Consider the following 57,088-nt stretch of genomic DNA (forward strand, 5'->3'; position numbering starts at 1 on the left):
ATGACCGGCCGGCTCGCCCGCGGCGTCGCCAACCGGGTGATGCGCGAGGTCGGGCCGATCTCGCCGGATGCGCCGGCGTTTCCGCATGCCGCGACCGCGCTCGGTCCGCTCAAGGCCGCGGCAGAGAAGCAGGGCAGGGTGGATTTCACCAATCTCTGGGCCGGCCAGGCGCTGCCGCTGGGGCGCGAGGTGCCGGCAGCCGAGCTGACGCGGAGCCTGGCCGAACAGGCTCTGGCGCGGCTGCGGAGCATGGCGGGCTGACACCTCGGGCGGGATGTTGCCCCAGGAAAGTCCAACGGCTGCCGGTTGCGGCGCGAAAGCGGGCTCTGCTATAGGGCGGGTTCACCTTGTCCCGTGAGGCCCTATATAATGTCGGTCGATGCCGCCACCGTCCGCCGGATCGCGCAATTGGCGCGGATCGCTGTCACTGACGCCGAGGTCCCGCATCTGCAGGGCGAGCTCAATGCGATGCTGGATTTCGTCGAGCAGCTGTCTGAGGTCAATGTCGAGGGCGTCGAGCCGATGACCTCGGTGACGCCGATGGCGATGAAGAAGCGTCAGGACGTGGTCAATGACGGCGAGATCGCCGACGACATCGTCAAGAACGCGCCGGCGACCGAGAACCACTTCTTCCTCGTGCCGAAGGTCGTGGAATAGCCAAGGGGTTGGATCGGTCGCTGCTCCGGCGCGATCGACCCGAGCCGTAACCGACAAGCGAGCCAACGCCATGTGCCTGCTCTGCGACGATGAAGCGGCCTACAAGGCCTATATGGACTATCTCGACGCGATGGAGCGGCAGGGCAAGGCCGCCGATCCGGACAAGGCCGTGAACGAGATCCTCGACCAGCTCGAAGCGGCCGCCAATATCAAGAAAGCCGAGCCCAAGAAGAACAAGTTCTTCGCGGACGACCCGGCCGACGACAAGACGCTTTCTCCGTTCTTCTGCAGCCCGATCAACAAATGACCGATTTGACTTCGCTGACGCTCGCCGAGGCCCGCAAGGGTCTCGCGAGCAAGACCTTCACGTCGCTCGAGCTGACCGACGCCCATCTCAAGGCGATCGAGGAGGCGCGGGCGCTCAATGCCTTCGTGATGGAGACCCCGGACCAGGCGCGCGCGATGGCGCGCGACGCCGACGCCAGGATCAATAAGGGCGAAGGCGGGCCGCTGGCCGGCATTCCGCTGGGGATCAAGGATCTGTTCGCCACCAAGGACGTCCGCACCACGGCGTGCTCGAAGATCCTCGGCAATTTCGTGCCGCCTTACGAGTCAACCGTGACCTCGCAGCTCTGGCGCGACGGCGCGGTCATGCTCGGCAAGCTCAACAATGACGAGTTCGCCATGGGCTCGTCGAACGAGACCTCGTGCTTCGGCCCGGTCGGCAACCCGTGGCGCCGCGAGGGCTCCAACACCACCTTGGTGCCGGGCGGCTCGTCCGGCGGCTCGGCTTCGGCGGTGGCCGCGCTGCTCTGCATGGGCGCGACCGCAACCGACACCGGCGGCTCGATCCGCCAGCCGGCGGCGTTCACCGCCACCGTCGGCATCAAGCCGACCTATGGCCGCTGCTCGCGCTGGGGCATCGTCGCCTTTGCCTCGTCGCTCGACCAGGCCGGGCCGATCGCGCGCACGACCCGGGATGCGGCGATCCTGCTGAGCTCGATGGCCGGCCACGATCCGAAGGATACGACCTCGGTCGACATCCCCGTGCCGGACTACGAAGCGGCGATCGGCAGGTCGGTGAAGGGCATGAAGATCGGCATTCCCAAGGAGTACCGGCTGGACGGCATGCCGGCCGAGATCGAGAAGCTCTGGAGCGAGGGCGCGGCGTGGCTGAAGGCGGCCGGCGCCGAGCTGGTCGAGGTGTCGCTGCCGCACACCAAATACGCGCTGCCGGCCTATTACATCGTGGCGCCGGCCGAGGCGTCCTCGAACCTCGCCCGCTACGACGGCGTCCGCTATGGCCTGCGCGTGCCGGGGAAGTCCATCGGCGAGATGTACGAGAACACCAGGGCCGAGGGGTTTGGCGCCGAGGTCCGCCGCCGCGTCATGATCGGAACCTATGTGCTGTCGGCCGGCTATTACGACGCTTATTATCTGCGCGCGCAGAAGGTCCGCACCCTCATCAAGAAGGATTTCGAGGACTGCTTCGCCAAGGGCGTCAACGCCATCCTGACCCCGGCGACACCGTCGGCCGCCTTCGGCATCGGCGAGAAGGGCGGCGCCGACCCGATCGAGATGTATCTCAACGACATCTTCACGGTGACCGTGAACATGGCGGGACTGCCAGGCATCGCCGTGCCCGCCGGCAAGGACAGTCAGGGGCTGCCGCTCGGGCTGCAACTGATCGGCCGTCCGTTCGACGAGGAGACGCTGTTCTCGCTCGGCGAGGTCATCGAGCAGGCGGCGGGACGCTTCACGCCGGTCCGGTGGTGGTAAGCGTCGCCGATTTCAAGACGAGCCTCGCGGGCGACGCGCCCGCGGCCGGACTGTCGCCCGTGCTGACCGGCCTGTGGTGGCTGGCGAAGGGCGACTGGGACCGCTCGCACAAGATTATTCAGGACGAGACCGGCCGCGACGCGGCCTGGGTGCACGCGCATCTGCATCGCGTCGAAGGCGATCTCGGCAATGCCGCCTACTGGTATCGGCAGGCCGGGCAGCCCGTCGCCAAGGATGCATTGGATATCGAATTTGAGCGGATCGTCTCCGCGCTGATGGGGAGTTGAGGGCCATGACGGCAACCAGCGGCAAGCTGATGAAGGGCGCCACCGGCGACTGGGAGGTCGTGATCGGCATGGAGATCCATGCCCAGGTCACCTCGAAGTCGAAGCTGTTCTCGGGCGCCTCGACCGCGTTCGGCGGCGTTCCCAACAGCCACGTCTCGCTGGTCGACGTGGCGATGCCGGGCATGCTGCCGGTCATCAACGAGGAGTGCGTGCGGCAGGCCGTGCGCACCGGGCTCGGGCTCAATGCCAAGATCAACCTGCGCTCGGTGTTCGACCGCAAGAACTATTTCTACCCCGACCTGCCGCAGGGCTATCAGATCAGCCAGTACAAGGATCCGATCGTGGGCGAGGGCGAGGTCGCGGTCGAGCTCGACGGCGGCAAGACCGCCACGATCGGCATCGAGCGCCTGCATCTCGAGCAGGATCCCGGGAAGATGCTGCACGACCAGTCGCCGTCGCTGTCCTATATCGACTTCAACCGCTGTGGCGTGGCGCTGATGGAGATCGTCTCCAAGCCGGACATCCGCGATGCCGAGCAGGCCAAGGCCTATGTGACCAAGCTGCGCTCGATCCTGCGCTATCTCGGCACCTGCGACGGCGACATGGAGAAGGGAAGCCTGCGCGCCGACGTCAACGTCTCCGTGCGCAAGCCGGGCGGCCCGCTCGGCACCCGCTGCGAGATCAAGAACATCAACTCGATCAATTTCATCGGCCAGGCGGTCGAGGCCGAGGCGCGGCGCCAGATCGAGATCATCGAGGACGGCGGCGCGATCGAGCAGGAAACCCGGAGGTTCGATCCCGACAAGGGCGAGACGCGCTCGATGCGGTCCAAGGAGGAGGCGCACGACTACCGTTACTTCCCGGATCCGGACCTGTTGCCGCTCGAGTTCAGCCAGGCCTTCGTCGACGAGCTGAAGGCGGCGCTGCCGGAGCTGCCGGATCAGAAGAAGGCGCGCTTCATCGCCGATGTCGGCCTGTCGCCCTATGACGCCTCGGTGCTGGTGGCCGAGCGCGAGAGCGCGGCGTTCTATGAGAGCGTGCTGGAGGCGCTGTCCGACCGGGCGCGCGACGGCAAGCTCGCCGCCAACTGGGTGATCAACGAGCTGTTCGGCCGGCTCAATAAGGAGGGCCGCGACATCGCGTCCTCGCCCGTCTCGGCTTCTCAGCTCGCCGCGATCGTCGCGCTGATCGGCGAAGGCACCATCTCCGGCAAGATCGCCAAGGACCTGTTCGAGATCGTCTGGAGCGAGGGCGGCGATCCGCGCGAGCTGGTCGAGAGCCGCGGCATGAAGCAGGTGACCGACCTCGGCGCGATCGAGAAGGTGGTCGACGAGATCATCGCCGCCAATCCGGACAAGGTGGCGCAGGCGAGAGCGAAGCCGCAGCTGGCCGGCTGGTTCGTCGGTCAGGTGATGAAGTCGTCGGGCGGCAAGGCCAATCCGCAGGCGGTCAACGACATCCTGAAGAGCAAGCTCGGCATCTGAAACGGCGATCGTTCGTCTTCGTTCCAGCGGCGCGCACACGGTGCGCGCCGTTTTGTTTGACCCGACGACTTCGCGAATCGCTGCGCGCGATTCGCAAAAAAGCCACCATTGCCGAGCGTTCGAACGCACACGAGGGCGTGTGCAATGAAAATTTTTTCGTTGCCAAAATTTACGACTCAGAGTCCGCGCGCCGCCTTCATCGTGCGAGTCCGCGCCTTGCGATGTGCACGCCGCCGCTTTCGCGCTGTCATGTAGCAGTTCAGAAAATGCTTGCAGCGTAGGCTTTTCCTGCAATGTCTATCAGTAGCGCGCTTGGCGTCGCGCGCAGCCGCGTGCGCGTTTGCGATGTCGAACCTCGCACTGCTTCGCGCGTTGCGTCAGCCGCGTGCGCGCGCCCCTGTCAACACTTCCTTAAGCCGGAAGCTGTTTTTTTTCACTCGTTGGTGTATCGATGAGGAGTGCAGCTCGATTCCCGAGTGCACGCATCGACTAAGCCATCTCACATCGGAGGGCAACATGGCCAAGAAAGCGAAGAAGGCGAAGAAGGCAGTGAAGAAGGTCGCGAAGACCGCGGCGAAGAAGACTGCCAAGAAGACCAAGAAGGTCGCCAAGAAGAAGTAACTCTCGCAGTCCTTGCGAGATGAGTCCGGCAGCTGATGCCGGCACGTCGTTGGAACGCAGGTCGGCATAGCTCCTCGCGAGCCGGGCAGATCTCCTGAAGCTCCAACAGACGATAGAGGGTGTCGGCGAGACATCAGGTCAACGGTCGGATCGAACTCGAGAGCGGCTTCGCTCGCGGTGCGGTCCGGCAGAAGAAACAGGATTTCTTCGTTCGGTGCAGATCGCGTTTCCGGTCTGCAATCTCACGAGCGGCTATCAGCCAGAGTGGGATCTGATCCTGACGTGTTCGCCGACGCCCTCGATCCCTGAGCACCGCGCCTCCGGCGACTGCGTGCCTCCCAGTCTCCCATAGACGAACGACCTTATTAGCAGCTCGGTGCACGCGTACTCGTGCTGCAGTGCGCTACGCAATCTCCCGCACCCTGTGTCAAGACGTGTCCGGTCCCAGTGCGGCTGTTGACCGCCTGCGTGGTGCGCTCCGCCCCGGCGCGGTGAAGCGCTTTCGCGGATGGTTAGGGGTTTGCCAAACAGAACGGTAAACCGCTCTTTGCCGAGTTGAAGAATCCATTTCGAATCAATGCATTGAAGCCGTCCCGGGAAAATGCGGGGGTCCGCGTTCAGGGCTCGTTCAGCACGATGTTTAAACTGCCTTTCAAACTTGATCGGTCATCCTTCGCGCATAAGCCGCGAGACGGCATGGGGATAACCAGGCGTTGAAAAGTTGGACGGGGGCGCGCTCGGGTGACCGGCCGCCTCCTCGGGCGAAGGAGAGCGACGATGTTTCAGGGACAACTCAATTTTGATGATGTGACCACCGCGGAGCAGGGCGCCAGCGGCGATGTCCTGTTCGAGCTCGGCATGCTCTATGCGAGCGGTCGCGACGGTGCGGTCGATCTGATCGCCGCGCACAAATGGTTCAATCTCGCCGCCCTCAGGGGGCGCGTCGACGCCGTGGCAATGCGCCGCGAGGTCGCCGAGCAGATGTCGGATGCCGAGATCGCGACCGCGCAGCGCGAGGCGCGCGCCTGGATGACTGCGCACTGAGCGAGCTAGGCCGCGACTTGGCGGATCTCGCTTTCGGTGCGAACCATGCCGCACGAGCCAGTTCGCCGGCCGCGAACCGGGACGCTGGGGTGACCCGCGCCCGATCGTTCATTCTCATCGGAAGCGGGCCTCGTCGCGCGCCTATGAATCTCCTATCTGTCGTCCGATGTGACGCAGGCAGGCGGGATTGACGGCATGGGCCAGGCACGGCGACAGGCGCGGCGGCAAGAGCTGATCGACTGCCATGACTGCGGCAGCGGCGTCTCCTTCAGCGCAGTGGCGTGCCCGCATTGCGGATCGACCGAGCCGGCCGGGCCTGCGGTGCAGAGCCGGCGTGAGTTGAAGCGTCTGCGGGTCGAGGCCCACAACGACCGCCGCCTCGTCGTGGTGACCGTGCTCTGTGCGGGCCTCGGCGGCATCTACGGTGCCGTGATGGGAGCAGGAGGCGCGGCGTCATGGTGGGCCGCGCTTGGCTATGGCTTCGTCGGCACCGTCATCGGCGTGCCCGCCGCCTTCGTGATCAATATCAGCCGTGGCCTGTTCGATTGAGCCCGCGCGTGATCGCGCGGCAACCGTGATCACGGCGGCCACGGTCCGTTGCGATCCGGCAGGTGCGTGGACGGCTCGGCTTTGATGCGGATGATCAGGGGTAGGGGGCTGCTGGCCGCGCCGACGGGCGGCTGGCGGAGACGGAGGGATTCGAACCCTCGATAGGGCTTTACAACCCTATAACGGTTTAGCAAACCGCCGCCTTCAGCCACTCGGCCACGTCTCCAGCGAGGGTCGGTATGCCCGACGCCGCGCTGAGCCGCAAGCGGCAGATTGCGTGCGGTTTCGAAATCCTCACTGGGCTGCGTCTTCGCCGGATCGGCCCCGGACGGTGATCTCCACCGTTGGCGATCGATCCGAGCTGAGCCTGCCGTTTGATCGGACGCGGCACGGCATGGAAGTCGCCGGGCGGCGCAGGCCCTCTCGATCGTCCCTGATATAGAGCGTCACCAATATAGAGGGTCGCCTGGAACGACGGGCCGGTGGCAGGGGGCGCAGAGGGCATTGTCCTCCGGTCCGATTCTCGTTCAGCGCCTTGGCTGGATTCGTGGCCCCGTGCCTGACTTGGGGCGGGTTCCTGGCGGGCGAGTGCTCGCGGCCCTGAACACCCAAAATTGCGTTGTGACAAAACGATAACATAAACAGCAAGTTAGGTGTTCCCGCAGAACCACGGTCGCGTGCCTTTTGTGCAACACCAGTCCGAAAAGGCGCCGCCTGGGCGCCGCAATGATGGTTCCTTTGTTGCGTGTGCAAAGGCCTTCGGTAATTCTGCTCACACGACGAAGGGGGGCATCCCGACGTCGTCCCGTTTAGGTCGTTCGCTCAAGTCCCTCGCGTTCATGCGGGTGTGTCCCATAGCGCGAAGCGGCTGAGCGACGGGTCGAAGAGGGATAACGGTACCAACCCCAAGGGTGTCTCTCACCCAGCGGAGGCGGAACCTTCCCTGACTGAGCAACTTGGAGGTTTAACACTATGAACACGATCAAGAGCCTTGTCCTGGGCTCGGCGGCCGCTCTCGTCGCCATGTCCGGGGCTCAGGCAGCTGACCTTCCGATCAAGGCCAAGGCGGTCGAGTATGTGAAGGTCTGCTCGCTTTACGGCGCTGGCTTCTACTACATCCCCGGCACCGACACCTGCATCAAGCTCGGCGGCTACGTCCGCGCCGAGACCTCGTTCGCCAGCAACGGCCAGTACAACAACGCTGTGAACGGTTCGGCTGGCGCCAACAACCGCCTCAGCAACTACTACTACAGCCGCGCTCGTCAGGACCTCAACATCGACACGCGCACCGCGACCGAGTACGGCGTGGTTCGTACCTATGCCGATCTGACGTTCACCTGGACCACCGGCAACACGGCCAGCTCCGCTCCGTCGGCCTACACGGGTGACGGCGTCGCCGGCGGCTCGCTCGGCGTGTACTACGCCTTCATCCAGTTCGCTGGCTTCACCATGGGTAAGGCCGTGTCGCAGTTCGACACGCCCTGGACCAACTATCCGGGCAACAACTTCGACGGCCTGTGGGGCGGCGGCGGCACGGTCACTGGTGTCAACCAGTTCAGCTACACCGCTGACTTCGGCTCGGGCATCACGGCGTCGATCTCGGCTCAGGACCAGACCGCGTACTACCAGACCAACATCTGGAACACGGCGGGCATCACTGGTGCTGGCATCGTCGGCGGTTCGTACGGCACGGCGAGCTACGGCGGCAACGTCGCTCCGGACATCGTCGGTATGGTCCGCGTCGACCAGGCTTGGGGTCTGTTCCAGGCGTCGTTCGCGGCGCATGACAACCACACCGCCTACTACGGCGCCACTGAAGTTACCGGTCACCCGGCTGACAAGTGGGGCTGGGCGGCTCAGCTGGCCTTGTCGATCAAGAACATCCCGACTGGCCCCGGCGACACCATCAACATCCAGGGTGTCTACACCAACGGTGCGAGCCGCTACAATGCTCAGAGCCTGGTGCCGACCACCTACGCGATGTATGGCGGCAGCAGCACGGCTGGCGTCTACGGCACGCTCGGCTTCGCTGGTCTGGCCGACTCGGTGTACACCACCGGCGGCGAGCAGCAGCTGACCACGACCTACGGCTTCCGTGGTGCTTACACCCACAACTGGAGCCCGTCCTGGAACTCGGCGATCTACGGTTCGTGGGCTGCCGTGAGCTACAACAACACTGCCAAGGGTCTGATCTGCGGCAGCGCGGCGATGGCTGGTCTGGCGGGCGCGGGCTTCACCTGCAACCCCGACTTCAACATCTCGTCGCTGGGCTTGATCACCCGCTGGACCCCGGTCAAGAACCTGACCTTCTCGGCCGACGTGGCCTGGACCAACCTGGACCAGAAGTACTCGGGCAACATCGCGTACCCGGGTTCGGCCACCGTCGCGAAGCCGGCTGGCGTGACCTACCAGCTCAAGGACCAGAACTCGGTGTCCTTGCTGCTCCGCGCTCAGCGCAACTTCTGATCCTGATCGTCTGATCGGGTTCAAGAGCCCCCGGCAGGAAACTGCCGGGGGTTTTTGCTGTTTGTGGCAGCGCATTCCGGCCCGGCACCCGAGTCTGGCTCGTTCGAAGAGCGATGTAAGATCGGCAGCTGAGACAATGAGGAGAATTCCGAGTGCTCTGTTGATCGAAAATCACTTTCTTTTCAGCAGCTTGACAGTCTGTCGGTATTTTCTCAAAATTGGTGTTGAAAACAGATGAGTTGATAAGCTAATTTTGTCGTGCGCTGATAGCGATCCCTCCTCCAGAGGACGATGCTGCCGATCCGAGTTCGACGATCACATGATGTTAGACTCCTCGAAGCCTCTGGCGATGCCCCGCCGGAGGTTTCTTCATTTCAGGATCTCCTCGTCGCCCGGTTCCTAAGGTTGGCTTTCGGTTGCAACGTACCTGTGCGACTGCTGCGCGTCAGCGCAAAGCATCCATCGTAGACCAAAGGTCGGAGCAAAATTCCTTGCGCATCGGCTTGACCGGGAAATCCCGGGTGGTCACGATGACCGCCAGATGACGGGGCCACACCGTCACGCCAGCGAGGAATCAGTCCAAGATGAGTTCGGAAGGCTCTGTGGGAGTGCTGCGTCCGTGGTCCGAGCAAGACGATCTGGCGGGCGCCATCACGCGGTTGCTGGGGGCGCGGCCGGAGGGCCGGGCCGAGCTTGCGGAATGTCTGGCGGTTGCGCAGCGGATCGACGCCAGCGACGACGAGTCCTGGTATCGCGAGTGGATGCAATGCGCGGATGCGATGAAGGCTGCCGCCGCCGATGCTGTGAGCAGCGGCCGTCCCGAGCTGGCGTTGCGCAAATGGTCGCGCGCGGTCGATTGTTATGAGGCTGCGGCCTGTCCGTTCAGCAGCTCACGCTCCCGCCAGGCCGTCGTGCTGTCCCGCATGCGCGAATGTGCGCGCGAATTCCTGCGCTGCGCCGATCCGCAAGGAGAGGTCGTCACGATTCCCTGGCGAGCGGACTATTCGCTCGAAGCCTATTTCCTGCCGGCGCGCTGCGGGGCAGGCAGGGCGCCCACCGTCATCTGCATCGGTGAGCCCGGCCGTCGCAAGGAAACGTCCCTGTTCAAGCTTGCAGCCCATGCGGAGCAGCGCGGCTTGGCGTTGCTGGTGGTCGATCTGCTGGGCAGCGGACCGGACTGCCGCTTCGAGGAGATCGTCGGCCGTCGCGATCTCGAATCAGCCATCGCGAGCGTGACGGACTACGTGACGTCCCGTGATGACGTGGACGAAGGCCGGATCGCGATCCTGGCCGACGACTGGAGCTCGTCCTTCGTCGCGCGCGGCATCGCACTCGATCCGCGCTATGCTGCGGCGGTCTGCGACGCCGGCTTGTGGGACATTCACGAGCGCGTCTTCCTGTCGCGCCGACCCGGTGCGGGCGAGCGGGGCAGGCTGTCGATCGCGACCGATGGGCTGGCGGCGCGGCAGATCATGTGTCCGCTGCTGGTGACGGTGCCGGAGCGTGGCTGGCTTCGAGCTGACATCGCAACCCGGCTGATCGCGCAGATCAAGCGCGAGCACCCGGACATCACCCTGAAGATCGTCTCCAGCGCGGGCGCCGATTGGCTTGAAGCCGATGCCTTCGTCTTCGACTGGATCGCCAAGCGTCTGGCGGGGTCTCCGCGGCCTCCAGGCTGACGCGACCGTATGTCTGCGCTCGCTGCCTGTAAGAGGCGGTCGGGCCGTGACCGCCTCGGGGGGGGGCCTCAGAGCCCCATCGTGAGTCGCGCGCTGGCCTTTTCGAAACGGTCCTTGAGGCCAGCCAGCTTGTCCGTGAAGGTCGCGAGCTCACGAGCGTCGAATTCCTCGAAGATGAAGCCGAAGATCTGCGCTTGCTGAGCTTCCAGCTCGGCGAACTGCTCCGATGTCTTGGCGGTGAGCGACATCCGGACCACGCGCGCATCGTTGGGGGCGGGCTTGCGTTCCATGAAGCCCTTCTTCTCGAGCAGCTTCGACTGCGTCGTGACGAAGGAGGGGTCGACGTGCAGCCGCTTGGCCGCCGCATTCACGGCAACTCCCTCGCCTTGATCCAGTTCGGAGATCGCCATCAGGATCATCCATTGGGGGCCACTGATGCCGATTCTCTTGGCCCAGAAGTACCTCAGCTCCTCCAGATGGACGTTGATCGTGGAGATCTCCCTGGCGAAGCGAAGAATGGCGTCGCGATTCTTCGGCAGATGTTCGGCAGTCTTCGGTTGCGCGTCCGCTTCCACAGGTGCGGCAGACATGTTCTTCAAGGGCGCCATTGCTCAGGAGTTCCGGTACGAAGCTTGACCCTAAAGAAAAAAAATCCGCAACAAAATCACTTATCTAGGAGGACATCCGTCGTCCCCCGTGCGCTGCACAACAAGGTGCCGTTGTGTTGCCCTTAAGACACATTTCGGCTTCATTCAATTACCTGACTGCATAAACTATTTTGCTTACCGAATGAGCGAAGGCATAGTTCCTGGCGACGGTGGGGGGTTACTCGATCGTCCCGTGACAGGTGGTTCGCTTAAGTCCCTCGCGTGATGCGGGTGTGTCCGATGGCGCGAAGCGGCTGAAGCGGTTTTTCGGGAGCGGAGGAAGCGGATCGTCCTGGGGGATCTTGGTCCGGTTCTTTCTCAAAAGAGCAACTTGGAGGTTTAAATGAAGACGGTTAAGAGCCTTGTCCTCGGCTCGGCGGCAGCTCTGCTCGCCATGTCCGCGGCTCAGGCGGCCGACCTTCCGATCAAGGCCAAAGCGGTCGAGTATGTGAAGGTTTGCTCCCTGTATGGTGCGGGCTTCTACTACATCCCCGGCACCGACACCTGTATCAAGCTGGGTGGCTATCTGCGCGCTGAAACCGCGTTTGCCACCAACAGCGACTTCAACGGCGCGTTCAGCGGTTCTGGCGGCGCCCGCAACCGCCTCAGCAACAACTACACCTCTCGCGCTCGTCAGGATCTGAACATCGACACGCGCACCGCGACCGAGTACGGCGTGGTTCGCACCTTCGCTGACCTGACGTTCTCCTGGACCTCCGGCGGCTTCGCTGGCTCCGCTCCGTCCGCCTACGGCGCTGCGGACAACGGCATCGCAGGCGGCTCGCTCGGCGTGTACTACGCCTTCATCCAGTTCGCCGGCTTCACCATGGGTAAGGCCGTCTCGCAGTTCGATACGCCCTGGACCAACTATCCGGGCAACAACTTCGACGGTCTCGCCGGCGGCGGCGGCACGGTCACTGGTGTCAATCAGTTCAGCTACACCGCTGACTTCGGCTCGGGCATCACGGCGTCGATCTCGGCTCAGGATGCGACGGCCTACTATCAGAACAACCTCTGGAACACGACCGGCAACACGGTCGCGAACTTCGTGACTGGCGTCTACGGCTCCCAGGGCTACGGCGGCAACGTTGCCCCGGACATCGTCGGCGCGGTCCGTGTCGATCAGGCTTGGGGTCTGTTCCAGGCGTCGTTCGCGGCGCATGACAACCACACGGCCTACTACGGCACTACCGAAGTCACCGGTCACCCGGCTGACAAGTGGGGCTGGGCGGCTCAGCTGGCCTTGTCGATCAAGAACATCCCGACTGGCCCCGGCGACACCATCAACATCCAGGGCGTCTACACCAACGGTGCGAGCCGCTACAACTTCCAGAGCCTGCTGCCGACCACCTACGCGATGTATGGCGGCACGGGTAATCCGCTTGCCTATCAGAGCCTCGCGGTGGCTGGCATCGCTGACTCTGTTTACGCGACCGGCGGTGAGCAGCAGCTGACCACGACCTACGGCTTCCGTGGTGGCTACACTCACAACTGGAATCCGGCCTGGAACACTGCGATCTACGGGTCTTGGGCTGCTGTTCGCTACAACGACACGGCCAAGGGTCTGATCTGCAGCGGCGCTGTGCTGGCTGCGTTCGGCGCTGGTTCGACCTGCAATCCGAACTTTGATCTGGCCACCGTCGGCCTGATCACGCGCTGGACCCCGGTCAAGAACCTGACCTTCTCGGCTGACTTCGCCTACACTTGGCTCGACCAGAAGAGCTCCGGCACCATCGCTTCGCCGGGTAACGCTGCTGCTGCCAAGCCGGCGGCCGTTTATGAACTCAAGGATCAGCAGTCGGCTGTGCTGCTGCTCCGCGCTCAGCGCAACTTCTGATATCGATCGTCTGACGACGGTTTGACGACCCCCCCGGCAGGCAACTGCCGGGGGTTTTTCTTTGCCTTGCGCGTACATGCTCGAGTGCCAGCCTTCGCATCCGTTGCTCCCTCGCATCGTCCCTACCATTTCGGTGAAGGCGCCACCTGACCAACTTACTTGCCTCGGGGGACGAGCAGGCCAATCCGCCGCATGATTTGCGTTGGTGTTCGCGACCGTCCCGTGGCCATTCCGCTCAACGATCCGTGAGGTCCCTTGTGTCGATCGTTCGACGATCGCACGCGTTCGCCATTGTCGTTGGTCTCACGTGAGGGAGGAGTCGGCGCCGGGTCGCCGCATTTGCACTTCGTCAGTGCAACTCGGCCCGTTTTGACCCATCGGTTCTGCTGCATTGCTGCCACGACCGTGGCACGCATCCAGCGGCGAAGAATGCTCCGGCACATATCTCTTGCAGCTCGGATGCCACCGGACCGCGCCGCGGCAGCGCCACATGCGTGGTCCGGCCGGTCACGAGAATGGTCCGATAAAATACCAACTTCGCCTCGCGATCGTTCCGACTGCCACGCTATCCGCGAGCACTGTGGTGCTGCTGGAGACGGACTGACCGTGGGGACGGTCGTCCGCTGTCGAGCCGGGCCGGCTGAACTGAGCAATTTTGGAGGTTAGTATGAAGACTGTGAGGAGCCTTGTGATGGGCTCAGCGGTGGCTTTGCTCGCCGTGAGTGGGGCTCAGGCAGCCGACCTTCCGATCAAGGCGAAAGCGATCGAATATGTGAGGGTTTGCTCGATGTACGGCGCGGGGTTCTTCTACATTCCCGGGACCGACACCTGCATCAAGCTCGGCGGCTTTCTGCGCGCAGAGGCGGGCTTCGGGACGAACACGATCTTCCAGAACGCCGTGAACGGCGCTGCCGGCGCTCGCAATCGTCTCAGCAATTATTACACGACGCGCTCGCGTGCCGACCTCAATATCGACACCCGCACTGCAACGGAGTATGGCGTCGTCCGCACCTTCTTCGACGGCGTATTCCAATGGACCGGCGGCACCACGACCGGCTCGAACCCGTCGACCTATACGGGTGACGCGATCGCGGGCGGTACGCTCGGCGTCTTCTACGCGTTCATCCAGTTCGCCGGCTTCACCATGGGTAAGGCCGTGTCGCAGTTCGATGCGCCGTGGGCGAACTATCCCGGCAACAATTTCGACGGTCTGACCGGCGGCGGTGGCACCATCACTGGCGTCAACCAGTTCACCTACACCGCCGATTTCGGCTCCGGCATCACGGCGGCCATCTCGCTGCAGGACGCGACGCAGTACTCGCAATCGCAAATCTGGAACACGGCCGGACAGACCGCGGCCGGCGTGATCACCGGTGCCTATGGCGCGTCGGACTTCGGCGGCAATGTCGCACCCGACATCGTCGGTATGGTGCGCGTCGACCAGGCCTGGGGCCTGTTCCAGGCCTCCTTCGCGGCGCACGACAATCATGCCGCCTTCTTCGGGGCCAACGAGACCACCGGGCATCCCGCCGACAAATGGGGCTATGCCGGTCAGCTCGCCCTGTCGATCAAGAACATTCCGACCGGCCCGGGCGACACCTTGAACGTGCAGGGCGTCTACACCAACGGCGCCAGCCGCTACAACTTCCAGAGCCTCGCGCCGATCAACTACGCGATGTATGGCGGCACCAATGTGCCCGGTGCCTTCCAGAGCCTCGGCTTCGCCGGCGTGTCCGATTCGGTGTTCGGGGCGAACACCCAGCAGCAGCTGACGACGACCTACGGCTTCCGCGGCGCCTTCACCCACAACTGGGATCCGGCTTGGAACACCGCGGTGTACGGCTCATGGAGCGCCGTGCGCTACAATGCGACAGCGAAGGGCCTGATCTGCAACGGCGCCGGCATGGTTGCCCTCGGCATCGTCGGTGCGAACTGCAACCCGGACTTCAACATCTCGACTCTGGGTGTGATCACGCGCTGGACGCCGGTCAAGAATCTGACGTTCTCTGCGGACGTCGCCTGGACCCGGCTGGATCAGAAGTTCGCGGGCGTCGCCAATGCGCCGGCGGCTGCGGCGGTTGCCAAACCCGCCACGACCTATCAGCTGAAGGACCAGGACTCGGTCTCGCTGCTGCTGCGCGCTCAGCGCAACTGGTAAGTACAGGCGAATGGCGAATAGGGAGTAGCGAATAGCAGTTGACGACGGAGCGGAGCCCAGGCTTCGCTACTCGCTACTCGCTACTCGCTACTCGCTACTCGCTACTCGCTACTCGCTACTCGCTACTCGCTACTCGCTACTCCACCACAGCGCCGCGGCGCAGATCGGCCTCGATCTGCAGCCGCGAGCCGCCGCCGAAGCGGGCGCGATAGACCTGCAGGTTCTCCATCACCCGCTGCACGTAGTTGCGGGTCTCCGAGAAGGGGATCAGTTCGACCCAGTCGACGGCATCGACCTTGGGATCGCGCGGATCGCCATAGCGCTCGACCCATTTTCTGACGCTGCCGCGGCCGGCATTGTAGGCCGCGAAGGTCATGATGTACGAGCCGCGATAGTCCTCGAGCAGGCCGCCGAGCTCGGCGGCGCCGAGCTGCGCGTTGTAGACCGGGTCGGTCTTCATCCGGTTCAGATCGAAGCTGACGCCCGCGCGCTTGCAGACGTAGCGACCCGCATCCGGCGTGACCTGCATCAGCCCATAGGCCTGTGCCGGCGAGACCACGGCCTGGTTGAAGGCGCTCTCCTGGCGCGCGATCGAGAAGACCACGCTCGGCTCGACCTCCGGTCCCAGCGAGCGGAACGCAGGAATGCCCGTGACCGGATAGGCGTAATGGTCGAACGGCAGCCCGCGATTGAGTGCGGCCTTGCCGACCAGCAGCATCGCTCGCGCATCGCTGTTTCGCGCGGCGATTTCCGCGAGTCCGACCAGCACGTCGGGGTCGCCATTGTCGCCCATGTCAGCGAAGATCGGGATCGCGACCTCGCCCTCGTCGAGCTCGTAGAGCAGCTGCACCGCGCGCACCACCTCGAGCCGCTCGACGCCGCGTCCGCGTCCGCTCGGCGCCGCATTGAGGCCGAGCTGCGGCAGGCCGAGCTTCGCGCGCGCCAGCTGTCCGTAATAGCTCGTGGACTGCTCGGCGGCCGACGTATAGGCCGCGCGCGCCTCCTGCATGCGCCCCATCGCTTCTGCCGCGCGGCCCTGCCAATAGCCGGCCCGCGCCAGGGTGGTCGGATTGACGCTGCCGACGCCGATGCGCGCAAAGTGCTGGGCCGCGGTGGCCGGATCGTTGAGGAAACGCAGTGCGATCCAGCCGGCAGTGAATTCCTGCTCGGTCTTGTAGATGTCGCGGTTCGGCAGCGCCGCATCCCGCGCGATCAGATAGGCGCTGCGATATTCGCCGGTGTCGATCATCTTTCGCGCCAGCAGGCGGCGTTCGATCCACCATTCGTCCAGATTGTGCAGGCGGCCGGGATCCTTGGGCGCGTTCAGCATCAGCTGCGCCGCCTCGGCGAATTTTTCGTCGCGCCGCAGCAGTTGGATGCGGCTGAAGATATAGCCTGCATCGCCGTGGAGTTCGCGCGGCACGGCTTCGAGCAGGCTCTGGCTATTGGAGGCTTTGCGGTAGGTCGCGATTCGTGCTTTTGCCAGCGCCACGTGGCCCGAGCCAAGCCGCCGGGCAGCGCGCATGGCGGCCTCGTGCTCGCTGCCATACAGCAGCGTGTCCATCCGCGCCTTGTGATCGCCGCCGGACAACAGGGCACCGTACTGGTCCAGGATGTTGTTCTCGGTCTCCTCGGACATCGCGTCGTTGCGCCAGGCATCGCGCACCAGGCGCTCGGCATTGGCGCGGTCGCCGCGATTGAGCATCACCCGGGCCAGCGCGAACTTGCCCTTGGCCGACAGCGGCGATTCGTTCTCGAACCAGGACCGCACCACGGCATCGTCGCGCTTGTCGTCCCACAACGCGGCCTCGAGCCGGCGCCGCAGGAAGGTCTGCGACGGCCAGGACGGGTTGGCGGCGATGAACGCGCGGTAGCGCTCCACGCTGGCATTGTTGTTGTCGCTGCGCAGGATCACCCACTCCGCGAGCTTGCGCGCCACGGGATCCGAGATCGCCTGCACGACCTCGGTGGCATCGCTGGGCTTGCGCTTGCGGACGAGCTCGATCACGTTTTCGAGCGCCTCCTTGTCGGATTGCGAGGTCGAGGACGTCGCGGCGATCGCAGCCGGCACCACAGGCTTGCGGGAGACGGGCAGGGCGGCATGCTGGCGGGCCGGCAGGCTCGCAGCCGCCGCGCCGGGGGTGATGTCCCTCGGCGCCGCGCGCGGCGTCTCGCCGGCGCCTTTGGGGCTGCTCTTGACCTCGGCCTTCGCTTCGGCCCGCGCGTCGACCTCGCTCTTGGTCCCGGCGGCCTCGTGGGTATTCGTCTTCGGAACCGCGCTGCGCGCGATCGGACGCGCCTTCGGCACCGGAACCTTGGCCGCGGGAGCCTTGGATCCCGAAACCTTGGACCCAGCAGCCTGGTCCTTGGCGAGAGCGCTATGTCCGGCGAGAGCCCATCCGAGTGTCAGGCCGGCGGCCAAGGACACCGAGAGTGACACCGACAGGGCGGTCGATCGCAATGCAGTGGCGCGGGCAGAAAAGGGCACGGCGTTCCTTTTGCGGCGGATGACTTCGATCCCCTGACCAACATGGGTCTATCGAAAAGGTGAACAAATCCTAAATATACCGGGAAGGACTGCAACCTGCGCCAACACCGCGGCGAAATCACGACCGAAGGGCGGCGTGCGGGCCGTGGGGCTTCAGCGAAGGGTGATCGCGGGCCTCGGCAATGCGATTCGAGCGATCCGTGTGCCCGTTGAGAAGGCAGCCCAACCGCGGGCGGGCCTTCCGCCTCGTCGGCAGACCCGGTATGAAGTGGCTCGTACAGGGGCCAAACGGCGTTTGGGAGGGAGTTTCATGGCAGCCAAGACGAATTTCCGGGGTTCTTTCACCGCCTTGGTCACTCCTTTCAAGAACGGGTCCGTGGACGAGGCCGCTTTTCGCAGCCTGGTGAACTGGCAGATCGACGAGGGCACCAACGGCCTCGTGCCGGTCGGCACGACCGGCGAGAGCCCGACGCTCAGCCATGACGAGCATAAGCAGGTGGTCGAGTGGTGCATCGCCGAGGCCCGGGGACGCGTGCCCGTCGTCGCCGGCGCCGGCTCCAATTCGACCAAGGAGGCGGTCGAGCTCGCCCAGCACGCCGAGAAGGCTGGGGCTGACGCAGTGCTGGTGGTGACGCCCTATTACAACAAGCCGACGCAGGAAGGCCTGTATCAGCACTTCAAGGCGATCAACGATGCGATCGGCATTCCGATCATCATCTACAATATTCCTCCGCGCTCGGTGATCGACATGTCCGTCGACACCATGAAGCGCCTGTTCGAGCTGAAGAACATCGCCGGCGTGAAGGATGCCACCGCGAGCATGGTACGGGTGTCGCAGCAGCGCGCCGCGATGGGCGAGGAGTTCAACCAGCTCTCGGGCGAGGATGCAACGATCATCGGCTACATGGCGCATGGCGGCCATGGCTGCATCTCCGTCACGTCGAATGTCGCGCCGCGGCTGTGCTCGGAATTCCACAAGGCCTGGCAGAAGGGCGATGTCGCAACGGCGCTGAAGATCCACGACAAGCTGATGCCGCTGCACACCAATTTGTTCATCGAGTCCAACCCGGCGCCGGTGAAATACGCGCTGTCGCTGCTCGGCAAGATCGAGGAGAAGCTGCGGTTGCCGATGGTGCCGGTGTCGGAGCCGACCCGGGTCGCGGTGCGCGAGGCGATGGTTCATGCCGGACTGATCAACTAGGTTCCGAGGGAGCTCGGGATCGGCGAAGGTCGCGAGGATTTCTCGCAAGTCTGAGGGGGACGCGAGCATGTTGAAGGAATTCCGTGAATTCGCGATGAAGGGCAACGTCGTCGACCTCGCCGTCGGCGTCATCATCGGCGCGGCCTTCGGCGCCATCGTCACCTCGCTCGTCGCCGATGTCATCATGCCGATCATCGGCGCCATCACCGGCGGCCTCGATTTCTCGAACTACTTCATCCCGCTGTCCAAGACGGTCAATGCGGGCAACCTTGCGGACGCGAAGAAGCAGGGTGCCGTGCTGGCCTATGGACAGTTCCTGACCTTGACCCTGAACTTCTTCATCATCGCTTTCGTGCTGTTCATGATCATCCGTGTGATAAACAGGTTGAAGCGGAACGAAGCGGCAGCCCCCGCGGCGCCGGCGAAGCCCTCGGCCGAGGTCGAGCTGTTGACCGAGATCCGTGATCTCCTGAAAAAGTCCTGATGGCTGAAAAGAACGAACCCAAGATCACGGTCGCCGCCGAGAATCGCAAGGCGCGGTTCAACTACGCGATCGAGGACACCATCGAGGCCGGCATCGCGCTGACCGGCACCGAGGTGAAGTCGGTCCGCGGCGGCAAGTCGACGATCGCGGAATCCTATGCGGATTCGCGTAACGGCGAGATCTGGCTGATCAACGCCAACATTCCCGAATATCTGCAGGCCAACCGCTTCAATCACGAGCCGAAGCGGCCGCGCAAGCTGCTGCTGCATCGCAAGCAGATCAACAAGCTGATGGGTGCGGTCGAGCGCGAAGGCATGACGCTGATCCCGCTGAAGCTCTATTTCAACGAGCGCGGCCGCGCCAAGCTGCTGCTCGCCGTCGCCAAGGGCAAGAAGCTGCACGACAAGCGCGAGAGCGAGAAGAAGCGCGATTGGGGCCGCGAGAAGGGGCGCCTGCTGCGGGCGCGCGGCTAACGAGACCTTTGCCGTGCGCTCCTCGGCGGCACGCCCGAGCCTTGGGAAAGCATCCGATGAATCAGAAGAACCTCTTGGATGTCGACTGGAGCCGGATTCCGGCTCCGACCGACGACGGCGCAGCCGATCATCTGGTCGGAATGATCATTCCCGCGATCGGGCTGCGTGCCACCGACGACACGCTGGTCACGCTGTCGGATCTGCCGGGACGGACCGTGGTGTTTGCCTATCCGCGGACCGGCGAGCCTGGCAAGGTGTCACTGGTCGAGGACTGGGACATGATCCCGGGCGCGCGCGGCTGCACGCCGCAGACCTGCAGCTTCCGCGACCTGTTCGGCGAGTTGAAATCAGCGGGCGCCATGCATGTGTTCGGTCTGTCGACGCAGAGCAATGCCTATCAGACCGAGATGGCCTCGCGCCTGCACCTGCCGTTTCCGGTGCTGTCGGACGAGAAGCTCGAGCTGACCAATGCACTGCGGTTGCCGACGATGGAGATCGTGGGGCTGACCATGATCAAGCGGCTTGCCATGATCGTGGACGCCGCGCGCATCACCCACGTGTTCTACCCGGTGTTTCCGCCGGACAGGAACGCGGGCGACGTGCTGGCGTGGCTGAAGGACAACCGCGCATCTGGCGCGTGAGGGTGGGGCGTGCCGAACTAATCCAGCTCCGCCTTTACGCGCGCGAACACGGCGTGGAACATCTCGGTCGTGAGCACGCCGGTATTCGTGTTGTAGCGTGAGCAGTGATAGCTGTCGTACAGCCTGATCCTGCCGGCCTGGTGCACGGCGCCATGGGCGAACGGCGCCGCGACCGCGCGCAAGCCCAGCAGCTTCAGCAGCGTGTCGTGGGAGATGCGGCCGAGCGCGACGATGCTGCGCAGCCGCGGCATCGCGGCGATGGTGGCGCCGAGGAAGCTCCGGCACTGGTTGATCTCGGCCGGCAGCGGCTTGTTCTGTGGCGGCACGCAGCGGACCGCGTTGCTGATTCGACAGTCCACCAGCGTCAGCCCGTCGTCGGGGCGAGCTTCGAACCGGCCTTTCGCAAATCCGTAGTGCAGCAGCGTCCCATAGAGCAGCTCGCCGGCGTAGTCGCCCGTGAAGGGACGCCCGGTCCGGTTGGCGCCTTGCAGCCCCGGCGCGAGCCCGACGATCAGGAGCCGCGCATCGGGATCACCGAACGACGGCACCGGCGCGTTGAACCACGACGGCTCACGCGCGCGCTGCGCCTCGCGGAACTCCACGAGGCGAGGGCACAGCGGACAGTCTCGATCGGGATTGGTCGAGGACGGGGTGGATGGCGCAGACGTGGCGTCCGTCCGCCGCCTAGTCGTCGAAATCGTCATCGGTGGTGGGGGTGGTCGTGGTGGTGCGTGCGGCCGGTGCGGTCGTGCTGCGCTGGAGGAATTGCGGGGAATGGTGGCGCGGCTCGCGCGGGGCGGGGCGCTCCGACGGGTCGCGGCCGAGCTTGGACTGCAACTCCATGAGGTCGGTGAAGACGTCGGCCTGGCGGCGCAGCTCATCGGCGATCATCGGCGGCTGGCTGGAGATGGTCGAGATCACGGTGACGCGAACGCCGCGACGCTGCATCGCTTCGACCAGCGAGCGGAAGTCGCCGTCGCCCGAGAACAGCACCATCTGGTCGATATGCTCGGCGAGTTCCATCGCATCCACGGCGAGCTCGATGTCCATGTTGCCCTTGACCTTGCGGCGGCCGCTGGCGTCGATGAATTCCTTGGTCGCCTTGGTGACGACCGTATAGCCATTGTAGTCGAGCCAGTCGATCAAGGGCCGAATCGACGAATACTCCTGATCCTCGATGATCGCAGTGTAATAGAACGCGCGGAGCAGCGTGCCGCGGCTCTGAAATTCCTTGAGCAGGCGCTTGTAGTCGATGTCGAAGCCGAGCGTCTTGGCCGTGGCGTATAGGTTGGCGCCGTCAATGAAGAGCGCAATCTTGTTGGTCGAAGATGACATTCAGTGTCTCGCGTTCAGTTAGATTCTATTTTTGGCGCGACTCCAGTCGGTCGCGCATTCCATTTCAAGATACTGCCAAGGCGTCGGCGGTCCATCTGGTGTGAGGTTACCGCAAACGGGAGTGATCGGGGCAACAAAGGCGCACTTGTGACGACGTAATGAAGCGTTTTCTTGTCCAACGCCCGAATTCCGCGGGTCTGGACGGAGCGCCAGTCAAGGTTGCCGAATTCGGTACACCTTGCCCCTTACAGAAACCTGACGCCAGTTTAGCCTTGCGAAAACCGGCCAGCCTCTATAACTAGCCCAGCATAATCAGCATATTAAGCACACAAAGGACCGGAGCGACAATGGCGCGCGTCACTGTGGAAGATTGTATCGATAAAGTCGACAACCGGTTCGACCTGGTCCTTCTGGCCGCGCATCGCGCGCGCATGATCTCGTCGGGATCACAACTTACAATCGATAGAGATAATGACAAGAATCCCGTCGTCGCACTCCGCGAAATTGCGGATTCGACCATTTCTCCCGAGGATCTGAAGGAAGAACTGGTTCATTCGCTGCAGAAGTTCGTCGAGGTCGACGAGCCGGAGCCGGACACGGTGCCGCTGATCGGCTCGGCCGGTGCCAGCGTCGATGCCGACGACACCGAGGTCGCCGTCGAGCGCATGACCGAGGAAGAACTGCTGAAGGGCCTCGAGGGCCTCGCTCCGCCGGAAGAGCAGCCCGAAGAGGACGAGTGACGGCCTCGTCGCCGTCAGCGCGCGCTCCAGTTCACTTGTGAGATTGTGAAGGCCCGGACCGCGTCCGGGCCTTTGCATTTGAACGTGATTCCGTGATTACCATAGGGCTGCGGCCAGCGCCTGCCGTCCGGCAGATTTGGTCACGAAGATAAAGGTTTAGTCATTTTCCATGGTGGTTTCGGGCCACATTCCTCAGCAGATGCAGGCGGCGGCCGAATCGGCCGCGTTGGCGCCTCCGCCGCCGGCTGAGCGGCCGCGGCCGCAGAAGCCGCGCTCCCGCATGATGCGGCAGTACGATCTGGTGGAACGGGTCCGCTCCTACAATCCGGATACGAACGAGGATCTCCTCAACCGCGCCTATGTGTACGCCATGAAGGCGCATGGGTCGCAGACCCGCGCGTCCGGCGACCCGTATTTTACGCATCCGCTCGAGGTCGCGGCCATTTTGACCGACCTGAAGCTGGATGACGCGACCATCGTCGCGGCGCTGCTGCACGACACGATCGAGGACACCGAGGCGACCCGCGCCGAGATCGACCGCTTCTTCGGGCCCGAGATCGGCGCTCTGGTCGAGGGACTGACCAAGCTGAAGCGGCTTGAATTGGTCTCGCGCGAGGCCAAGCAGGCCGAGAACCTGCGCAAGCTGCTGCTCGCCATCGCCGACGACGTGCGTGTCCTGCTGGTCAAGCTCGCGGATCGCTTGCACAACATGCGCACGCTGGAGTTCGTGCCCGAGGCGTCGCGCCGGCGCATCGCCGAGGAGACGCTCGACATCTATGCGCCGCTGGCGGGCCGGATGGGCATGCAGGAGATGCGCGAGGAACTCGAGGATCTCTCGTTCCGGACGCTCGACCCGCAGGCCTACTGCGTGGTGATGCAGCGGCTCGATGCGCTGGCGGAGCGCAACCGCAATCTGATCGGCGAAATCGAGAGCCAGCTGGCGCGCAAGTTTCGCGACCATGGCCTGACGGCCCGGGTGTTTGGCCGCCGCAAACGGCCGTTCTCGATCTGGACCAAGATGGAGCGCAAATCGATCGGGTTCGAGCAGCTCTCCGACATCTTCGGCTTCCGCGTGATCATGCCGGATCTCGAATCCTGCTATCGTGCGCTCGGTATCGTGCATACGACCTGGCCGGTCGTGCCGGGCCGTTTCAAGGACTACATCTCGACGCCGAAGCAGAACGACTATCGCTCGATACACACAACCGTGATCGGCCCGGGCAAGCAGCGCGTCGAGCTGCAGATCCGCACCGAGGACATGGATCAGATCGCCGAGCTCGGCATCGCCGCCCATGCCTTCTACAAGGACGACATCGGCTCGCCGACCGAACGGCTCAAACGCGAATCGAACGCATTCGCGTGGCTGCGCCACACCATCGGCATCCTCTCGGAGAGCGCAAATCCGGAGGAGTTCCTCGAGCACACCAAGCTGGAGCTGTTTCACGATCAGGTGTTCTGCTTCACGCCGAAGGGAAAGCTGATCGCGCTGCCGCGCCACGCAAACGTGATCGACTTCGCCTATGCCGTGCATACCGACGTCGGCAACAGCGCGGTCGGCTGCAAGATCAACGGCAAGTTCGCCGCGCTGTCGTCGGAGCTGCAGAACGGCGACGAGGTCGAGGTCCTGACCTCGGACGCGCAGTCGGCGCCGCCCTCGGCCTGGGAGACGCTCGCCGTCACCGGCAAGGCCCGCGCGGCGATCCGGCGCGCCACCCGCACCGCCGTGCGCGATCAATATGCCGGGCTCGGCCGCCGCATCGTCGAGCGTCTGTTCGAGCGCACCAAGCTCGAATATGCCGACGACAAGCTGAAAGGGGCGTTGCCGCGCCTGGCCCGCGCCTCGATCGACGACGTGATGGCGGCGGTCGGACGTGGCGAGATCAAGGCCTCCGACGTCGCGCGTGCGATGTATCCGGACTACAAGGAAGAGCGCGTCGTGCGCTACGGCGCCAAGAAGACGGCCGCCGCGCCGGCAGCCAAGGCTGCTGCGCCTGCGGCCGAGCCCCACCGCGGCCCGTTTGCGATCCCGATCAGCGGGCTCAATTCCGGCCTGCCGGTGAAGTTCGCGCCGAACGGTGGCGCCGTGCCGGGCGACCGCATCGTCGGCATCGTGACGCCGGGCGAGGGGATCACGATCTATCCGATCCAGTCGCCGGCGCTGAAGGATTTCGAGGAGGAGCCGGAGCGCTGGCTCGACGTGCGCTGGGATGTCGACGAGACCTCCCCGCAGCGCTTCCCGGCGCGCATTCGCGTCGAGAACGTCAACGAGCCCGGCAGCCTCGCCCAGGTCGCGACCGTGATCGCCGAGCACGACGGCAACATCGACAACATCAGCATGAGCCGCCGCTCGCCTGATTTCACCGAACTCACGATCGATCTCGAGGTCTATGACCTCAAGCATCTCTCGGCGATCATCAACCAGTTGCGCGCCAAGACCATCGTGGCGCGGGTCGACCGGGTGAATGGCTAATCTGCGGGGATGGCAGCGGCGTTCTGCTCCGGGATGCGCTAAACAAGCCGTAGTCTACTCGAAAGTCCTGCGAGCCGGCCCATGTCCGATCCGTCTAAGTCACATCCTCCGAAGCTGCGCCTCGGCGTCAACGTCGATCACATCGCCACCTTGCGAAATGCCCGCGGCGGCCGTAGCCCCGATCCGGTGCGCGCCGCGCTGCTCGCGATCGAGGCCGGGGCCGACGGCATCACGGCGCATCTGCGCGAGGACCGCCGGCACATCCGCGACGACGACATGGCGCGGCTGAAGGCCGAGATCTCCAAGCCGCTGAATTTCGAGATGGCGGCCACCGAGGAGATGGTGCGGATCGCGCTCGCGACGCGGCCGCACGCCTGCTGTCTGGTGCCGGAGCGGCGCGAGGAGCTGACCACGGAGGGCGGCCTCGACGTGGTCGGCCAGCACAAGGCGCTGGCACCGGCGATCGCCCGGCTGAGCGATGCCGGCATCCGGGTCTCGCTGTTCATCGCCGCCGACCCGGCGCAGATCGAGATGGCGGCCCGGTTGCGCGCGCCCGTGATCGAGATCCACACCGGCGGCTGGTGCGATGCCATCACCGACGGCCATGATGACAAGGCGGCTGCCGAGTGGGAGCGGATCGTGACCGGCGCCCGGCTGGCCTATGCGGCCGGGCTCGAGGTCCATGCCGGACACGGGCTCGACTATGCCACCGCCGAGCGGATCGCGACCCTGCCGGAGATCGTCGAGCTCAACATCGGCTACTTCATGATGGGCGAGGCGCTGTTCGTGGGTTTGCCCCAGTCGGTGCGGACCATGCGCGCGGCGATGGATCGCGGCCGCGCGCGGCTGGGGACATCAGCATGATCATCGGCATCGGCTCCGACCTGATCGACATCCGCCGGGTCGGCGAGGTCATCGGGCGCCATGGCGAGCGCTTCCTGAACCGCATCTTCACCGCGGCCGAGCGCGCCAAGGCCGAGCGGCGGGCCAAGAACGAGAAGATGGTGATCGCCACCTACGCCAAGCGATTCGCCGCCAAGGAGGCCTGCGCCAAGGCGCTCGGCACCGGAATCCGTCACGGGGTGTGGTGGCGTGACATGGGGGTGGTGAATCTGCCCGGGGGCAGGCCGACCATGCAGCTTACGGGTGGCGCGGCCGAACGGCTCAAGGCGCTGACGCCTGAGGGCCACGAGGCCCGCATCGACCTGTCGATCACCGACGACTGGCCGCTGGCGCAAGCCTTCGTCATAATTTCGGCGGTGCGCCGCGAGACATCCTGATGGGCGGCCGCCCCGCAGGAAAAACAAAAATGCGATCGATTCCAGCGAGTTATATAGTTTTGATACGGCGATTGATTGCGCGGCCCCGCGCAGTCGTCTAAAACCCGCCGGATTGAACCGGCTGCATCACGGGCGGATTCTGGGTCAAACCGGAGTTGGCCTTAACCACCAGAATCAGGACAGACTCCCTTAAGCCGCGGAACGGTATGGTGTTCGCGGGCGGAGGGGTGTTCGGCAACGGCTGGCGAATCGTCGGACCATTCGCCAAGGGACATTGAAAGAGCGATGAGCGTGACCTCCGGAACCAAGACTGAGAGCGGCCTCGGTGAAACCGTTCGCGTCGTCGTTCATGCGCTACTGATTGCGCTGGTGATCCGCACCTTCCTATTCCAGCCGTTCAACATCCCCTCCGGATCGATGAAGGCGACCCTGCTGGTCGGCGACTATCTGTTCGTATCGAAATATTCGTACGGCTATAGCCACTACTCGATTCCGCTGTCGCCGCCGCTGTTCTCGGGCCGCATGTTCGGCTCGGAGCCGAGCCGCGGCGACATCGTCGTGTTTCGTCTGCCCAAGGACGACACCACCGACTACATCAAGCGCGTGATCGGCCTGCCTGGCGACCGCATCCAGGTGCGCGAAGGGCTGCTCTACGTCAACGACAAGCCGGTGCAGCGCGAGCGGCTCTCCGATTTCATCGGCGAGGATCCCTGCGGGCAGCCCGACTCGACCGCGCGCGTCAAGCGCTGGAAGGAGACCCTGCCGAACGGCGTCAGCTACGAGACGCTCGACTGCGTCGACAACGGCTATGTCGACAACACCGCGGTGTATACCGTGCCGGCCGGCAACTTCTTCATGATGGGCGACAACCGCGACAACTCGACCGACAGCCGCTTCCTCAGCCAGGTCGGCTACGTGCCGTTCGAGAACATCGTCGGCCGCGCGCAGCTGATCTTCTTTTCCATTGCCGAAGGCGAGCATGCCTGGGCGTTCTGGCGCTGGCCGGTATCGGTGCGCTGGAATCGAATCTTCAAATTCGTCCGATGATCGACGACTCACCCGAAATCCAGACGACGCAGGCTGCCGCATCGAGCCCGCAACCCGGCACGGGTGCGCTGGAGGCGACGCCCAAGGCCGCGTCGCGGCCGAGGTCCGAGATCAAGCCTGAGCAGAAGAGCGAGCCCAAGATCGAGTCGAAGACCGATTCCAAGACTGATCCGAAGCCGAGCTTCAAGACGGATACGAAGACCGTCGAGTCCGAATCGGCGATCGCGAGCCCGGACGCGGCGGACACGGCCCAGCTTGTTGCCGAGACCGATCCCGACGGCAAGCCGCGCAGCAAGGCGAAGGGCAGTCGCCGCACCAAAAGCGCGGGAATCGGCGCGGCCAAGGGCGCCAAGGCCGCGGACAAGGCCGCCAATGCCGCGATCGAGGCGCGCATCGGTCATCACTTCGCCGATCCGTCACTGCTTAGCACCGCCTTCACCCACGTCTCGGCGCTGAAGTCGTCCAAGAAGCGTGGCGACAGCTATCAGCGGCTCGAATTCCTCGGCGACCACGTGCTCGGCCTGATCGTGTCCGACATGCTGTACCGCTCGTTTCCGAGCGCCGACGAGGGCGAATTGTCGAAGCGGCTGGCCGATCTCGTGCGCAAGGAGAGCTGCGCCGACGTTGCCAAGTCGCTCGGCCTGCTCGACGACATCAAGCTCGGCGCGGTCGGCGCCGGCGCCGGGGCGCGGTTGCGCAAGTCGGTGCTGGGCGACGTCTGCGAGGCGGTGATCGGCGCGATCTTCCTCGACGGTGGCTACGCGGCCGCCGCGGGATTCGTCGAGCGCAACTGGACCGAGCGCATGCACAAGCCGCGGCGCCCGCTGCGCGATCCGAAGACGGTGCTGCAGGAATGGGCCCAGGGCAAGGGCCTGCCGACCCCGGTGTACCGGGAGGTCGAGCGCACCGGACCGCATCACGATCCGCAGTTCCGCGTCGCCGTCGATCTGCCGGGCCTGGAGCCCGCTGAAGGCGTCGGTGGCTCCAAGCGGGCGGCAGAAAAGGTGGCGGCATCGGTCATGATCGAGCGCGAAGGCGTCAGCGGCGGCAGCAATGACGGCTGAACAGCAATCAGTGCCGTCTGTCCAGACCCGCTGCGGTTTCGTTGCGCTGATCGGCGCGCCCAACGTCGGCAAATCGACGCTCGTCAACGCGCTGGTCGGCTCCAAGGTCACGATCGTCTCGCGCAAGGTGCAGACGACGCGAGCGCTGATCCGCGGCATCGTCATCGAAGGCGCGTCTCAGATCATCCTGGTCGATACCCCCGGAATTTTCGCGCCGAAGCGCAGGCTGGACCGCGCCATGGTCACGACGGCCTGGAGCGGCGCGCACGACGCCGATGTCGTCTGCGTGCTGCTCGATGCCAAGAAGGGCATCGACGACGAGGCGCAGTCCATCATCGACAAGGCGGCCGCGGTCGCGCACGAGAAGATCCTGGTGATCAACAAGGTCGACCTGGTGCCGCGCGAGAAGCTGCTGGCGCTGGTCGCGGCTGCCAACGAGAAGCTGTCCTTCGCGCGCACCTTCATGATCTCGGCGATCTCGGGCGACGGAGTCGACGATCTCAGGCGGGCCTTGGCGGAGATGGTGCCTCCCGGTCCGTTCCACTATCCCGAGGACCAGATGTCGGACGCGCCGATGCGGCACCTCGCGGCCGAGATCACCCGCGAGAAGATCTATTCGCATCTGCATCAGGAGCTGCCGTATCAGTCCACCGTCGAGACCGACAGCTGGACCGAGCGCAAGGACGGTTCGATCCGGATCGAGCAGACGATCTTCGTGGAGCGGGACAGCCAGCGCAAGATCGTGCTCGGCAAGGGCGGCGCGACGATCAAGTCGATCGGCGCGCAGTCGCGCAAGGAAATCTCAGAGATCACCGGTGTGCCGGTGCACCTGTTCCTGTTCGTGAAGGTCCGCGAGAACTGGGGCGACGATCCCGACCGCTACCGGGAAATGGGGCTCGAGTTCCCCAGGGAATGACAATGAGCGTGCCGCGCAACGTGTTGTGGTTCGAAGTGCTGCTCTACATCTCGCTGATGCTGGATGCGTTGTCTGTTGCCGTCTCGGACCGGACGCCGACCTTCGACATAACCGAGGACATGATCACCGCGCAGACCGTGCTCAACGGGGTGGTCATCCTGCTGCTGTTCTATTTCGTCTATCTGGCGGCGGAGCGCCGCAAGAACTGGCCGCGCTGGGTGCTGCTGGCGGCGCTGGTGCTGTCCGACATCTTCCTGGTGCAGGTGATTGGTCAGAAGGGCATGACGCTCGACGCCGGCATCGAGGTCATCTCCTGCGCGCTGACGACGATGGGATTGTACTACTCGTTCACGGGCGATGCGCGCGGCTGGTTCAACGCGTGACACGGCTGGGCTGATGCCGCCGATCATGCGGAATTTGCGACCGCGCGCGACGCCTCGCGCGTGACGCGATCCGGACGTCCTGCGCTGTGCCGGATGCTTTCGCTTCGCTCGCAATGACGGTGTTTGCCGAGGGACCGCTCGCTTCATGGAATGGACCGACGATGGCATCGTGCTGGGCGTGCGGCGGCACGGCGAATCCTCGGCCGTCGTCGAGTTGCTGACCCGCGAACATGGCAGGCATCTCGGTCTCGTGCGCGGGGCGAGCGGCAAGCGCATGCGGCCGGTGCTGCAGCCGGGCAACACGGTGCGCGCGATCTGGCGCGCGCGGCTCGACGAGCATCTCGGCATGTACGCCATCGACGCGCTGACCTTGCGGGCGGCGGGGCTGATCTCCGCGCAACACGGCGCCTACGGCGTGACGCATCTTGCCTCGCTGGCCCGGCTGTTGCCGGAGCGCGATCCGCACGAGGAGATGTATCTGCGGCTCGAACATGCGCTCGATGATTTCGAGGATGCGGGTGGCGCCGCCGTCCACATCGTACGCTTCGAGCTGGCGATCCTCGCCGAACTCGGCTTCGGGCTCGATCTCGACTCCTGCGCTGCGACCGGTGAGACCTCGGACCTGATCTACGTATCCCCGAAGTCGGGCGGCGCGGTGTCGCGCACGGCCGGCGCGCCATGGGCCGACCGGCTGCTGCCGTTGCCGCCCTTCCTGCGCGAGAGCGACCAGGGCCATGGCTGGTCGCAGCAGGATCTGCTCGACGGTTTCCGGCTGACCGGCCTGTTCCTGCTGCGTCACGTGTTGGAGCCGCGCGGGCAGGGGCATTCCGACGCCCGCGAGGGCTTCATCAACGCCGTGACGCGGGCTAGGCCCGCCCCGCGATAGGCCTCGGTTTTCGACGCTCGTCGTCATGTGCCCTCGCGCTTGTTCGCCAACGTCGAGACTGACGACACACGCGCCGGCATCACGGCAAAGCTGATCCGGATACCGTCTCCGACTGTGACGTCATTCACATCCGCCTTCACATGACCGACGTAGGATCATGCAACAATCCTGGTTGATGACCAGTTTCACATCATTTTGAGGTTGCGTCGTCCGCGGCTCATGGCGAAGATTGTAGCCCTTCGGCGAGATGCGTTTCGTGCGCGCCTTTTTTCATCACCGTGGGGCATTTCGATCATGAGCGATTTCGAGAACAGCAAATCCAGCAACGGGTTCACGTCCAAGCTGTGGCGTGGAGAGCGCATGACGATGATCGGCTTCGACGTCGCCGAGCCCGAACCCGATCTGGTCGGATTCTCGATCGAGGTGAAGTCGCCGGGCGCGCGGGATTTTTCCCAGTTGCGCAACAGGATCGCGTTTTCCTATCCGGCCGGGGCCGGCGCGGAGGTCGACGGCAACCGGAATTTCCCGTCGACCGAGGCGCCGTTCCAGAAATTCCGCTGGATCCATTTTCCTTACCGGCCCAAGGACGGAGTCTATACGTATCGCGTCGCCAAGCAGCACATGCGCAACGACGGCACGCTCGTGGCAGGGACCAGCCTCTCGCTCGACATCACGCAGAGCGCCGTGACCTATGATGGCCTCATCGACATCGGTTTCACCCGCAACTTCGCCTCGTCTCAGGCCTATCGCGATCAGTTCGGCAACAATGCCGAGATCATCCCCGTCGAGAGCCGCGACGGGCCGAGCTTCGAGAAGCTCGACCTCGCCAACGAGGCCGGCGACAGCGTCTACGAGTGGCTGGGGTTCGAGGCCTACGACCTCCTGTTCAGCTTCTTGAAAGAGGCCCTGGCGGATCCCGGGCTCACGCTCGACGTGATGGCCTATGACCTCAATGAGCCCGACGTGATCGGCCTGCTGGAGCAGTTCGGCCCGCGGCTGCGCGCGATCATCGACGACTCCAACGCCAAGGATAACAGCCACAAGCTGCCCGGCAGCGCGGAATCGCGCAGCGCCAAACGCTTCAAGCAGGCGGGTGCTGCCGTGCTGCGCACGCATTTCAGCAATCTCCAGCACAACAAGGTCCTGATCACGCGCCGCAACGGCAAGCCCGAGAAGGTGCTGTGCGGCTCGACCAATTTCACCTTCCGCGGCCTCTATATTCAGGCCAACAACATGCTGGTTTTTCATTCGCAGGACGTCGCCGGGCTGTTCGGCGAGATGTTCGACATCGCCTTCGAGGACCCCTCGGCCTTCCGGACGAATGATTTTTCCAAGAAGTGGCACGCCGTCCACACCGAGGGAAAGCCGACCGTACAGCTCTGCTTCTCACCGCATCAGGCCACTGATCTCTCGCTCAATCCGATCCGGGCCGCGATCGATCAGGCCACCTCGTCGGTGTTCTACTCGGTCGCATTTCTGAGCCAGCTCGGTGACGGTCCGACCAAGGAGGCGTTCGACCGCGTGATGGAGCGGCCGATCTTCAGCTACGGTACCGTCGACAAGCGCGGCGCCCTGGAGCTGCGCAAGCCCGACGGCTCGATCGGTCTCGTCGATTTCGCCTATCTCGCGAGCAAGGCGCCGGAGCCGTTCCGCAGCGAATGGTCCGGCGGCAAGGGCCGTAACATCCATCACAAGTTCCTGGTGACCGATTTCAGCCTGCCGACCGCGAAAGTGTTCACCGGATCGAGCAACTTCTCGCCGAGCGGCGAGAAGGGCAACGGCGACCATCTCATCATGATCGAGGACCGAAAGATCGCCACCTCCTATGCGATCGAGGCCACCCGCGTGTTCGATCACCTGCAGTTTCGCAACCGGATGCGCGACGCGTTCCACGGCAAGTCCGAGCGGCAGCGCGCTGCATCCGCGCCTGCCGCGATCACGCTGCGCAAGCCGACCGCATTGTCCGGCAAGCCGGCCTGGTTCGAGCGCTTCTATGTCGAGGGGTCGCAGGCCGAACGCGATCGATTGCTGTTCTCGTCCTAGATATCGTTACGGACAGGTTTGGAGACGACCATGCCATTGAACGACTATTCGCTTCTCAAGGGTCGGCCCATCAACAATCGTCTGGCGACGGGAAGCAGTCCGCACTATCAGGTGCAGGTCTCTGCCGATGGTGAGCTCTATCGCATCGCCATCAATGTCCGCTCCCAGGATGGCAGCGAGGTCGAATTCCTGGTCCGCTCGCGCTTCGAACATCCGATCGTCGATGGCCTGAAGGCGTTTTCGGAAGGGCTGCATCCGCTGGAGAGCAAGCCCGGCGGCGTGGCACTCGATTTCATCCGGGGCAATCTGATGCAGCCATGGGAGCTGAAGCCGCTGCCGCTGTCGGCTGCGGGTCCCGACAACGATCTCAACGAGAAGATCGACGCCTACGTTCAGCGCGCCATGTCGGACGAGACGGCTCTCATCTATGCCTTCGGCGTCGCATGGGGACCGGAGGACAAGGCCGACCGCTATTTCGGCTTCAAGCCAGGCCGCGGCATCCACGACATCCATTTCAACCAGGGCAATCCGCCCGGCAAATACGCCAAGGACAACGGTCCCTGGCAGGATGGCGGACTGCTCTTCGAGTTTCCCGACCAGCAGCAATGGGTCGCCGTCTTCCTGAAATTCCAGACCCAGGCCTGGCATTCGGACGATGCCAGCGGAAGGGTCATCCTTCCGCCCGATCCCGATCACCCGAACGCGCCGCATACGCCTCCCGACCGTGACCACATTCCGCCGCTCGACGTGCCCGATGGGCTGGTGCGGATCATCGCGGCCTACGTCAACGACGTGCGAACGCCGGAGCACGAGACGGTCACGCTGCTGAACACCGCCGATGTCGACGTCGATCTCACTGGCTGGCAGATCAAGGACAGGCAGAAGAACGCCATGCAACTGAGCGGCACGATCGCGCGCGGCGCCACCTTGGTGGTGCCCATCGTCGCGCCGGTCGCGCTGTCGAACCGCGGCGGAATCATCACCCTGTTGAATGCCGCGGGCGTGAAGGTGCACGGCGTCTCCTATACGCGGGAACAGGCGGCGCAGCCGGGCCGCACCATCCCGTTCCAGTCGTGACCGCGTGTTTCGGCGGAGCCGTGCCTTGAAGCGCGGGCTCTCCGCTGGCGCAGCGGCGGAGTGATGTGTACTCCTGTCATGCGAGGGACCAAGGCAAAAGGGCGGCACATTGCCGCCCTCCGCCCAGGCCACGGTGTGAGAGGAGAGCGTCATGGGAGTCCTGGTCGACGGCCGATGGCACGACGTCTGGTACGACACGGCGGCGTCCGGCGGCCGTTTCATCCGCAAGGATTCGGCGTTCCGAAGCTTCGTCACGGCTGACGGCCGTCCGGGCCCGTCCGGTACCGACGGCTTCGAGGCCGAAGCGGGCCGCTATCATCTCTATGTGAGCCTGGCCTGCCCGTGGGCTCACCGCACCCTGATCATGCGCGCGCTGAAGGGGCTCGATGACATGATTTCGGTATCGGTCGTGCACTGGCTGATGCGCGAGCAGGGCTGGACGTTTGCCGAGGGTCCGGGCGTCGTGGCCGACAGCGTCAATCACGCCGGCCTTCTGCATCAGGTCTACACCGCCGCGGAGCCGCATTATTCCGGCCGCGTCACCGTGCCCGTGCTCTGGGACAAGCAAAACCGCACCATCGTCAACAACGAGTCATCAGAGATCATCCGCATGCTGAACTCGGCGTTCGACGGCGTCGGCGCCAGGCAAGGTGACTATTATCCGCGAGCCCAGCGCGATGAGATCGACGCCATCAATGCGCGCGTCTACGATACGCTGAACAACGGCGTCTACAAATGCGGCTTCGCGACCACGCAATCCGCCTATGAGGAGGCGATCGGCCCGCTGTTCGCCACGCTCGACTGGCTGGAGGAGCGGCTGTCGACCCGCCGCTTCTTGCTCGGCGACACCATGACCGAGGCCGACATCCGGCTGTTCACGACCCTGATCCGCTTCGATGCCGTCTATGTCGGCCACTTCAAGTGCAACATCCGCCGCATCGCCGACTATCCGCATCTTTCAGCCTACACGCGCGATCTCTACCAATGGCCGGGGATTGCCGCGACAGTGAATTTTGAGCACATCAAGCGGCACTACTACGAGAGCCATCGCACCATCAACCCGACCGGCATCGTCCCGGTCGGGCCGCTGCAGGATTTCACCGTGCCGCATGGGCGCGAGCGCCTGGCGGCGAACTGACGAGGATCCATGGCGGGCGAACCCAACCTCGATACGCTGCTGCGCACGATGGCTCCCGAGCTGCAGGACGGCGTATTCGTGTTCTGCACTGTCGATACGCATCACGACGTCCCGGTCGAGCTGACGCCGTTGATGCTGTTTCGAGAGCGCGAAGGGATCACGCTGATCGTCCGGCGCGAGGACGCCGAGCAGGTCGGGCTGCCGTATCAGTTCGTCGCGCGCCTGATCACGCTGTCGGTGCTATCAGCGCTCGATGCGGTCGGCTTCCTCGCCGCGGTCACGACCTGCCTCGCAGGGGCGGGAATCAGCGTCAACGCTGTCTCGGCCTTTCATCATGATCACCTGTTCGTCCCGGAAGCGCAGGGAGAGCAGGCGATGCGGCTTCTGCAGGAGCTGTCCCGCAGCGCGGCCAGCAGATGATTGCGCAAGGCCGGCGACCGAGTCAGGCTTTGCCCCTGGTGGGATGACGCGATTGGCTGCGTCCGGTTGTGCTCGGCTTCTTGCGTGGGACGGGTCGAGACCGATGCGTGTCACGTGCGGCGCGGGGAGCTGGCGGCCGGCGTGGTCCGGTCAGCGTTCGCGCAGCTTGCGCGCGCACCAGGTCCATCAGCATCATCGCTGCGGGCGATAGGGTCCGTCCCTTCAGCCGCAGGATGCCGAACTGCGCCATCAGCAGGTCCGACGCGCGCGGCTCTTTCAGTTCGGCCACGTTCAGGCGGACCAACTGCCCGGAGGCCAGCTCATGGGTGAGCACGGCATCGCCGGCGACGAGCACGATGTCGGAGCGAACGGCCATTTGAATCAGCAGGCTCGCGTTCTCGGATTCGAGCGCGACGTCGAAACCGCGGCCCTCCGGCGCAGCGATGAGCGCTTCCAGGCGCCTGCTGAATTCCGGTGGCAGCGCAACGGAGGCGAAGTGCTGGCCGGCGAGTTCGCGTGCCGAAAGCTCCCGTCGGCGCGCCAACGGATGAGTTGCCCGACAGTAAAAGTGTCCTGGAAGGCCGCCGAGCGGCTCGATGTCGAGGCTGTCGTCGGCGCGGATGTCGGTGATGTGCGCGAGGAAGAAATCGAGCTTTCCTTGCTGCAGCACCTCCATCAGGGCGCGCCAATTGTCCTGCACCACGATGATGCGCACGGACGGGTGCTCCGAATACAGCCGCGCCATGGCATCCGGCAGAAGCGTCAGCCCGGTGAACGCGCCGACGCCCACCGTCACCTCGCCGGCATCTCCCGAGCGCAGCAGGCGCATCTCGCGGCCAAGGTCGTCTGCGCTCGACAGGAGCGAGCGGGCCCGCGCCACCAGTCGCTCGCCGACCGGTGTGATCTCCACCGAGCGCGAGCTGCGGTCGAACAGCCGCATCCCGGCGGCGTCCTCCAGGGTCTGCAAGCTGCGGCTCAGCGCCGACTGCGTGACGTGGGCGCGCTGGGCCGCCCGGGCGAAATGCCGCTCTTCCGCGAGGTAGACTAACTGCTGCAGCTGGCGCAGGGTGGGAGTGTACATCGATGCACCGAAGTCATTGATCAAGCCATAACAATTCATTGGATTTCTGAGACCGTCAATTCCAAAATGGCGCAAATATAAACAGGGGAAATGCCATGGCGGGGCCGGCCAAGTCGCCCCGAGCTGCGGCAGTTTCCCCGCAACAGGCTTTTCTCATGCCCAACGGCGCACAAGCTCTGATACGGACCCTGGTCAATTCCGGCATTCGGGTCTGCTTCACCAATCCTGGCACCTCCGAGATGCATTTCGTCGCCGCGCTGGACTCCGCGCCGGAGATGCGCGCCGTGCTGTGCCTGTTCGAAGGGGTGGCGACCGGTGCGGCGGACGGCTACGCCCGGATGACCGGCACGCCCGCGGCAACGCTGCTGCATCTCGGTTGCGGCCTCGGCAACGGCCTCGCCAATCTGCACAATGCGCGCAAGGGCAAGGTGCCCGTCGTCAACATCGTCGGCGACCACGCCACTTATCATGTCCCTTATGACGCGCAGCTCCAGTCCGATATCGAGACCGTCGCGCGCAACGTCTCGCCGGAATTCGTCTGGACCTCACAGGTGACATCGGAGCTGTGCCGCGACGCGGTGGCGGCCGTGAAGGCGGCGTGCTCCTGGCCCGGACAGGTCGCGACGCTGATCCTGCCGGCCGACGTGTCCTGGGGTGAGGGCGGCGTCGCCGAGCCGGCGCCGGTGATCGAGCCGCCGGCGCCCGCTGACGATTCCGCCGTGCAGGCCGTCGCCGCGGCGATCAAGGCGGGCGGCCGCAGCGCGCTTCTGCTCGGTGGTACGGCGCTGCACGAGGAATCGCTGCTGGCGGCCGCGCGCATCGCCGCGGCCTGCGGTGTGAAGGTCTACGCCGAAACCTTTCCGACGCGCATGCAGCGTGGAGCGGGCCTGCCGGCCGTCGAGCGCATCGCCTATCTCGCCGAGATGGCGCAGGTCCAGCTCAAGGAGATCGACACGCTGATCCTGGTCGACGCCAAGGCGCCGGTGTCGTTCTTCGCCTATCCCGGCAAGAAGAGCTATCTGCCGCATGACGGCTGCAAGGTGCTGACCTTGTCGACGCCGGCGCAGCACGCCGCGTGCAGCCTGACCAGGCTTGCCGCCGCCCTGGAGGCCGGGCGCGCCACGCCGGCGTTGTCGCCGGCCTCGCGGCCCGGGCGTCCGCGCGGCAAGAAGCTCACCGCGGAAAAGGTCTGCAAGGCGGTGGGTCATCTCCTGCCCGAGAACGCCATCATCGTCGACGAGGCGATCAGCTCCGGCCTGATGCTGTCGAAATTCACCGCGGGCGCGCCGCGCCACGATCTGATCACCTTGACCGGCGGCGCCATCGGGCAGGGGCTGCCGAATGCGATCGGGGCGGCGATCGCCTGTCCGGACCGGCCGGTGATCGCGCTGATCGGCGACGGCAGCTCGATGTACACGATCCAGTCGTTGTGGACGATCGCGCGCGAGCGGCTCAACATCACCGCCGTGATCTTCAACAATGCGTCCTACTCGGTGCTCAACGTCGAGCTGGAGCGGGTCGGCGCCGAGGAGATCGGACCGAAGGCGCGGGCGCAGCTCGACCTTCACGGACCGGTCCTCAAGCTCGCGCAGATCGCCGACGGCATGGGCGTGCGCGCGACCCGCGTCAGCACGCCGGACGAATTCACCACCGCGTTGCAGGGGGCGCTGGCGCGGCCGGGGCCGCATCTGATCGAGGCCATGGTGCCGCCGGCGCTGACCGGCCTCAAGCTGAAGCTTTTGCCGCACCTCCTGGGATCGCTCGACCGCGTCCCGCTGCCGGTGGCGCGGATGCTCAAGCGCAAGATCGCGCCGTGACATGAGCGCGACGCTGCAATCCGATGTCGTCATCGCCGGCGGCGGTCTCGCCGGCATCGTCACCGCGCTGGAGGCACTGCGCGCCGGCAAGTCGGTGACCATCGTGGACCGGGACACGCCCGAGCGGTTCGGCGGGCTGGCGTTGTGGGCGTTCGGGGGCATGGCGCTGGTCGGCACGCCGTTGCAGGCGCGCATGAAGATCCCGGATACGCCCGAGATCGCGTTGCGCGACTGGATCAGGTTTGGCGAGCTCGACGCCGCCGAACACTGGCCGCTGCAATGGGCCCGCTATTACGTCGCGCATTCGCGCAGCGAGGTCTACGACTGGCTGCTGGCGCACGGCGTGACGTTCATGCCGGCGGTGAACTGGGTCGAGCGCGGCCGGCACGGCAACGGCAACGCGCTGCCGCGCTATCACATCGTCTGGGGCACCTCGCAGCGGCTCACGCGCGTGATGATCGAGGCGATGCGTGCGGCCGATAGCGGCGGCCGGCTGATGGTGCTGCACCGTCACTGCGTCGTCAGCCTCGATCGCGCTGCCGGCGCCGTATCGGGCGTGGTCGCCGTCAACGAGGAGACGGGCGCCGAAATCCGCATCGCCGGGCCGCTGACAGTGCTGGCGATGGGCGGCCTCAATGGCAGCCATGCGGAGGCCCGCGCCAACTGGGTGAAGCGCCGGCCGCTGCCGCAGGCGATGCTCAATGGCGCGCATCCGTTCTCCGACGGCAAACTGCATCACCACGCGGCCGAGGCGCTCGGCGCCGAGATCACGCATGCCGGCGAGATGTGGAACTACGCCGCCGGCATCCCGCATCCGTTTCCGCATTTCGACGGCCATGGCCTGTCGCTGGTGCCGTGCAAATCGGCGCTATGGCTCAACCATCGCGGCGAGCGCATCGGCCCGGAGCCGCTGGTGACCGGCTTCGACACCCATGATCTGTGCCAGCGCGTCGCGGCGCAGGAGAAACCGTATACGTGGCATCTGTTGAACTGGCGCATCGCCGCCAAGGAGTTCGCCATCTCCGGCGCCGAGCACAATCCGCGCATCCGCGACCGGCAGATGCCGATGTTCCTCAAGGAGACCCTGTTCGGCAATCATCGCCTGGTCAGGCAGATGCAGCGCGAGAGCCGGCACTTCCTGGTCGACGAGACGCTGGCCGGTCTCGCCGCCAAGATGAATGCGCTGACCGGCACCGGCGACGTGAAGCCGGAGGTGCTGCAGGCCACCGCCGACGCCTTCGACGCGAACTTTGGGAATGGCGACAAGCTCCACAACGACGACCAGTTGCGCCGCATCCTGCACGCGCGGCAATGGGGGCCCGACAAGCTCCGCACCTGCAAGCCTGCGCCGCTGCAGGCGCCGGGCGCCGGGCCTTACATCGCCATTCATATGCAACTCATCACCCGCAAGAGCCTCGGCGGCCTCAAGACCGATCTGCAGAGCCGGGTGCTCGACACCACGGGTGCGCCGATCGGCGGCCTCTATGCGGTCGGCGAAGCGGCCGGCTTCGGCGGCGGCGGCGCGTCGGGCAAGCGTTCGCTGGAGGGTACGTTCCTGCCGGGTTGCATTCTCACCGCACGGGCGGCGGTGCGCGCAATGTGACGCTACGGGAACCATACGAGTCGGCGGAACCGCCGCTGAATTTTTGCTCCGTCACTGTCGATCCGGTGCTGCTACGTTCGTCTTCAAGGCACAGGAGATGGAGACCCGTCATGAAGATCTACTGGATCAAGGCCCAGGCGCCGCGCCGCGTGCTGGCGCTGGTCAAGCACCTCGGCGTTCCCGCCGAGTTCATCGACATCAGCCGCGGCCTGAAGACGCCGGAGTTCGCCGCGCTCAACCCCAACATGAAGGCGCCGGTGCTGGTCGACGGCGACACCGTGCTGTGGGAGTCGACCGCCATCATGGCGCACCTCTGCATCCGCGAGAGCTGCGACATGTGGCCGGCGCGCGATCCGCAGGAGCAGATCGAGGTGCTGCGCTGGCTGGCGTGGAACGACTGCCATTGGGCGCCGGCGGTCGGACCGTTCTATTTCGAGCACATCGTCCGCAAGACGTTCGGCCTTGGTGCGCCCGACCGCGCCGCGCTGGCCGGCAAGGTCGCCAACCTGAAGACCTTCGCCGCCGTGCTCGATGCGCATCTGCGGGCGCGCAGCCACGTCGCCTGCGACAGGCTCACCATCGCCGATTTCGCGGCGGCCTCGATGGCGACCGACTGGCGCGAGGCCGAGATGCCGATGGAGTCGTTTCCGAACATCGTGCGCTGGCTCGATGGCCTGATGCGGCTGCCGGCGTGGGCCGAGCCGTGGCCGGAGAAGCGCTCGGTCGCGGCCTGAGCGTCACGGCTGCGCGATGCCGTGGCCGAGCTGCTTGGAGATCTCGGCCGCGCAGGCACGCAGCCGCGTCGCCAGCGGTGACTGCCAGCCGGCGTCGAAGGTGCCGGCCGGGCCCATCGCGGTGATGACCAGCGCGACGTGGCCGGCGTGATCGAACACCGGCGCGGCGAAGGCATTGACGCCGGGCAGCGGATCGCCGACGGCGCGCGCCAGCCCCTGCGCGCGCACCTCGGCCAGCATCTCCGCGACCTTCGGACTCCTGGGCGCGCGCTTCGGATTGTAGCCGACGCCGAGATGGTCGAGGCCGGCGTCCAGCGCCGCTTTCACGGTCTTCGGCGGCAGGAACGCCGCGAAGGCCCGGCCGGTTGCCGTCTCCAGCAGCGCCATGATCGAGCCGACGCGCATCACGATGTGCACCGGATGGCTCGGCTCCTCCAGCCGCACCACGGTCGGGCCGTTGGTGCCCCACACGGCGAGCGACACCGCGTGATCGATGGCGCTGGCGAGCGCTGCGATCTTCGGCGTCGCGATCCGGACCGCCGACAACCGCCGCAGGCTGATCAGGCCGAGCTCGAGCGCGAGCGGGCCGATCTCGTAGCGTCCGGTGGTTTCGTCCTGTTCGATCAAACCGATGCGCGAGAAGCTGACGAGATAGGGATGCGCCTTGGCCGGCGGCAGCCCGGCCTCGCGCGCGAGGTCGCGCAGCATCATCGGCTCGCCGCTGCGCGCCAGTGCCTGCAGCAACGTGCCGCCGACCTCGATCGACTGAATGCCGCGGCTTTCTCGTCCCATGTCTCGTTGTGCCCCCTGGTCCGGCGCCGTGCCTACACCGCCAGGAAGCCGCCGTCGACCGGCAAGGTCACGCCGTTGACGTAGGACGCCATGTCCGAGACCAGGAACGCCACGGGGCCCGCGAGCTCCTCGGGCTGGCCGACGCGGCCGAGCGGCGTGCGGCTCATGAAGCCGGCGAGCCGCTCGGGATCGTTGCGGGTCGACTCCGTCATCGCGGTGGCGATCACGCCGGGCGCGATCGCGTTGACGCGGATGCCGTCGGCGGCGAGCTCGCGCGCCAGCGCCTGGGTCAGCGACTTCACGCCGCCCTTGGAGGGCGAGTAGCCGAGCGTGTTGCTGATGCCGATGAAGGAGGCGACGGAGGCGATGTTGACGATCGTGCCGCGCGTCGCGCGCAAGGCGGCGAGAAACGCGTAGGTGACGTTGAACACGCCGTTGAGATTGACGTCGAGCACGCGCTGCCAGTTCTGTGGCGCGCGGGCTGAGTCGATGCCCTCGCGAATGATGATGCCGGCGTTGTTGACGAGGATGGAGATGGCGCCGACCTCGGTGCGCAACTGCGCCGCCAATGCGGTGCAGCCCGCGGCGTCGGTGACGTCGAGCCGATGTGCCCACGCCTTGCGGCCGTGATCGCGGATCTCGGCGGCGCAGCGTTCGGCGCCGTCCAAGTCGATGTCGGTGATGACAACATCGGCGCCGCGGCCGGCGAGCCCCAGCGCAATCGCGCGGCCATTGCCGTGCGCCGCGCCCGTCACCAGCGCGAGCTTGCCGGCCAACATCTGACTGTCGCTCATGCGGCACTCCTTTGCCTCGCGCGTTCGGCGAGATGCCGGCCGGCAATGTAGCCGAAGGTCAGCGCCGGGCCCAGCGTGATGCCGGCGCCGGGATAGTTGCCGCCCATGATGCTCGCCATGTCGTTGCCGGCGGCATACAGCCCCTCGATCGGCTGGCCCTGCGCATCGAGCGCGCGGGCATGCTCGTCGGTGCGGATGCCGGCATAGGTGCCGAGATCGCCGATCACCATCTTGATCGCGTAGAACGGCCCGTCCTTGATCGGCGCCACGCACGGGTTCGGCCCGTGCAGCGCATCGCCCTGGTAGCGATTGTAGGCGCGCGAGCCCTTGCCGAAGGTCGGATCCTGGCCCAGCGCCGCATCGGCGTTGAAGGCGGCGACGGTTGCTTCCAGCGCCATCGCGTCGATGCCGGCTACGCGCGCGAGCTCGGCGAGCGTCGCGCCGCGCTTGAGATAGCCGGTGCTGAGATGATGCCCGAGCGGCATCGGGAACGGTGGTACGCAGCCGAGGCCGTAGCGGCGCAATGAGCGGTGATCGGTGATCAGCCAGGCAGCGATCTCGCGGCCGGGCTTGGCCGCCTTGACCATCGCCTGCACGAAGTCGTGGTAGGAATTGCCTTCATTGGCGAAGCGCACGCCGTCCGCGGTCACTGCGATCACGCCGGGCTTGGCACGGTCGATGAAGTGCGGCATCACGCCCTTGCTGCCGTCCTTGCGCGTGGTGACGGAGACCGGCACCCAGGCCGCCGCATGCGGCAGGCCGTCCTCGACCCGGCCGCCGACCGCTTCCGCCAGCCGCAAGCCGTCGCCGGTGTTGCCGACCGGGCCGGGCGACACATGCTCCTGGCCGGTCGGCGCATGCGGAAACATCGCCTTGCGCCTCTCGACATCATGCGGGAAACCGCCGCAGGCAAGCACCACGCCGAGCCGCGCATTCACTCGGATGCGCCGGCCCTGCCGCGTCACCACGGCGCCGCGCACGGCATCGCCGTCGCGGATCAGCTCCGCCACAGGCGACGACAGCCACAGGGGAATGCCGAGATCGAACGCGGATTTCGCCAGCCGCCCCGCCAGCGCATTCCCGTTGGTGAGCGTCATGCCGCGGCCATGGCGCAGCACGTCCAGCGCATGTTTCGACAGCCGCTTGGCGACGTAGAACGCTGACGCCAGCGACTTGGTCGCGCGCATGAAATGGATGATCTCCTTGCCGGAGCCGAGCATCATGCCGAACACGGTGAGCTCGGGCAGCGGCTGGCCGAGATCCTCGATGTGACGCCCAAGCTCGCGGCCGTCGAACGGCCGCGTCACCATCGAGCGGCCGCCCTGCGTGCCGCCCGGCGCCTCGGCGTGATAGTCAGGGAAGGTCAGCGGCATGTCGAACTTGAGTGCCGTCTTGCTGATGAAGAAGTCGATCGCCTCCGGGCCCTTGCTCAGGAACGCATCGACCCGCGCCGCATCGAAACTGTTGCCGGCTTCATGACGCAGATAGCTGCGCGCCAGCTCGGGCGGCTCGTCGATGCCCCACGCCTTCGCCAGCGAGGTCCCGGGGATCCACAGCCAGCCGCCGGAGCGCGCGGTGGTGCCGCCGAACCGCGGCTCCTTTTCGGTGACGAGGACCTTCAGCCCGGCATGGGCGGCGGTAACCGCCGCTGACAGCCCGGCCGCGCCGGATCCGACCACCAGCACGTCGCAATCATAGCTGTCGCCGTCCTTGGTATCGGCTCCGCTCATGCGCGCGCTCCTACTTCTTCAGCAACGGGCACTTGGACTCGGAGACCGGCCGGAACGCATCCTCGCCCTTCACGGTCTTGACGATCTCCAGATAGTCCCACGGCTCCTTGGACTCCGACGGCTTCTTGACGCGGGCGAGGTACATGTCGCGGATGACCCGGCCATCCTCGCGCAACTTGCCGCCGTGAACGAAGGCGTCCTCGATCGGCAGCTCGCGCATCTTCGCCATGACAGCCTTGGGATCATCGGTGCCGGCCGCCTTGATCGCCTTGAGATAGTGCAGCACCGAGCCGTAGACGCCGGTCTGGATCATGGTCGGCATCACCTTGGCGCGGGCGTAGAACTTCTTCGACCAGGCGCGGGTGGCCTCGTCCATCGCCCAATAGGACGCCGTGGTCATGTAGGTGCCCTGCGCGGCCTCGAGCCCGATCGCATGCACGTCGGTGTCGAACATCAGGAGGCCCACCAGCTTCTGGCCGCCCTTCACCAGGCCAAACTCGCCGGACTGCTTGATCGCGTTGTCGGTGTCCTGGCCGGCATTGGCGAAGGCGACGACGTCGGCCTTGGAGCTCTGCGCCTGCAGCGCGAAGGAGGAGAAGTCGGCGGTGTTGGTCGGATGCTTGACGCCGCCGAGGATGGTGCCGCCGAGCTCCTTGATGAAGCGCGTGGCGTCCTTCTCCAACTGCTGGCCGAAGGCGTAGTCCGCGGTGATGAAGTACCAGGACTTGCCGCCCTGGCCGATCACGGCCGAGGTCGTCACCTTGGACAGCGCATACGTATCGTAGGTGAAATGCACGGTGTTCGGGCTGCACAGCTCGTCGGTCAGCGAGCTCGCGCCGGGACCGGACAGCAGCGCGATCTTGTTGCGCTCGCGCACCATGTTGTGCACGGCAATCGCGATGCCGGAGTTGGGGATGTCGACGACGGCGTCGACCTTGCCGTTGTCGAACCAGTCGCGCACGACCGTCGTTCCGACGTCGGTCTTCATCTGGTGATCGGCGCTGATGATCTCGATCGGCTTGCCGAGCACATTGGGGCCGAACTCCTCGACCGCCATCTTGGCCGCCTCGACCGAGCCCGGCCCGCTGTTGTCGCGTCCCCAGCTCGAGAGATCGGTGAGTACGCCGATCCGCACCACGTCGTCAGAAACCTGGGCTGAAGCGCCTGTCGCGATGAATGATGTCGTTGCCAGGAACGCGCAGGCGAGCAGCTGCCGTCGCATGAAGATCCTCCCCGTTTTGCTCCGCTCTGTCGGCGGTGATGTGAATTAGACATTGACGAAGAGATTTGTCAATTGCGAACGGGTGGGACGTGGCGCAGGGCCGGGGGATGGAAGAGGGAGGCCGGCGGCGCGTCAGGCGCGATCCGACGTCCTCATGGTGAGGAGCGCCGCGTGCGGCGCATCTCGAACCAAGAGGTCCCGAAGTGAGCGCGTTGGGAATGCTTTACGACTGTGGGAAAGCCTGTGATCCGCTCTGCATGCGCGGCATGATCTGCAGTTCGAGCAGCGCGAGCCGCTGCATCGCGGTGACGTCGCGCTCGCCGGCCTTGGCGGCCCGCAGCACGGCTTCCGCAAGCTGGTTCACGTTCGTCGAACTCACCGGCTCAGGCAGCGCGGCGACCGACGCGTTGAGGGCATCGGTCATCAGCGCGATGACATCAGGCGTAAAGGACGCATCGGAAAAATTCTTCATGCAAAGATGCCCGCCAGCAGGTCGTGCTTCGGTTGATATCGCGTACGCATTACGTCTCTGCGGAGAGAACGCGCTTTGGGCACCATCGGTTCCCGCAGTCGCGCTGAGCTGCGTGCGGTCCCGTTTCTGATATGCAGAATTTCGCGATCTCCCATGCGCCAATTGCCCGTCGAGCCAATCTGCCGCAGTCCGCACGGCTTGTGTCGTCGGGCAAATCAGGACGATGTTTCCGCGCATCCCGCCTCACATCGGAGGGGCGTTGCGCGCGATCGTCACGACACGCGAGGCGGGGAGCGGTGGCCTGTCGGATCGCAGCGCGCTCGTTGCGCGTGGACGAACGAGTCCGGCAGGACGACGAAATCGCAGCGTCCTGGCGCCCCGATGCTGGCGTCAAGTTCGCGAATGATGCCTCGGCGCATCGCGCGGATGACGGTGGCTAACAAGCCCGGACACCGGGGAGACTGCGTATAAGTCGGAAGCCCATCGCGCAGGGAAGGCCGGGTCGTCCGGCTGACCTGTGGTACCTGCCGCCTGCATTTTTTTTCGCAGGCGGGCCACGGGCCTCAGTCGAGGTCCGGTCTTCCCTGCGCCCTCTGTTAGATGAGGGTGATCGATCCTGATAGCTCGGGCGCCGATGGCGTCGCGAGACGGCAGACATGCATGCCGTCGTCATTGCGAGGAGCCGAAGGCGACGAAGCAATCCAGAATCGCAGTGCCGGCTCTGGATCGCGTCGCTGCGCTCGCGATGACGGCAATTGTAGAACGCAATCATCGCCGGCGCAGGCGGGCGACCCAGCAATCACCGGCAGTCCGGGAGGAGCCGGATGTTAAGGTGTACGGGATCCCCCCGCCTACGCGGGGGGGGACGTGGTGTGTGAAATGCGCGACGAGATCGCGGTAAACCTAGCCCCTGATGAACGCCAGCAGGTCCGCATTGATCACATCAGCATGCGTCGTTGCCATGCCATGCGGAAATCCCGGATAGGTCTTCAACGTCCCATGCTTCAAGAGCTTGATGCCGATGCGCGCGGAGTCATCGATCGGGACGATCTGGTCGTCCTCGCCGTGCATCAGCAGCACCGGCACGTCGATCGCCTTCAGGTCCTCGGTGAAGTCGGTCTCCGAGAACGCCTTGATGCAATCGTAATGGGCCTTGGTGCCGCCCATCATGCCCTAGCGCCACCAGTTGCGGATCACGCCTTCGGAAACCTTGGCGCCGTCGCGGTTGAAGCCGTAGAACGGGCCGGTCGGAATATCGAGGAAGAATTGCGCGCGGTTGGCGGCGAGCGCCGTGCGGAAGCCGTCGAACACCTCGATCGGCAGTCCGCCGGGATTGCTCGCCGTCTTCAGCATGATCGGTGGTACCGCTCCGAGCAACGCGGCCTTGGCGACGCGGCCCTTGCCGTGCTTGGCGACGTAGCGCGCGACCTCGCCGCCGCCGGTGGAGTGGCCGACATGGATCGCGTCTCGCAGGTCGAGCTTCGCGGCAAGCGCAGCGACATCGGCGGCGTAGGTGTCCATTTCATTGCCGGTCTCCGTCTGGCTGGAGCGGCCGTGACCACGCCGGTCGTGCGCGATGACGCGAAAACCCTTGTCGAGGAAGAACAGCATCTGCGCGTCCCAATCGTCGGACGACAGCGGCCAGCCGTGGTGGAAGACGATGGGCTGGCCCGAGCCCCAATCTTTGTAGAAGATCTGCGTGCCGTCCGATGTCGTCACGAATCCTGAGCTCATGGAGCATCTGCCTTTCTCACTGGATGGGATCTGCCGCGTTCAAGGCGCGGCGCGAAGGCTCTCCTCGTAGGGCCGTTGCGCCGGCGAGGATGAGCGCCGTCACCTTAGCGACAGCGGGTGACGATCTCAGCTACACAGACTCGTGTGCAACATCGTTGCACCTCAACGGGACGCGGGTCGGCTGCTCAATCCGTGAGCGTTGCGACATGCGTCGGCGTCGCGTGAACTGCATGATTTCTGGGCCGGGTTGCGGTTCCGCGGCCCGATCCCGGGCTTTTCCTCTCGGAACCGGGCAGGGCCGTCATTGCGCCCCGGCGCATCATCGCATAAAGCCTGTTCCCAAATCGTTCATGCCAGCTCAGGTTCATGGGCTAACCCACTGAAAGCTCAACGCGAATGGGAAAATCACTGATTCCGCCGGAGCCGGCGGAGATCCACGAGGTGACGCTGCGCGACGCGCTGGAGGAGCGCTATCTCGCCTACGCGCTCTCGACCATCATGCACCGCGCACTGCCGGACGCGCGCGACGGCCTCAAGCCCGTGCACCGGCGCATCCTCTACGGCATGCGGCTGCTGCGGCTCGACCCGGGCACGGCGTTCAAGAAATCCGCCAAGATCGTCGGCGACGTGATGGGCTCGTTCCATCCGCATGGCGACCAGGCGATCTACGACGCGATGGTGCGCCTCGCGCAGGATTTTTCCTCGCGCTATCCGCTGGTCGACGGCCAGGGCAATTTCGGCAACATCGACGGCGATAATCCGGCAGCCTACCGCTACACCGAAGCGCGCATGACCGATGTCGCGCGGCTGCTGCTGGAAGGCATCGACGAGGACGGCGTCGAGTTCCGGCCGAACTATGACGGCCAGTCGAAGGAGCCGGTCGTACTGCCCGGCGGCTTCCCGAACCTGCTGGCCAACGGCGCCCAGGGCATCGCGGTGGGCATGGCGACCTCGATTCCGCCGCACAATGCCGCGGAGCTCTGCGACGCCGCGCTGCATCTGATCGAGAAGCCTGACGCCAAGTCGCGCGCGCTGCTGCGCTGGGTGAAGGGGCCGGACTTCCCGACCGGCGGCACCGTGATCGATTCCAAGGAGTCGATCATCGAGGCCTACACCACCGGCCGCGGCTCGTTCCGTGTCCGCGCCAAGTGGAAGCAGGAGGAGGGCAACCGCGGCACCTGGATCGTCGTCATTACCGAGATTCCCTATCTCGTGCAGAAGTCACGGCTGGTCGAGAAGATCGCAGAGCTTCTCAACGAGAAGAAGCTGCCGCTGGTCGGCGACGTCCGTGACGAGTCGGCCGAGGACGTGCGGCTCGTGATCGAGCCGAAGTCGAAGAACGTCGATCCGGCGCTGATGATGGAATCGCTGTTCCGGCTCACCGATCTCGAGAGCAAGATTCCGCTGAACCTCAACGTGCTGATCAAAGGCCGCATCCCCAAGGTGGTAGGCTTGGCCGAGTGCCTGCGCGAATGGCTCGACCATCTGCGCGACGTGCTGCTGCGGCGCTCGAACTACCGCAAGAAGCAGATCGAGAACCGGCTGGAGATTCTCGGCGGCTATCTGATCGCCTATCTGAACATCGACGAGGTGATCAGGATCATCCGCACCGAGGACGAGCCCAAGCCGGTGCTGATGAAGACGTTCAAGCTCACCGAGGTGCAGGCCGAGGCCATCCTCAACATGCGCCTGCGTAGCTTGCGCAAGCTCGAGGAAATGGAGATCCGCACCGAGGACAAGAATCTGCGCGGCGAGCTGAAGGGCATCAATGCGCTGCTCGGATCCGAGGAGCTGCAATGGGCCAAGGTCGGCGAGCAGGTCAAGACGGTCCGCGACATGTTCGGGCCGAAGACGCCGCTCGGCAAGCGCCGCACCAATTTCGCCGACGCGCCCGAGCACGATCTCGCCGCTATTGAAGAGGCCTTCATCGAGCGCGAGCCGGTCACCGTCGTCGTCTCCGACAAGGGCTGGGTGCGCACCTTGAAGGGCCACGTCGCCGACCTGTCGAACCTGCAGTTCAAGACTGACGACCAGCTCGGCCAGGCGTTCTTCGCCGAGAACACCTCCAAGGTGCTGCTGTTCGCCAGCAACGGCAAGTTCTACTCGCTCGATGTCGGCAAGCTGCCCGGCGGCCGCGGCCACGGCGAGCCGATCCGCATGTTCATCGACCTCGATCAGGACGCCTCGATCGTGTCGATGTTCGTCAACAAGGGGGAGCGCAAGTTCCTCATTGCCGCCTCGGACGGCCAGGGCTTCGTGGTCAAGGAGGAGGATTGCGTCAGCAACACCCGCAAGGGCAAGCAGGTGCTCAACGTGACCGCGCCGGCGGAAGCGCGCGCGATCACGACGGTCGCGGGCGATCAGGTCGCGGTCATCGGCACCAACCACAAGATGGTGGTGTTTGGGCTCGACCAGGTGCCGGAGATGGCGCGCGGCCGCGGCGTCCGGCTCCAGAAATACACCAGCGCGCAGCTCTCCGACGTCACCACCTTCGAGCAGAAGCAGGGACTGGCCTGGAAGGATTCCGCCGGCCGCGACCAGGGGCTGAGCTGGAAGGAGCTGGCCGACTACCGCGGCAACCGCGCCGATGCCGGACGCATCGCGCAGGGGCTGCCGAAGTCGAACAAGTTCAACCGGCCGATCGAGTAGCGACGTAATAGTATCCGTCGAGCGGCCGTCTATATCAGGCAGCGGGCGATCGCGAGGCGCGCGATCGCCCGGGGGCACGTTGGATGGCGCACTCGCATTCTCATCATCACGGCCATGACCATTCCCATGATCATGGCCCCTCACATGCCCACGGCCATGCCGGCCACAGCCATGCGCCGGTGAGCTTTGGTGCGGCCTTTGCGATCGGCGTGTCGCTCAACACGGCCTTCGTCGTCGCCGAGCTTGTGTTCGGCTATGCCGCGCATTCGCTGGCACTGATCTCGGACGCCGTCCACAATCTGTCCGACGTGATGTCGCTGCTCCTGGCCTGGGGCGCCCTGTGGCTGGCGGGCCGGCGGCCGACCGACCGCCATACCTACGGCTATCGCCGCGCCTCGATCCTGGCGGCGCTGATCAATGCGGGGCTGCTGCTGGTGGTGGTCGGCGGCATCGCCGTCGAGGCGCTCGATCGCCTGCGCAATCCGGGCGAGGTGGCCGGCACCACCGTGCTGTGGGTCGCCGCGCTCGGCATCGCCATCAACGGCGCCACCGCGATGCTGTTCATGCGCGGCCGCGACACCGACCTCAACATTCGCGGCGCCTACCTGCACATGGCCGCCGATGCCGCCGTGTCGTTCGGCGTGGTCGTGGCGGCGCTGGTCACGATCTGGACGGGGTGGCTGTGGATCGATCCGGTGGTCAGCCTGGTCATCGCGCTCGTCGTGCTCCTGAGCGGCTGGGATCTCGCCCGCGACAGCGTCAATCTGGCGCTCGACGCCGTGCCGCGCGACATCGCGCTGCCGGAGGTGCGCGATTATCTCGCTTCCCTCGACGGCGTCAGCGAGGTGCACGACCTCCATATCTGGGCGATGAGCACCAACGAGACCGCGCTGACGGCGCATCTGGTACGGGCAGGCGGAACGGATGATGCATTCCTGCATCGCGTCTGCGCCGAGCTGTCACATCGCTTCAACATCCAGCATCCGACCCTGCAGATCGAGGCCGATGGCTGCGCCTGCAAGCTCGCTCCTGCCGACGTGGTGTGAGCCGCGATGGGTCAGCTCCCGCCAGCCAGTCTGCACAGCGCGCCGGCGATTTCCCTCGACCGGCGGAGTTTCCATTCCGGCCGGCGGCGGCGCCGTGATAACAGTGACCATTTCCCGCATCGCGGCCGCACCATCAGGGACACGATGCGTGGGGTGAGACGCATGGCACGGGAATGTGCCTTTGGAACGCAACGACTGGACAGCCCATGCCCGTGACGATCTTTCACAATCCGGCCTGCGGCACGTCGCGCAACACGCTCGCGATGATCCGCGCCTCGGGTGAGGAGCCTGAGGTGATCGAATATCTGAAAAGCCCGCCGAGCCGCGAGCAGCTGATTGCGCTGATCAACGCGATGGGCGTCAAGGTGCGCGACGTGCTGCGCGAAAAGGGCACGCCCTATGCCGAGCTTGGGCTGGGCGATTCCAAATGGACCGACGACCAGCTGATCGAGGCGATGCTCGCGCATCCGATCCTGATCAACCGGCCGATCGTGGTGACCAGCAAGGGCGCGCGGCTCTGCCGCCCGTCCGAACTTGTGCTCGACCTGCTCGATCATCCCGTCTCCTCCTTCACCAAGGAGGACGGCGAGGTGGTGAGCCGGCCGGCCTGAAGCTTTCCGGATCGTGACGCGTTGATGAGCTGAAACCATGGACACGGCGACCCGTCTCGAAGTGGCGAACTGGCTCGTGGCTCAGAGCCTGACCGGCATGCCCGAAAATGAGATCCTGCGCGGCTTCTGCGAGCGCTGCCGCGTGGCCGGGCTTGAATTGTCGCGCAGCCTTGCGATCATCGATACGCTGCATCCGATTTTCGAGGGGCGTGGCTTCCGCTGGAACGATTTCGACACGAACGAAGCCGACAGCTTTGAATATGGCTCTAGCAATGAGGGAGAGGCGGCACAGAATTGGCGGCGCTCGGTCTTCCACCACATGCTGGAGAACGGCCATGACGAGTTCAGCATCGACTTCACGAATTGTGCGCATCTCGATTTTCCGGTCATCGAGGAGCTTTCCGCACAGGGGCATCGGCACTATCTCGCCTTCGTGCACCGGTTCGGGGAAGCCGGCACGCTCGGCCAGATGGACTGCTTCTATTCCAACTGGCTGACGCGACGTGACGGCGGCTTCACCGACACGCAGGTCGGCGCATTGCGCGACCTGGTCCCGCTGCTCGCGCTGACGATCAAATCCGCGCAGCAGGTCGATATCGTGCGAACCCTTGGCCGCGTCTATCTCGGCCGCGATGCGTCGGAGCAGGTGCTGCGCGGCCGGATCTCCCGCGGTGTCACCGAGCGCATCAATGCGGTGCTGTGGTTCTCCGACCTGCGCAGTTCGACTGCGATCAGCGAGAGCATCTCGCCGGACGAGATCATCCCGCTGCTCAACGACTATGCGGAAGCATCGATCGACGCGATCTACGAGTCGGGCGGCGACGTGCTGAAGCTGATCGGCGACGGCGTGCTGGCGATCTTCACCGGCGGCGACATGGCCTCGGCCCGTCACGCTGCGCTGCGCGCCGAGCATCGCTTTCGGCTGAACATCATGAAGCTGAACGCGCGGCGCACCGGCGAGGGACGGCCCGTCACCTCGGCCTATGTCGGCCTGCATGTCGGCGAGGTGTTCTACGGCAATATCGGCAGCGAGGACCGGCTCGACTTCACCGTCGTGGGACCGGCCGTCAACGAGGTCAGCCGCATCGCCTCGATGTGCCGCTCGGTCGATCGCGAACTGTTGGCATCCTCCGAGTTCTGCGAGGGGCTCGACGACGAAGGTCGCCGCTATCTGGTGTCGACCGGTCGCTACGCGTTGCGCGGCATCGGCCGCGCGCAGGATCTCTTCACGCTCGATCCGGAACTTGCCGGCAGCGCATCGGCCACGCGGGCCTACGAGAACTACCTGGCGGACGAGATGTCGCACCCTTGACCCACGTCAATGCCCCGCAGAAGCGAGTCTGCCCAGCATCCTCTGCCGGGAGGTGAAAGCTCATGTACAAACATATTCTGCTGCCGACCGATGGGTCCGACCTTTCCAAGGCCGCAATCAAGCACGGTATCGCGCTCGCCAAGGCGACCGGAGCCAGGGTCACGGCGCTGGTGGTGTCGACGCCGCTGCATTCGCTGGTCGTCGATCCCCACGCTGCGACCAAGGCGCTTGCGCAATACAAGTCGCTGGTGGCCGATCAGACCGCGAAATACCTCGATCATGTGAAGGACGACGCGGAGCAGGCCGGCGTCGCCTGCGCCACGCTCTGCGTCGAGCACGACAAGCCCTATGAGGCGATCGTCGAGACCGCCCGCAAGCAGCATTGCGATCTGGTGCTGATGGCCTCGCATGGGCTGCGCGGCGTCTCGGCGATCCTGGGCAGCGAGACCTTGAAGGTGCTGACGCATTCCACCGTGCCGATCCTGGTCTATCGCTAGGCGGGCTGCGGCTCCGGCTGGCGCGCGATCGCGACGACCGGCGAGGCGAGGATAACGAGCGCCTGCAGGCCGAAGATGGCGGCGACGAGGTAGAGACACATGTCGGCGCCGTAACGGCCCCCGACGACCGCGCCGAGCAGCGAGCCCAGCGGACGGGCGCCGTAGCTCAGGATGTTGATGGCCGAGACCCGCCCGAGCAGGCCCGCCGGCGTCACCGACTGCCGCAGCGTCGTGGTCGAGATCACCCAGAGGATCGGCCCGGCGCCGAGCAGGAAGAAGCTGAGGGCGGCAAGGTAGGGCGAGGGGACGAACGTGGTCAGTGCCATGATGAGCGCCGCGGCGAAGCCGGTGACGGGGCCGAGCCCGATGACGGTGCCGAACGGCAGCCGCCGCATGATGCGCGTCGCCAGCAGCGCACCGCACACCATGCCGACGCCGAACATCGACAGCACCGTGCCGACGCCTCCCGCCGACAGGCCGAGCCGGTGCACCGCATAGGGCACGAACACCGCGAGCAGCAGGAAATGCGCGGTGTTGAAGATGAACTGGGTGACGAACACCGGCCGCAGCAGCGGATGATGCAGCACGAAGGCGGCGCCTTCGCGGATGTCGGCGAGCGGATGGCGGCGCGGCACCGGCGCACGGGCGGGCTCGGCGATGCCGGCCAGGCACATGGCTGCGATCAGCGAGAGCGCCGCGGCGCAGCCGAAGGCCGGAGCGCCGCCGATCCAGCCGACCAGCATGCCGCCCAGCGCGGGCCCGGTGGCAAAGGCGATGGTGCGGGCAAGCTCGATGCGCGCATTCGCAGGGGCCAACTGGGCCGGGGCGACGAGGCTCGGCACCAGGGCAGGCGCTGCGACGCTGAACACGACCGTGCCGCACACCGCCGCGAATCCGAGCGCCGCCAGCAGCGGCAGCGTGAGCGCGCCGGATGCGAAGGCGATGAGGATCGCGAGCAGAGCGAGCGCGCGAAGCGTCTCTGCCAGGGCCATCAGCAGCCGCCGCGGCATCCGGTCGGCGAGCAGCCCCGCGGGGATCGCGAACAGCACGAAGGGCGCGGTCAGCGCCGTCTGCAGCAGGCCGGTCGCGCCCTCGCCAACGCCGAGCGCGAGCACCGCGACGATCGGTGCTGCGGCGAGCGCGATCTGCTCGGCCGATTGGGCGGTGAGATTAGACCAGGCGAGGCGGTGGAAGCCGGCGGGCAGGGCGGGAGAAGGAGGCATGAAGAGGAACCTGATGTGATGATATGGCCATCATCACAACGCCGCCTCCCTGCGCCCACCCGCTTCCTGATCTCCGGTATCGGCCGTCGTGCTGCGGACGGCCTATGCCGCGGTCGGGGCCTCGGCCAATCCCCATTCCGGGGGCAGCGTGCGGAACGCCAGATGCGTGCCGGCATTCAGCGGCGCTGTCTTGAATCCGAACCGGTGCCAGGCCAGCGCCAGCGCATGCTTGGTATAGATCGAGATGTGGCCGTTGCGCGGTGCGACATACCACCAGGACATGCCCTGGCTGTCGAAGTCGTCGGGCTGCGTCAGTGTCGAGTAGAACACCGCGCCCGGTTCGGCCACGCAGGCCGCCATGGCTCCGATCGTCGCCAGCGGATCGGGCACGTGCTCCAGCGTCTCGAAGCAGGTGACGAGATCGAACTTGCGATCGGGGCGGGTGGCGTGCTCGGCCACCATCGGATCATAGGTGACCGCTTCCGCAAAGCCTTGAGCACGCAGGCCGGTGCAGAAGACGTCGTTGCCGCCGCCGAAGTCGAGCACCCGCATGCCGGCCTTGTGTGGCGCCCAGAAGCGGGCGACGGCCGCCGCATTGTCGGTCGGGCGCTTGACCCGATAGTCGGGATCCACGGCTTCGTAGCCGTCGTTGTAGATGTGGGTCTTGAACTGCTCGATGCTCCAGTCGTCGAAGGCGTCGGTGAACAGAAAGCCGCAGTCCGCGCAGCGCCGGTAATAGATGGGCACACCCGAGAGCGGCGCGCGATACGCATGCGCCGTCTGGCATGGGCGGTTCATGTCGACGACGCCGTAGAGGTCGGCAGGACCGTCACAGATCTTGCAAGGAACAGGCGCGTTGGAGATCGGTCGGAGGCCAAGGTGGGCAGACATGTTGGATCCGGTCAGTGGGGAGACGGGGACCCGGCCGCGCCGATTCGTGTGTGCTTCAGGCGCTCTCGCGAATCGGCAAGGGCGAGCAGCTGCCATGATGGAATGGTATTGGATTAATACCAACGCTCGCGGGTACCAGCCCGCAGCGCTCCTCTACTTGCAAGTCAGTTGCATTAAAGGTCGGTTTCGTTCAGGATAGCGGAATGGACGCAAAACGGTCAGATCTTTCGCAACTGCAAGCCTTGGTTCAGCCCAGCGACGGCCGCTCCGGCTGGCGCGGTGAGCGCGGTGAGCCCTCTCTCGGCGACATGTTCGCGACAGTGCGAACCGCAACCAAGGGGTCGCTCTGGCGAAAGCTGATCGCCTTTCTCGGACCCGGCTATCTGGTCGCGGTCGGCTACATGGACCCCGGCAATTGGGCGACCTCGCTCGCCGGCGGTGCCAAGTTCGGCTACGTGCTGTTGTCGGTCGCGCTGCTGTCCAACCTGATGGCGATCGTGCTGCAGTCGCTGTGCACCCGGCTCGGCGTCGCAACCGGCCGCGACCTGGCCCAGGCGTGCCGCGATTCGACGCCGCGCTGGGTCTCGTTGCCGCTGTGGCTGTCGGCGGAGATCGCGATCACGGCCACCGACCTCGCCGAAGTGATCGGTACTGCGATCGGTCTCAGCCTGCTGTTCGGGCTGCCGCTGTCGATCGGCGTCTGCGTCACCGCGCTCGATGTTTTCCTGATCCTGGCGCTGCAGGCCTTCGGCTTCCGTTGGATCGAGGCGTTCGTGGTCGCGCTGCTCGGTATCATCGCGCTGTGCTTCGCGATCCAGATCGCGATGGCGCAGCCGGACTGGGCCGAGGTGGTGAAGGGCTTCGTCCCCAGCGGACAGCTGATCGCCAACCCGGAGATGCTCTATCTGGCGCTCGGCATTCTCGGCGCCACCGTGATGCCGCACAATTTGTATCTCCACTCCGGTCTGGTCCAGACCCGCGGCTACGGCGACAGCCCAGAGGACAAGCGCGAGGCGATCACGCTCTCCACGATCGATTCGACCATCGCGCTGTGCCTTGCGCTGACCATCAACGCCTCGATCCTGATCCTGGCGGCGGCGACGTTCCACCGGACCGGACAACGCGACGTCGCCGAGCTTGATCAGGCGCATTCCTTCCTGGCGCCGCTGCTCGGGTCGACGCTGGCGCCGACGCTGTTTGCGATCGCGCTTTTGTGCTGCGGCCTGAATTCGACGATCACCGCGACCCTGTCCGGTCAGATCGTGATGGAAGGCTTTCTTCACTGGCGGATCGCGCCCTGGCTGCGCCGGCTGATCACCCGCATGATCGCAATCGTGCCGGCCGTGGTGGTGACGATCTGGGCCGGCGAGAAGGCGACCGGGCAGCTCCTGATCCTCAGTCAGGTCGTGCTCAGCCTGCAACTGCCGTTCGCGATCGTGCCGCTGGTGCTGCTCACCGCGAGCCGGGCCAAGATGGGGCAGTTCGTGGCGCCGCGCTGGCTGACGGCGCTCGCGACCTTGATCGCGGTGGTGATCATCGCGCTCAATACCAAGCTGGTGTGGGATCTGGCCACGGGATGATGAGGA

At 65.3% G+C, this 57,088-nt stretch carries 50 protein-coding genes, 1 tRNA gene and 1 pseudogene (1 of these 52 running past the window's edge); 38 read left to right on the top strand and 14 right to left on the bottom strand.

What is annotated here, in order from left to right:
- The 8 genes from QX135_RS26340 to QX135_RS26375 all read left to right on the top strand — a co-directional run.
- Window positions 1–261, top strand: partial view of a nitronate monooxygenase family protein gene (locus QX135_RS26340; RefSeq protein ID WP_315798008.1) — the end only. The gene continues 816 nt to the left of window position 1, outside the view; only the last 261 of its 1,077 coding nucleotides appear in the window; its start codon lies beyond the left edge, outside the window; it ends in the stop codon at window positions 259–261.
- 108 nt (window positions 262–369) lie between these two features.
- Window positions 370–657 carry an Asp-tRNA(Asn)/Glu-tRNA(Gln) amidotransferase subunit GatC gene (gene gatC, locus QX135_RS26345; RefSeq protein ID WP_315773127.1) on the top strand — a complete coding sequence of 96 codons (288 nt, stop codon included), beginning with the start codon at window positions 370–372 and terminating at the stop codon, window positions 655–657.
- Window positions 658–727: 70 nt separating this feature from the next.
- On the top strand, window positions 728–964 hold the full coding sequence (locus QX135_RS26350; protein ID WP_315773129.1) for a hypothetical protein: 237 nt from the start codon (window positions 728–730) through the stop codon (window positions 962–964).
- Window positions 961–2,436, top strand: coding sequence for an Asp-tRNA(Asn)/Glu-tRNA(Gln) amidotransferase subunit GatA (gatA, locus tag QX135_RS26355; protein WP_316180891.1), 1,476 nt, complete (start codon window positions 961–963; stop codon window positions 2,434–2,436). Before QX135_RS26350 ends, gatA begins: the two co-directional genes overlap by 4 nt.
- The gene (locus tag QX135_RS26360) at window positions 2,427–2,723 is read left to right on the top strand and encodes a hypothetical protein (RefSeq protein ID WP_315740273.1); all 297 of its coding nucleotides are present in this window, start codon (window positions 2,427–2,429) and stop codon (window positions 2,721–2,723) included. The genes gatA and QX135_RS26360 overlap by 10 nt, the downstream gene beginning before the upstream one ends.
- Before the next feature lie 5 nt (window positions 2,724–2,728).
- Entirely contained in the window at window positions 2,729–4,207 is a 1,479-nt protein-coding gene (gatB, locus tag QX135_RS26365; RefSeq protein WP_316180890.1) for an Asp-tRNA(Asn)/Glu-tRNA(Gln) amidotransferase subunit GatB, read from the top strand.
- 1,398 nt (window positions 4,208–5,605) lie between these two features.
- A complete protein-coding gene (locus tag QX135_RS26370; RefSeq protein WP_315740271.1) occupies window positions 5,606–5,872 on the top strand; it encodes a hypothetical protein in 267 nt (88 codons plus the stop codon).
- A gap of 195 nt (window positions 5,873–6,067) precedes the next feature.
- The gene (locus tag QX135_RS26375) at window positions 6,068–6,421 is read left to right on the top strand and encodes a hypothetical protein (protein WP_316234373.1); all 354 of its coding nucleotides are present in this window, start codon (window positions 6,068–6,070) and stop codon (window positions 6,419–6,421) included.
- Window positions 6,422–6,553: 132 nt separating this feature from the next.
- Here QX135_RS26375 and QX135_RS26380 read toward each other — a convergent pair.
- A tRNA-Ser gene (locus QX135_RS26380) sits at window positions 6,554–6,647 on the bottom strand.
- Window positions 6,648–7,393: 746 nt separating this feature from the next.
- Here QX135_RS26380 and QX135_RS26385 point away from each other — a divergent pair.
- Together QX135_RS26385 and QX135_RS26390 are read left to right on the top strand one after the other, a co-directional pair.
- Window positions 7,394–8,887, top strand: coding sequence for a porin (locus QX135_RS26385; RefSeq protein WP_316180889.1), 1,494 nt, complete (start codon window positions 7,394–7,396; stop codon window positions 8,885–8,887).
- Window positions 8,888–9,489: 602 nt separating this feature from the next.
- Complete coding sequence (locus QX135_RS26390; RefSeq protein ID WP_316180887.1) at window positions 9,490–10,566, top strand: hypothetical protein; 1,077 nt, start codon at window positions 9,490–9,492, stop codon at window positions 10,564–10,566.
- A 68-nt stretch (window positions 10,567–10,634) separates the two neighbouring features.
- Here the strand turns inward: QX135_RS26390 and QX135_RS26395 are convergent, their stop codons facing one another.
- Entirely contained in the window at window positions 10,635–11,174 is a 540-nt protein-coding gene (locus tag QX135_RS26395; protein ID WP_316186389.1) for a MarR family winged helix-turn-helix transcriptional regulator, read from the bottom strand.
- 382 nt (window positions 11,175–11,556) lie between these two features.
- Here QX135_RS26395 and QX135_RS26400 point away from each other — a divergent pair, with 382 nt between their 5' ends.
- Together QX135_RS26400 and QX135_RS26405 are read left to right on the top strand one after the other, a co-directional pair.
- Window positions 11,557–13,050, top strand: a complete 1,494-nt coding sequence (locus QX135_RS26400) for a porin (protein ID WP_316180885.1) — start codon at window positions 11,557–11,559, stop codon at window positions 13,048–13,050.
- Between the two features lie 667 nt (window positions 13,051–13,717).
- On the top strand, window positions 13,718–15,208 hold the full coding sequence (locus QX135_RS26405) for a porin (protein ID WP_316180883.1): 1,491 nt from the start codon (window positions 13,718–13,720) through the stop codon (window positions 15,206–15,208).
- A gap of 136 nt (window positions 15,209–15,344) precedes the next feature.
- On the opposite strand, the gene QX135_RS26410 is transcribed toward QX135_RS26405, so the two are convergent.
- On the bottom strand, window positions 15,345–17,696 hold the full coding sequence (locus tag QX135_RS26410) for a lytic transglycosylase domain-containing protein (RefSeq protein WP_316180881.1): 2,352 nt from the start codon (window positions 17,694–17,696) through the stop codon (window positions 15,345–15,347).
- A gap of 310 nt (window positions 17,697–18,006) precedes the next feature.
- Here QX135_RS26410 and dapA point away from each other — a divergent pair, with 310 nt between their 5' ends.
- The 4 genes from dapA (at window position 18,007) to QX135_RS26430 (ending at window position 20,495) form a co-directional block, all read left to right on the top strand.
- Window positions 18,007–18,897 carry a 4-hydroxy-tetrahydrodipicolinate synthase gene (dapA, locus tag QX135_RS26415; RefSeq protein ID WP_316180879.1) on the top strand — a complete coding sequence of 297 codons (891 nt, stop codon included), beginning with the start codon at window positions 18,007–18,009 and terminating at the stop codon, window positions 18,895–18,897.
- A 67-nt stretch (window positions 18,898–18,964) separates the two neighbouring features.
- Complete coding sequence (gene mscL / locus QX135_RS26420; RefSeq protein ID WP_315740262.1) at window positions 18,965–19,381, top strand: large conductance mechanosensitive channel protein MscL; 417 nt, start codon at window positions 18,965–18,967, stop codon at window positions 19,379–19,381.
- Window positions 19,381–19,854, top strand: coding sequence for an SsrA-binding protein SmpB (gene smpB, locus QX135_RS26425; protein WP_315711387.1), 474 nt, complete (start codon window positions 19,381–19,383; stop codon window positions 19,852–19,854). The genes mscL and smpB overlap by 1 nt, the downstream gene beginning before the upstream one ends.
- A 56-nt stretch (window positions 19,855–19,910) precedes the next feature.
- The gene (locus QX135_RS26430) at window positions 19,911–20,495 is read left to right on the top strand and encodes a peroxiredoxin (RefSeq protein WP_316180878.1); all 585 of its coding nucleotides are present in this window, start codon (window positions 19,911–19,913) and stop codon (window positions 20,493–20,495) included.
- 17 nt (window positions 20,496–20,512) lie between these two features.
- On the opposite strand, the gene QX135_RS26435 is transcribed toward QX135_RS26430, so the two are convergent.
- Window positions 20,513–21,199, bottom strand: a complete 687-nt coding sequence (locus QX135_RS26435; RefSeq protein WP_315758600.1) for a uracil-DNA glycosylase — start codon at window positions 21,197–21,199, stop codon at window positions 20,513–20,515.
- Window positions 21,180–21,830, bottom strand: coding sequence for an NYN domain-containing protein (locus QX135_RS26440; protein ID WP_315740259.1), 651 nt, complete (start codon window positions 21,828–21,830; stop codon window positions 21,180–21,182). The genes QX135_RS26435 and QX135_RS26440 overlap by 20 nt, the downstream gene beginning before the upstream one ends.
- 347 nt (window positions 21,831–22,177) lie before the next feature.
- On the opposite strand from QX135_RS26440, the gene rpoZ reads away from it, so the two are divergent.
- From rpoZ to QX135_RS26505, 13 genes are all read left to right on the top strand, one after another.
- Window positions 22,178–22,570 carry a DNA-directed RNA polymerase subunit omega gene (rpoZ, locus tag QX135_RS26445; protein WP_006612728.1) on the top strand — a complete coding sequence of 131 codons (393 nt, stop codon included), beginning with the start codon at window positions 22,178–22,180 and terminating at the stop codon, window positions 22,568–22,570.
- A 169-nt stretch (window positions 22,571–22,739) separates the two neighbouring features.
- Window positions 22,740–25,040 carry a bifunctional (p)ppGpp synthetase/guanosine-3',5'-bis(diphosphate) 3'-pyrophosphohydrolase gene (locus tag QX135_RS26450; protein ID WP_316180875.1) on the top strand — a complete coding sequence of 767 codons (2,301 nt, stop codon included), beginning with the start codon at window positions 22,740–22,742 and terminating at the stop codon, window positions 25,038–25,040.
- A gap of 81 nt (window positions 25,041–25,121) precedes the next feature.
- On the top strand, window positions 25,122–25,904 hold the full coding sequence (locus tag QX135_RS26455; RefSeq protein WP_315740257.1) for a pyridoxine 5'-phosphate synthase: 783 nt from the start codon (window positions 25,122–25,124) through the stop codon (window positions 25,902–25,904).
- Window positions 25,901–26,320, top strand: coding sequence for a holo-ACP synthase (acpS, locus tag QX135_RS26460; RefSeq protein WP_315758597.1), 420 nt, complete (start codon window positions 25,901–25,903; stop codon window positions 26,318–26,320). The genes QX135_RS26455 and acpS overlap by 4 nt, the downstream gene beginning before the upstream one ends.
- 285 nt (window positions 26,321–26,605) lie before the next feature.
- The gene (lepB, locus tag QX135_RS26465) at window positions 26,606–27,367 is read left to right on the top strand and encodes a signal peptidase I (RefSeq protein ID WP_315740255.1); all 762 of its coding nucleotides are present in this window, start codon (window positions 26,606–26,608) and stop codon (window positions 27,365–27,367) included.
- Window positions 27,364–28,431 (top strand): ribonuclease III, encoded by a 1,068-nt coding sequence (gene rnc / locus QX135_RS26470; RefSeq protein ID WP_315812808.1) that lies wholly within the window; start codon window positions 27,364–27,366, stop codon window positions 28,429–28,431. The genes lepB and rnc overlap by 4 nt, the downstream gene beginning before the upstream one ends.
- Window positions 28,421–29,347, top strand: a complete 927-nt coding sequence (era, locus tag QX135_RS26475; protein WP_315798015.1) for a GTPase Era — start codon at window positions 28,421–28,423, stop codon at window positions 29,345–29,347. The genes rnc and era overlap by 11 nt, the downstream gene beginning before the upstream one ends.
- Window positions 29,348–29,349: 2 nt before the next feature.
- On the top strand, window positions 29,350–29,730 hold the full coding sequence (locus tag QX135_RS26480; protein WP_315798016.1) for a hypothetical protein: 381 nt from the start codon (window positions 29,350–29,352) through the stop codon (window positions 29,728–29,730).
- 145 nt (window positions 29,731–29,875) lie between these two features.
- On the top strand, window positions 29,876–30,616 hold the full coding sequence (gene recO, locus QX135_RS26485) for a DNA repair protein RecO (RefSeq protein ID WP_315812807.1): 741 nt from the start codon (window positions 29,876–29,878) through the stop codon (window positions 30,614–30,616).
- Between the two features lie 294 nt (window positions 30,617–30,910).
- Window positions 30,911–32,659, top strand: a complete 1,749-nt coding sequence (locus QX135_RS26490) for a phospholipase D-like domain-containing protein (RefSeq protein WP_315812806.1) — start codon at window positions 30,911–30,913, stop codon at window positions 32,657–32,659.
- A 30-nt stretch (window positions 32,660–32,689) separates the two neighbouring features.
- Window positions 32,690–33,736, top strand: coding sequence for a DUF2278 family protein (locus tag QX135_RS26495; protein WP_315812805.1), 1,047 nt, complete (start codon window positions 32,690–32,692; stop codon window positions 33,734–33,736).
- Window positions 33,737–33,887: 151 nt separating this feature from the next.
- Entirely contained in the window at window positions 33,888–34,874 is a 987-nt protein-coding gene (locus tag QX135_RS26500; protein WP_315812804.1) for a glutathione S-transferase family protein, read from the top strand.
- A 9-nt stretch (window positions 34,875–34,883) separates the two neighbouring features.
- On the top strand, window positions 34,884–35,294 hold the full coding sequence (locus QX135_RS26505; protein WP_316180871.1) for an ACT domain-containing protein: 411 nt from the start codon (window positions 34,884–34,886) through the stop codon (window positions 35,292–35,294).
- 22 nt (window positions 35,295–35,316) lie between these two features.
- Here the strand turns inward: QX135_RS26505 and QX135_RS26510 are convergent, their stop codons facing one another.
- A complete protein-coding gene (locus tag QX135_RS26510) occupies window positions 35,317–36,375 on the bottom strand; it encodes a LysR family transcriptional regulator (protein ID WP_316181012.1) in 1,059 nt (352 codons plus the stop codon).
- Window positions 36,376–36,530: 155 nt separating this feature from the next.
- Between QX135_RS26510 and QX135_RS26515 the strand changes: the two genes are divergently transcribed.
- The 3 genes from QX135_RS26515 (at window position 36,531) to QX135_RS26525 (ending at window position 40,529) form a co-directional block, all read left to right on the top strand.
- Window positions 36,531–38,192: an acetolactate synthase large subunit gene (locus QX135_RS26515; protein ID WP_315798019.1), complete on the top strand. Its 1,662-nt coding sequence runs from the start codon at window positions 36,531–36,533 to the stop codon at window positions 38,190–38,192.
- A 1-nt stretch (window position 38,193) separates the two neighbouring features.
- Window positions 38,194–39,795 carry an FAD-binding protein gene (locus tag QX135_RS26520; RefSeq protein WP_315798020.1) on the top strand — a complete coding sequence of 534 codons (1,602 nt, stop codon included), beginning with the start codon at window positions 38,194–38,196 and terminating at the stop codon, window positions 39,793–39,795.
- 110 nt (window positions 39,796–39,905) lie between these two features.
- Window positions 39,906–40,529, top strand: coding sequence for a glutathione S-transferase family protein (locus tag QX135_RS26525; RefSeq protein ID WP_316180867.1), 624 nt, complete (start codon window positions 39,906–39,908; stop codon window positions 40,527–40,529).
- 3 nt (window positions 40,530–40,532) lie between these two features.
- On the opposite strand, the gene QX135_RS26530 is transcribed toward QX135_RS26525, so the two are convergent.
- The 6 genes and pseudogenes from QX135_RS26530 to QX135_RS26555 all read right to left on the bottom strand — a co-directional run bounded on the left by QX135_RS26530 (window position 40,533) and on the right by QX135_RS26555 (window position 47,273).
- Window positions 40,533–41,321, bottom strand: coding sequence for an IclR family transcriptional regulator (locus QX135_RS26530; protein WP_316180864.1), 789 nt, complete (start codon window positions 41,319–41,321; stop codon window positions 40,533–40,535).
- 32 nt (window positions 41,322–41,353) lie between these two features.
- Window positions 41,354–42,115 carry a glucose 1-dehydrogenase gene (locus QX135_RS26535; protein WP_315812799.1) on the bottom strand — a complete coding sequence of 254 codons (762 nt, stop codon included), beginning with the start codon at window positions 42,113–42,115 and terminating at the stop codon, window positions 41,354–41,356.
- On the bottom strand, window positions 42,112–43,845 hold the full coding sequence (locus QX135_RS26540) for an FAD-dependent oxidoreductase (protein ID WP_316234374.1): 1,734 nt from the start codon (window positions 43,843–43,845) through the stop codon (window positions 42,112–42,114). Before QX135_RS26540 ends, QX135_RS26535 begins: the two co-directional genes overlap by 4 nt.
- Window positions 43,846–43,855: 10 nt before the next feature.
- Window positions 43,856–45,067 (bottom strand): ABC transporter substrate-binding protein, encoded by a 1,212-nt coding sequence (locus QX135_RS26545; protein ID WP_315775178.1) that lies wholly within the window; start codon window positions 45,065–45,067, stop codon window positions 43,856–43,858.
- A 223-nt stretch (window positions 45,068–45,290) separates the two neighbouring features.
- Window positions 45,291–45,539 carry a hypothetical protein gene (locus tag QX135_RS26550; protein ID WP_316180860.1) on the bottom strand — a complete coding sequence of 83 codons (249 nt, stop codon included), beginning with the start codon at window positions 45,537–45,539 and terminating at the stop codon, window positions 45,291–45,293.
- Between the two features lie 903 nt (window positions 45,540–46,442).
- Window positions 46,443–47,273 (bottom strand): annotated as a pseudogene (locus tag QX135_RS26555) (alpha/beta fold hydrolase).
- A gap of 396 nt (window positions 47,274–47,669) precedes the next feature.
- Between QX135_RS26555 and parC the strand changes: the two are divergent.
- From parC to QX135_RS26580, 5 genes are all read left to right on the top strand, one after another.
- The gene (gene parC, locus QX135_RS26560; RefSeq protein WP_315740238.1) at window positions 47,670–49,922 is read left to right on the top strand and encodes a DNA topoisomerase IV subunit A; all 2,253 of its coding nucleotides are present in this window, start codon (window positions 47,670–47,672) and stop codon (window positions 49,920–49,922) included.
- 83 nt (window positions 49,923–50,005) lie between these two features.
- Window positions 50,006–50,968 carry a cation diffusion facilitator family transporter gene (locus QX135_RS26565; protein WP_316180856.1) on the top strand — a complete coding sequence of 321 codons (963 nt, stop codon included), beginning with the start codon at window positions 50,006–50,008 and terminating at the stop codon, window positions 50,966–50,968.
- A 206-nt stretch (window positions 50,969–51,174) separates the two neighbouring features.
- Window positions 51,175–51,579, top strand: a complete 405-nt coding sequence (arsC, locus tag QX135_RS26570) for an arsenate reductase (glutaredoxin) (protein ID WP_315775174.1) — start codon at window positions 51,175–51,177, stop codon at window positions 51,577–51,579.
- A gap of 37 nt (window positions 51,580–51,616) precedes the next feature.
- The gene (locus QX135_RS26575) at window positions 51,617–52,891 is read left to right on the top strand and encodes an adenylate/guanylate cyclase domain-containing protein (protein WP_316180854.1); all 1,275 of its coding nucleotides are present in this window, start codon (window positions 51,617–51,619) and stop codon (window positions 52,889–52,891) included.
- A 62-nt stretch (window positions 52,892–52,953) separates the two neighbouring features.
- Window positions 52,954–53,388 carry a universal stress protein gene (locus QX135_RS26580; protein ID WP_315740234.1) on the top strand — a complete coding sequence of 145 codons (435 nt, stop codon included), beginning with the start codon at window positions 52,954–52,956 and terminating at the stop codon, window positions 53,386–53,388.
- Here QX135_RS26580 and QX135_RS26585 read toward each other — a convergent pair.
- Window positions 53,385–54,611: an MFS transporter gene (locus QX135_RS26585; RefSeq protein WP_316180852.1), complete on the bottom strand. Its 1,227-nt coding sequence runs from the start codon at window positions 54,609–54,611 to the stop codon at window positions 53,385–53,387. The genes QX135_RS26580 and QX135_RS26585 overlap by 4 nt on opposite strands.
- Before the next feature lie 102 nt (window positions 54,612–54,713).
- Window positions 54,714–55,502 (bottom strand): class I SAM-dependent methyltransferase, encoded by a 789-nt coding sequence (locus tag QX135_RS26590; RefSeq protein ID WP_315812794.1) that lies wholly within the window; start codon window positions 55,500–55,502, stop codon window positions 54,714–54,716.
- A 203-nt stretch (window positions 55,503–55,705) separates the two neighbouring features.
- Between QX135_RS26590 and QX135_RS26595 the strand changes: the two genes are divergently transcribed.
- The gene (locus tag QX135_RS26595; RefSeq protein ID WP_316180850.1) at window positions 55,706–57,082 is read left to right on the top strand and encodes an Nramp family divalent metal transporter; all 1,377 of its coding nucleotides are present in this window, start codon (window positions 55,706–55,708) and stop codon (window positions 57,080–57,082) included.
- Window positions 57,083–57,088 lie beyond the last annotated feature (6 nt).

The sequence above is a fragment of the Bradyrhizobium sp. SZCCHNR1098 genome (assembly GCF_032489375.1).
GTDB lineage: Bacteria > Pseudomonadota > Alphaproteobacteria > Rhizobiales > Xanthobacteraceae > Bradyrhizobium.

Excerpts from the sequence above, each read along its gene's own strand:
- QX135_RS26405 (WP_316180883.1), top strand. The coding sequence starts at position 13,718 with ATGAAGACTGTGAGGAGCCTTGTGATGGGCTCAGCGGTGGCTTTGCTC.
- QX135_RS26435 (WP_315758600.1), bottom strand. The coding sequence starts at position 21,199 with ATGACGATTTCGACGACTAGGCGGCGGACGGACGCCACGTCTGCGCCA.
- QX135_RS26585 (WP_316180852.1), bottom strand. The coding sequence starts at position 54,611 with ATGCCTCCTTCTCCCGCCCTGCCCGCCGGCTTCCACCGCCTCGCCTGG.
- dapA (WP_316180879.1), top strand. The coding sequence starts at position 18,007 with ATGGCAGCCAAGACGAATTTCCGGGGTTCTTTCACCGCCTTGGTCACT.
- QX135_RS26385 (WP_316180889.1), top strand. The coding sequence starts at position 7,394 with ATGAACACGATCAAGAGCCTTGTCCTGGGCTCGGCGGCCGCTCTCGTC.
- QX135_RS26500 (WP_315812804.1), top strand. The coding sequence starts at position 33,888 with ATGGGAGTCCTGGTCGACGGCCGATGGCACGACGTCTGGTACGACACG.
- QX135_RS26370 (WP_315740271.1), top strand. The coding sequence starts at position 5,606 with ATGTTTCAGGGACAACTCAATTTTGATGATGTGACCACCGCGGAGCAG.
- QX135_RS26430 (WP_316180878.1), top strand. The coding sequence starts at position 19,911 with ATGAATCAGAAGAACCTCTTGGATGTCGACTGGAGCCGGATTCCGGCT.
- QX135_RS26375 (WP_316234373.1), top strand. The coding sequence starts at position 6,068 with ATGGGCCAGGCACGGCGACAGGCGCGGCGGCAAGAGCTGATCGACTGC.
- gatC (WP_315773127.1), top strand. The coding sequence starts at position 370 with ATGTCGGTCGATGCCGCCACCGTCCGCCGGATCGCGCAATTGGCGCGG.
- QX135_RS26525 (WP_316180867.1), top strand. The coding sequence starts at position 39,906 with ATGAAGATCTACTGGATCAAGGCCCAGGCGCCGCGCCGCGTGCTGGCG.
- lepB (WP_315740255.1), top strand. The coding sequence starts at position 26,606 with ATGAGCGTGACCTCCGGAACCAAGACTGAGAGCGGCCTCGGTGAAACC.
- QX135_RS26595 (WP_316180850.1), top strand. The coding sequence starts at position 55,706 with ATGGACGCAAAACGGTCAGATCTTTCGCAACTGCAAGCCTTGGTTCAG.
- QX135_RS26575 (WP_316180854.1), top strand. The coding sequence starts at position 51,617 with ATGGACACGGCGACCCGTCTCGAAGTGGCGAACTGGCTCGTGGCTCAG.
- gatA (WP_316180891.1), top strand. The coding sequence starts at position 961 with ATGACCGATTTGACTTCGCTGACGCTCGCCGAGGCCCGCAAGGGTCTC.
- recO (WP_315812807.1), top strand. The coding sequence starts at position 29,876 with ATGGAATGGACCGACGATGGCATCGTGCTGGGCGTGCGGCGGCACGGC.
- QX135_RS26450 (WP_316180875.1), top strand. The coding sequence starts at position 22,740 with ATGGTGGTTTCGGGCCACATTCCTCAGCAGATGCAGGCGGCGGCCGAA.
- QX135_RS26545 (WP_315775178.1), bottom strand. The coding sequence starts at position 45,067 with ATGCGACGGCAGCTGCTCGCCTGCGCGTTCCTGGCAACGACATCATTC.
- rnc (WP_315812808.1), top strand. The coding sequence starts at position 27,364 with ATGATCGACGACTCACCCGAAATCCAGACGACGCAGGCTGCCGCATCG.
- QX135_RS26520 (WP_315798020.1), top strand. The coding sequence starts at position 38,194 with ATGAGCGCGACGCTGCAATCCGATGTCGTCATCGCCGGCGGCGGTCTC.
- QX135_RS26550 (WP_316180860.1), bottom strand. The coding sequence starts at position 45,539 with ATGAAGAATTTTTCCGATGCGTCCTTTACGCCTGATGTCATCGCGCTG.
- QX135_RS26395 (WP_316186389.1), bottom strand. The coding sequence starts at position 11,174 with ATGGCGCCCTTGAAGAACATGTCTGCCGCACCTGTGGAAGCGGACGCG.
- QX135_RS26515 (WP_315798019.1), top strand. The coding sequence starts at position 36,531 with ATGCCCAACGGCGCACAAGCTCTGATACGGACCCTGGTCAATTCCGGC.
- QX135_RS26540 (WP_316234374.1), bottom strand. The coding sequence starts at position 43,845 with ATGAGCGGAGCCGATACCAAGGACGGCGACAGCTATGATTGCGACGTG.
- QX135_RS26495 (WP_315812805.1), top strand. The coding sequence starts at position 32,690 with ATGCCATTGAACGACTATTCGCTTCTCAAGGGTCGGCCCATCAACAAT.
- QX135_RS26440 (WP_315740259.1), bottom strand. The coding sequence starts at position 21,830 with ATGTCATCTTCGACCAACAAGATTGCGCTCTTCATTGACGGCGCCAAC.
- QX135_RS26580 (WP_315740234.1), top strand. The coding sequence starts at position 52,954 with ATGTACAAACATATTCTGCTGCCGACCGATGGGTCCGACCTTTCCAAG.
- QX135_RS26490 (WP_315812806.1), top strand. The coding sequence starts at position 30,911 with ATGAGCGATTTCGAGAACAGCAAATCCAGCAACGGGTTCACGTCCAAG.
- QX135_RS26455 (WP_315740257.1), top strand. The coding sequence starts at position 25,122 with ATGTCCGATCCGTCTAAGTCACATCCTCCGAAGCTGCGCCTCGGCGTC.
- QX135_RS26400 (WP_316180885.1), top strand. The coding sequence starts at position 11,557 with ATGAAGACGGTTAAGAGCCTTGTCCTCGGCTCGGCGGCAGCTCTGCTC.
- QX135_RS26530 (WP_316180864.1), bottom strand. The coding sequence starts at position 41,321 with ATGGGACGAGAAAGCCGCGGCATTCAGTCGATCGAGGTCGGCGGCACG.
- QX135_RS26565 (WP_316180856.1), top strand. The coding sequence starts at position 50,006 with ATGGCGCACTCGCATTCTCATCATCACGGCCATGACCATTCCCATGAT.
- QX135_RS26480 (WP_315798016.1), top strand. The coding sequence starts at position 29,350 with ATGAGCGTGCCGCGCAACGTGTTGTGGTTCGAAGTGCTGCTCTACATC.
- acpS (WP_315758597.1), top strand. The coding sequence starts at position 25,901 with ATGATCATCGGCATCGGCTCCGACCTGATCGACATCCGCCGGGTCGGC.
- gatB (WP_316180890.1), top strand. The coding sequence starts at position 2,729 with ATGACGGCAACCAGCGGCAAGCTGATGAAGGGCGCCACCGGCGACTGG.
- QX135_RS26510 (WP_316181012.1), bottom strand. The coding sequence starts at position 36,375 with ATGTACACTCCCACCCTGCGCCAGCTGCAGCAGTTAGTCTACCTCGCG.
- arsC (WP_315775174.1), top strand. The coding sequence starts at position 51,175 with ATGCCCGTGACGATCTTTCACAATCCGGCCTGCGGCACGTCGCGCAAC.
- QX135_RS26535 (WP_315812799.1), bottom strand. The coding sequence starts at position 42,115 with ATGAGCGACAGTCAGATGTTGGCCGGCAAGCTCGCGCTGGTGACGGGC.
- rpoZ (WP_006612728.1), top strand. The coding sequence starts at position 22,178 with ATGGCGCGCGTCACTGTGGAAGATTGTATCGATAAAGTCGACAACCGG.
- QX135_RS26590 (WP_315812794.1), bottom strand. The coding sequence starts at position 55,502 with ATGTCTGCCCACCTTGGCCTCCGACCGATCTCCAACGCGCCTGTTCCT.
- smpB (WP_315711387.1), top strand. The coding sequence starts at position 19,381 with ATGGCTGAAAAGAACGAACCCAAGATCACGGTCGCCGCCGAGAATCGC.
- era (WP_315798015.1), top strand. The coding sequence starts at position 28,421 with ATGACGGCTGAACAGCAATCAGTGCCGTCTGTCCAGACCCGCTGCGGT.
- parC (WP_315740238.1), top strand. The coding sequence starts at position 47,670 with ATGGGAAAATCACTGATTCCGCCGGAGCCGGCGGAGATCCACGAGGTG.
- mscL (WP_315740262.1), top strand. The coding sequence starts at position 18,965 with ATGTTGAAGGAATTCCGTGAATTCGCGATGAAGGGCAACGTCGTCGAC.
- QX135_RS26350 (WP_315773129.1), top strand. The coding sequence starts at position 728 with ATGTGCCTGCTCTGCGACGATGAAGCGGCCTACAAGGCCTATATGGAC.
- QX135_RS26505 (WP_316180871.1), top strand. The coding sequence starts at position 34,884 with ATGGCGGGCGAACCCAACCTCGATACGCTGCTGCGCACGATGGCTCCC.